The organism is Hymenobacter terrestris, assembly GCF_013377905.1.
Lineage (GTDB): Bacteria > Bacteroidota > Bacteroidia > Cytophagales > Hymenobacteraceae > Hymenobacter > Hymenobacter terrestris.
In genome coordinates, this window is the sequence record NZ_JABKAV010000001.1 from 115,344 (window position 1) to 173,014 (window position 57,671).

Here is a 57,671-nt window from a genome sequence, read left to right on the forward strand (position 1 = left end):
TGTGGCACGCGAGATTCTTCGCTTCGCTCTGAATGACGTACTTTGATTTAACCAGCCCCTACTACTGATTTAACCGGCGCCTACTACAAATCTCTGGCCATCAGAATATACGGTTCGGTGCCGCGGTAGATGCGGTTGCCTTCGGGCTCCAGCTTGAAGGCGCGGTAGAACGCCTCGTTACGGGCGCGGGCGTCGCACCAGAGGCGGCGGGCACCACGGCGGCGGGCTTCGTTGATGACGTGGCGCAGCAGTTGCGAGCCGATGCCCTGGCCCTGACAGTCGGGGCGGGTGGCGAACTTGCGGAACCGGGCCACGCTGCCATCAATAAACAGCGAGATAACCGAAACCAGCTTACCATTGCGGAAAGCGCCAAAGTGCAGGCCTACCGCGTCGTTGCCCAGCTTGATGTAGGAAACCGGCTCGCCGGGCCAGAGTACCTGGTGGCGCAACTCATACGTTTCGTCTGCCGAAATGGCCCGGATGGTGATGTCGGAAGTAGTGGTATCAGGCAATGGTGAGACTATAAGAAGTGATAAACTGCTGGCCGGTATTCAGGCTCATTATGCCCTGCTTATCGGCCAGCTCGACGGGTGCACCCACGCTGCCCGCCAGCCCGTGCCAGGGCTCGATGCAAACGAATTCAGCACCCGGGCCCGCCGTCCAGAGGCCCAGGTAGGGAAAACCCTCGAAGCGGGCCCGCACGCTGTGGCCCGAGCGCCGGCTGCGCATCGTGAGGCTGGTGAAATCGAAGTGCTGAAAGACCAGCGCATCCTGGGCAAATAGCTCGTAGCTAAGCGGAAGAACGGTTTCCTGGTGCAGCAGCGGCGCCGTTTTGCCACTAAACAGGCCGTTTTCCAGCAGGTGCCGGTCGAGACTGACGGAGTGGTCGAAAACGAATTCGTAGTCATCGAAGGTTTCGCCGGGCAGCAACGGGCAGCGAAATGCCGGATGCGCCCCGATGCTGAACAGCAGCTCCGCCGAATCCGGGTTTTCGACCTCCCAGCCCACCGTGAGCGTGGAGCCAGCCAGCCGGTAGCTGATGCGCAGCGCAAACCCAAACGGATACAGGGCCCGGCTGGCAGCATCGTCGCGCAACTCAAACGTCAACTCGAACTCGCTGCGGTGCAACAGCGCAAACTCCCGGTCGCGGGCGAAACCGTGCTGGCCCATCTCGTAGGTCTGGCCCTGGTAGCGGTACTGGTTGTCGGGCAGGCGGCCCACCACCGGAAACAACACCGGCGCGTGGCGGCCCCAGTAGGCGGGGTCGGCCTGCCAGATATACTCCAATTCTCCATCCTCACCAAGGTGCACAAAGCTGGTCAGCTCGGCCCCACGGGTGTTTACCTGAACGCGGCAGTGCTCGTTTTCGAGGGTATGAATCATTGCAACACCTGTTTTATTCTCTGATAATCATAGCGCTGATTTCATCATCCCAGCATCCCAACCCATTTGCTACCGGGCAAACAACGGCAGCCGCCCCGTAAAGTTACTCCGGCGCTTCCTCGGACCGGGGCTGGCGGCTAAGCAGCTCATCAATATGAAAGCAGGACTGCTCGAAACGATGGGCGGGCGGGCCGCTTATTTCGGCAAAGTTCGACAGTTGGCCGCGGAGTTCGCGCTGGTAAAGCGTATAAAAATGATTGCGGTGCTGCGGATGCTCGCGCAACGGGTCGGCCTCCCAGGGCAGATCCACGTTCAGCAGCAGTACCAGCGCATACTCCTGCTGCTCCATCCGGCGCAGAATCCAGTCGGGGCAGTAGCCGAAGGAGTGCTCGGCCCATATTTTTATCACCAGCAAATCGGTGTCGCAGAACACCAGCGGCTGGCCCAGGCGTTGGGCTTCGGCTACCGCCTGCTCCTCGGCCTGCAGCTGGCCGCGGGCAATGTCCTCCAGGTCGGCCAAGGTGTAGCCGGGGGGGCGGCCGGTGAGGTAGGCGCGGGCATACTCGGGGGCCCAGGCCGTGTGGTAATGCACGGCCAGCAGGCGGCTCAAGGTGGTTTTGCCCGTCGATTCGGGGCCGGTGAGGGCAACGCGCAGCATCAGCGGGCTGCTCCGGGAAACGGAAAATCGGCTGGCAGAAAGTGTACTGGTTTTTTCATAGCAGGTCAGGCAGAAAGCGGAACGGAGCAAGTGGCGTGTTGGCGCAGCGCCCGCCGCCACTCCAGGTAGCCATACACAGCCAAGCCGAGGTAGAGCACGTACAGGGCGCTGGTGGGGAAGAGTTGCTTGTGCCAGAGAATGGGCACGTAGATAATATCAACCACAATCCAGATAAGCCAGTTTTCGAGGCGTTTGCGGATGAGCAGAAACTGCCCGGCCAGGCTGCCGGCCGTCGTGAAAGCGTCCCAATGGGGCAGCGCGGCGTCGGTGTGGTGCTGCAGGTAGTAGCCCACGCCCAGCGTGTAGGCGGCCACAAAAGCCGCACAGCCCACCCACTCGCGCATAGGCGTGCGCGTTACGGGCAGCTCCGAGCGGTTGCGCCCGCCGTACAGCCACTGGTACCAGCCCAGCGCCGCCAGCCCGATAAACAGCACCTGCAGAAAGGCATCGGAGTAGAGCGTGGCCCCCGAGTACACCACCACATACAGCGCGCAGCTGACGATGGCGACCGGAAAATTCCAGAGCGACTCGCGGGCCGCCAGCCACACGCAGGCAAATCCCGTCACGACGGCCACCCATTCGAGCGGGCCGTTGCCGGCCGCCGCGGTCCAGAGTCTGTACAGTTCTTCCAATTCGGTTTCAGCAGATGAATTGCACCGGCTCCGTACGGGCCGGTTGGTCAAAGCTAACCAGCGGCGGGGTAATTTTACGGTTGCTACCGCTTTTTAGCCCTTACCCAATGCTGCCCGAACTCACGCCCGAAGCCCTGCATGCCCGCCTGCAAAGCGGCGAAAACCTCCAGCTCATCGACGTGCGCCAGCCCGATGAGTACGCCTTCTGCCGCATCGAAGGCAGCCTGCTGATTCCGCTGGGCGAGTTAGCGTCCCGCGCCGACGAGGTGCCCGACGACCGGCCCGTGGTCCTCATTTGCCACCACGGCGTGCGCTCGATGCAGGCGCTGGCCTACCTGCAGCACCGCCACGAGCACACCAACCTGCTGAACCTGCGCGGCGGCATCGACGCCTGGAGCCGGCGGGTAGATGCTTCGGTGGCGCTATATTAGGGACTGTGGCCAAGGTGTTATAAGACGGTCATGCTGAGCTTGCCGAAGCATCTCTACCGCTTCGTTGTACTGATTGGATTAGTGTTGCGGTAGAGATGCTTCGGCAAGCTCAGCATGACCTTTTTTTTGAATACCTCAGCCTATGCGCTTCCCCGACCTGCCCATCACCGCCGCCCTGCCCGAACTGCTGGCCACGCTCGAAACCCACCATGTGGCCGTGCTGCAGGCCCCGCCCGGCGCAGGTAAAACCACGCTGGTGCCGCTGGCGCTGTTGGAAGCCGCTTGGCGGGAAGGTGGGAAGATTATCGTGCTGGAGCCCCGACGGCTGGCGGCGCGGGCGGCGGCCACCCGTATGGCCCAGCTGCTGGGCGAGCCCGTGGGCCAGACCGTGGGCTACCGCATGCGGCTGGAAAGCAAGATTTCGGCGAAAACCCGCATCGAAGTCGTCACCGAAATCATACTCACCCGCCAGCTCCAAGACGACCCCGCGCTGGAAGGCGTGGCCGCTGTGCTGTTCGACGAATTCCACGAGCGCAGCCTGCAGGCTGACCTCGGCCTGGCCCTGGCCCTCGATGCCCAGCAGGTTTTGCGGCCCGATTTACGGCTGCTGGTCATGTCGGCTACCCTGGATGCCGAGCGACTGGGCCACTGGCTTGGCGCGCCAGTCGTGAGCAGCCTAGGCCGCATGTTTCCGGTCGAAACCCACTACCTAAGCCCCCAACGCGCCACCAGCGCCTCTAAGCGCCCCCACGAAAAACTGCAGGACCTCGTGCCGGTGCTCGTGCGCGAGGCCCTGCAAGCCCACCCCACCGGCGACGTGCTGGTGTTTCTGCCCGGTCTGGCCGACCAGCGCCGGGTGGCCGCCAAGCTAGCCTCACTGCCCGACCATATTATCATCCACACCCTCCACGGCGAGTTGCCCGCCGAACAGCAGGACGCTGCCCTACGCCCCGCCCCAGCTGGCCGCCGCAAGGTAGTGCTGGCTACCAGCATTGCCGAAACCAGCCTCACCATCGAGGGTGTGAGCATCGTAGTGGATGGCGGATTTGCCCGTATCCCGCGCTTCGAGCCGCGCACTGGCCTCACCACGCTGGGCACCGAGCCAGCCAGCCAGGCCGCCGCCGACCAGCGCCGGGGCCGCGCCGGCCGCCTCGGCCCCGGCACCTGCTACCGCCTCTGGACCGACGCCGAATTCCGGGAGCTACCGCAACATTTGCCGCCCGAAATCCTGACCGCCGACTTGAGTCCGCTGGCGCTGGAGCTGGCATTGTGGGGCGCATACGCGGCCGATAGTCTGCGCTGGCTGGATGTGCCGCCGGCCCCGGCGCTGGCCCAGGCGCGTGAGCTGCTGGTGCGGCTGGATGCCCTTACGCCAGCCGGTCCGCCTACCGCCCACGGTCGCGCCCTGGCCCGGCTGGGGCTGGCCCCGCGCCTAGCCCACCTGGTGGCGCGCGGCCAGCAAATCGGCCACGGCGCTACGGCCTGCGCGCTGGCCGCATTGCTCACCGAGCGCGACATTCTACGCCCCGCCGATGGCTCGTTTGGCCCGCCCGATTTGCGTTTGCGCCTCGAAGCCCTGCATACCGGACGCGCCCCGCTGCCCGGCCTGCTGCCCGATGCGGCCGGCCTGCGCCGGGTGCGCGAGGCGGCCGCCGTGCTCCGCCAACGGGCCGGCGCGAAAGGCGAAATCGAGCCCGATGCGGCCGGGTTGCTGGCCGCTCTGGCCTACCCCGACCGCCTGGCCCAGCGCGAAACGCCCGAGCGAGTGCGCCTGCGTAGCGGCCAGCGCGCCACGCTGCCGGCGGAGCATTTTGGGCAGCAGGACCATTTTTTCGCTGTGGCCAGCCTCGATGGCTACACCGCCCAGCCCCGCGCCAGCTTGGCCGCACCCCTGAGCCGGGCTGAGCTGGAAGAGCATTTTGCGCAGCAGATTGAAACCCGCGACGAGGTGCGCTGGGACGAAGCTACCGGCCGCGTAACGGCCCGCCGCCTGCGCCGCCTCGGGGCCCTGCTGCTGTCCGATATCAACCTACCTAACCCCGACCCGGCTTTGGTGGCCGCTGCTTTGCTGGAGGCCGTGCAGGCTGGTGGCATTGCCGGGCTTCCCTGGAGCGAGGCCGCCACGCAGTTGCGCGAGCGGCTGGCCTTCATGCACCATCGCTTCCCCTCAAACTGGCCCGAGGTATCGGACGAAGTGCTGCTGGCGGAGTTGGACGACTGGCTGGGGCCTTATTTGACGGGCGTGAAGTCGATGGCCGAGCTCGGCCGGATTGACTTCCACGAGGCGCTGTTGGGCCGGCTGCCGGACGGCTGGAGCCAGCGCCAGGAGCTGGACCGCCTCGCCCCTACCCACCTCGAAGTGCCCACCGGCTCGCGCATCCGCCTCGATTACGCCGTGCCCGAAACCCCAGTGCTGGCCGTACGTCTGCAGGAGGTATTCGGCCTGCTCGATACGCCCACGGTAGGCGGCGGCGTGCCGCTCACGCTGCACCTCCTCTCGCCCGGCTACCGCCCTGCCCAGGTTACGCGCGACCTTCGCAGCTTCTGGACCAGCTCTTACTTCGAGGTGCGCAAGGAACTGCGCGGCCGCTACCCCAAGCACTACTGGCCCGAAAACCCGCTCGAAGCCCAAGCCGTGCGCGGCACCAAAAAGCAGAACGGGCTTCGTTGAACTGTTAGCAGAAAACGTCATTCAGAGCGAAGCGAAGAATCTCGCGCGAGTCGTTTAACAACAATCGTTGCAACGACTCACGCGAGATTCTTCGCTTCGCTCTGAATGACGTTTTATTAGATCCTGTAATCTAGCTTGGAAAATCGGCCGAGTCGCCGGTTTCTTCTACTTCGGCCAGTTCTTTCACCAGGGCAGTGAATTTCTCGCGAGCACCTTTAACGGCGGCTTTACCCAGGGGCAGATGAAGAGGTGCGTCACCTTCTGCGTGCACGAGGTCATACATGATTTGGGCGGCGCGGTCGGGGTCGCCGGCTTGGTTGCCGCTGGCGCTCTGGATGCCCTTCAGGTTCTCGCCCACGGTGCTGCGGTATTCCTCAATGTTGGTATCGACATAGGTGGCCGAGGCGCCGGCCCACTCGGTGCGGAAGCCGCTGGGCTCGATGTTGGTAACCTTGATGCCGAGCGGTTTTACTTGCTGGGCCAGGCTTTCACCAATGGCTTCGAGGGCAAACTTGCTGGCGTTGTAAATACCCACGCCGGGAAAGGTCTTCAGGCCGCCAATGCTGGTGATGTTGAGCACGTGGCCACTTTTTCGCTCGCGCAAATGGGGCAGCACGGCCCGCAACACGTGCAACGGCCCGAACACATTCACATCGAACTGGTGATGCACTTCTTCGGCATCAATTTCCTCGATGCTGCCCAGCGAGCCGTAACCGGCATTATTCACGATAACGTCGAGGTGGCCGAGTTTGGCAATAGCGTCGGTAATGGCCTTTTTAACCTGGGCTTCGTCGGTTACTTCCATCACGAAACCGTGGCCTTTGCCGTCGGCTTTTTTGGTGAACTCGTCGGCCTGTTCCTGCTTGCGGAAGGTGGCGGCCACTTGGTCGCCTTTTTCGAGCAGCAAATCAGCCAGGGAAGCGCCGAATCCGGAGCTGACGCCGGTAATAAACCAGTTTTTGGTAGTTGCCATAGGGTTGGAGTAGCTAAGTAAGGCCGCGCCACTCCGGCGCGGTTGGGGCTTATAACTGCAAGAGCGGGCCGGGGGTTTTAGAATATGCGACCCAGGCCCGACTGCTGCTTATTTGAGGGCATTCCGCGAAAAGGAAGCTGGCATATAACCTGAAAGCCAACTTTGCGCCCTAACTTTGTCCTGCAACAAGCCACCTTCTAACTCTCTTGTTGCCATGGCCGACCACGCCGCCAAAATTGCCTTCGAGGCCCTGACCTACGACGATGTGCTGCTGTTGCCCGGCTACTCCGAGGTGCTACCCCGCGACGTTGACACCGGCACCCCCCTCACCCGCCGCATCCGCCTGCAGCTACCCTTCGTTTCGGCAGCCATGGATACCGTAACCGAGGCCGAAATGGCCATTGCGCTGGCCCAGGAAGGCGGCATCGGTATCATTCATAAGAACATGAGCATCAAGGCACAGGCCGAGCTGGTGCGCCGCGTGAAGCGTTCGGAGAGTGGTATGATTCTCGACCCGTTTACGCTTACCGAAACCGCCACCCTGGCCGAGGCCAAGCAGCTGATGCGCGAGCATAACATCGGTGGTATTCCCATTATCGACGAGCAGCGCCACCTCAAAGGCATTCTTACCAACCGCGACCTGCGCTTTGAGAAAGATATGACCCGGTCGGTGAGCGAGGTGATGACGGCCACGCCGCTCGTAACGGCCAAAGCCGGCACGGAGCTGGCCGCCGCCGAAGAAATTCTGCAGGATTCCAAAGTCGAGAAGCTGCCCGTTATTGATACGGAAGGCCGGTTGGTAGGCCTCATCACCTATAAAGACATTCGCAAGCGCCGCCGCACGCCCAACGCCTGTAAAGACGAGCTGGGCCGCCTGATGGTAGGTGCCGCCTTGGGCGTTACGGCCGACCTGATGGAGCGCGTAGCCGCCCTGTTGGAAGCCGGCGTAGATGTCGTGAGTCTGGATACGGCCCATGGCCACAGCAAAGGCGTGCTCGACGCCGTGCGCAACCTCCGGCAGCAGTTCCCCGACCTGCAGATTATTGCCGGCAACGTGGCCACCGCCGAAGGGGCCCGCGCCTTGGCCGACGCCGGTGCCGACGCCGTGAAGGTGGGCGTAGGGCCCGGCAGCATCTGCACTACCCGCATTGTGGCCGGCATTGGCGTACCCCAGCTTTCGGCAGTGCTCGAAGCCGCCCGTGGCCTCAAGGGCACCGGCGTGCCGGTTATTGCCGACGGCGGTATTAAATATTCGGGCGACGTGGTGAAGGCCCTGGCGGCCGGTGCCAGCACCGTGATGATTGGCTCGCTGCTGGCCGGCACCGACGAAGCCCCCGGCGAGATGACCCTATTCGAGGGCCGCAAATACAAAGGCTACCGCGGCATGGGCTCGGTGGAGGCCATGGAGGAAGGCAGCAAAGACCGCTACTTTCAGGATGCCGAGGACGACGTGAAAAAGCTCGTGCCCGAGGGCATTGTGGGCCGCGTACCTTACAAAGGGCTGGCGGCCGAAGTGCTTTACCAACTCACGGGCGGCTTGCGCGCCGGCATGGGCTACTGCGGCGCCGCTACCATTGAGGAGTTACAAACGGCCCGCTTCGTACGCATAACCGGGGCTGGTCTGCGCGAGTCGCACCCCCACGACGTGCAGATTACCCGCGAGTCGCCGAACTACAGCAGCCGATAGAAAGGCCCGTCCGCGGCTTAAACGAGTACCCTGGGGCGCTGTTTCCGGGGCACTTGCTTTATTAACCGCTTGGCATATAGGGCGTAACGCCACTGAGTACACCTAGGAGTAGCCTATTATTACTGGGGCGCGTATCTTGGCCTCCTGTTTACTGCCGTCGCGCTGTTTGCCTGGGCTGGCTTTTCCTTACTTTGTCTGCATGGCTGTTCTTCGGAAGCCTTTTTCCTTGCTGGGTGTTGTCGCGCTGTTAAGCTGGCTGGCGCTGTTGGCTGCCGCACTGCTCTACGCTCATCCGGGCCTGGGCGGGGTGTCCCTTTCTCCGCCGGCCGGATTGATTCTGGTTCTGCAGGCACTGTTTACGGGCATCGTTTTTCTGTACGAGCGGAAATCACCCGAGCGCCTGCGCGGAGTTGATTTTATCGGGCTGCTGCAGCGGTTGCTGCTGGGCCCGGCATTGCTGGCAGTAGGCAGCGTAGGGCTGCATCAGTTGCTGCAGATGCTGCTACCCGGCTCTATTAACGGCTCGGTACTTCACACGGTGTTGTACACGCTCAATGTAGGGCTGTTCGTGCTGCTGCTGGCCCGTACCAACTATGCTTGGCGGGCGCTGATGATGTTTCGGGGCTCCGAGCGCCTGCAACGGCAATGGGTGGCTTTCGAACTGCTGCTGGGCGCTACCTTGTTGTTGCGCCTACTGCCCTACGCTCCCCCGGCGGCTATATCGGCGGCGGTGCTGGGCGTGCTGGCTGCCTTTGGTGCCTACCTGAGCGGCCGCCAGAAGTGGGTGGCCTACCTCAGCCGCCGCCAGAAGCTGGAGGCCGTGCTGCTGCAGTTGGCTATTATTGGGGTGATGGGCATATTCGTAGTCTACTTTCTGGACACCCGGCTTGGTTTCCGTTTGGTAGGGCCCGCCCCTCAGAACGCCTTTCTGCTGCTCAACGCCTTCTTCGCCAGTTTCTATGCGCTCATGGGCCTGCTGGTAACCCTATTCAACCTGCCCACGGCTGGTGTATTCGAGCAGAAGCGCGAGGAGATTCTGACTATGCAGCGCCTCACCCAGCTCATTCAGCGGGGCCAGACAACGGACGAGGTGTACCAGATGTTCTTCGACTCGGCCATTCAGACAACTGGTGCCAATGCGGCCTGGCTGCATGTTGAAGCCACCGACGAAGCGGACAACCACGACCTGTACTACCAGCTGACTGCCGATCAGGGTAGCGCCATTAGCCGTACGCTGGCCGAGTTCAACCTTGGCAACCTCGAGTACTTCAACAACGACCTGTCTAGCGGTAGCTTCAGCCGGTTAAAGCTGCCCTTCGGCTCGCTGATGGTGATGCCGCTAAGCTCCAGCAAGCGGCAGTACGGCAACATTTACCTGCTCCAGGAGCCGGTGCAGGCCTTCGACCGCGAAAGCCTGAGCATCTTGCAAACCTTTGCCAGCCAGACGGTGCTCAGCATCGAAAACCTGCAGCTTATCCAAGCTTCCATGCGCACCCAGCGCGTGCAGGACGAGCTCAAGATTGCCTCGGCCGTGCAGGACAGCCTCATTCCGAAGAACCTGCCGATTGATAACTGGTTCGAAATCAGTTCCTATGCCGTGGCCGCTACCGAAGTGGGCGGCGACTTCTACGACTTTCTGCACCTGCCGGGCCGGCGGCTGGCCGTGCTCATCGGCGACGTGAGCGGCAAGGGCGTAACGGCCGCCTTCCATGTGGCCCAGATGAAAGGTATTTTCCATGCGCTGATGCAGGAAAACCCCCTGGCCCGCAACGACCGGGAGAAATACCCGGTTCCCAGCCAGTTCATGACCCAGGCCAACGATGCGCTGGGCCGCTGCCTCGAAAAGTCGGCCTTCATTACGGCTTCGCTCTATATTATCGACTATGAGCATGGTGGCTTCGTATTTGCCCGCGCCGGCCACTGCCACACGCTGTACTACCACTCCATCAAGGAAGAAGTGTCGTACTTCCAGACGCCCGGTTTGGGGCTGGGTATTATCCGGCACGATGGGTACGAGAAGCACATCAAGAACCAGTTTTACGACTACAACCCCGGCGACGTGATGGTGATTTACACCGACGGCATCGTAGAAGCCCGCGACGCGGCCCAGGAGGAATACACTGAGGAGCGCCTGCAGCGGATGCTGGAAGAGTCATATTACCTCGATGCCGAACAGATCAAAGCCCACATTTTGGCCGACTTACACGAGTTCACCAGGGGCCAGCCAATGCACGACGACCAGACCCTACTAGTGATTAAATTCCGGTCGACCCAACCCGGTGCCGGGCTTTAACGTAGCTTCAAGCCATGAAAATAACGCAACACGCCACCGAAACCACCCTCACGCTGGCCCTCAATGGAGAGCTGGACGCCAGCTCCTCTGTTCTGCTCGATAACGAGCTCAGCAAGCCCGAGATTCTTCGCACCCAAAAAGTGCTCATCGACTGCCAGCAACTCAACTACATTTCGTCGGCCGGCTTGGGCGTGTTCATTTCGCACCTGCAAACCTTTCAGGATGCCAATGTGAAGCTGGTGTTCTTTAATATGCAGGAGAAAGTGCGCAACGTATTCGAGATTCTGGGCCTTGATTCGCTGATGACCATTGTGCCTTCGGAAGCCGACGCGGCTGCCGTATAACTTCCCGAAACTGCTTCGCCCCCATTCCTAAGGCATGGAACACGCCATTCGTATTAGCTGCACTCGTCGCAACCTGAAGGTGGTGCGCGACTTTGTAGGCGAGTATTTGGCCGGGCAGCAGCTTTCCGAAGTACTCGTTAACCAGTTAATACTGGCTGTGGATGAGGTAGTGGCAAACTTTATTATCCATGCCAACGCCGAAAACGAAAAGCAGTTTTTGGATGTGCGGGTAAAGGTGCTTAACCGCGAGTTTGGCTTCGAGATTGAGGATGGCACTCCCTCAACCTATTCACCCGGCTCGTATCAGGAGCCCGATTTGCGTGAGTTTGTGCGCGTGGGCAAGAAAGGTGGCGTGGGCATGATGCTGGTAAACCGCATCATGGACCGGGTGGAATACAGTACCGTCGGCGAGCATACCATCTGCCGCCTCTACAAAACCCTGACCTGAGCCGGCGGCACAGCGCGGGCAGCAGACTGCGGCCGCCGGGAAAAAATCCGTAAAATTGTAATCACCCCCATCCGGCCCGTTGGCCCGGTATGGAACTATGCCCGCTGATTCCCTTCTTTCGCAAGTATGCACAACCGTTTTTTGTTTGCCGGCACTGCTGCGGCGGCCCTGCTCGCCGGGTGCCAGACCACCAAACCTGCCACAACTACCTCGGCTGCCGCCGTCGAAACTCTGGGTACTACCGCCGTTCCGGCTTCGGAATTTGCCTACGTATACCGGAAAAACAACAGTTCCGACCCTGCTTTCGGCACCAAAGCCAGCGTGCAGGAGTACCTCGACCTCTACACCAACTTCAAGCTGAAGGTGCTGGCCGCCGAGCAGCGGGGCCTCGATACGACCCAGGCGTTCCGGCAGGAGCTGGAGGGCTACAAGCAGCAGCTGGCCCAGCCCTACCTCACCGAGAAAAGTGTAACCGACCAGCTAGTGCGCGAGGCGTATGACCGGCTGAGCAAGGAAATAAGCGCCTCGCACCTGCTGATAAACGTAGGCCCCGATGCTACGCCCAAAGACACGCTGGCCGCCTACGAGAAGACCATGAGTCTGCGCCGCCGCGTAACCGAGGGCGGTGAAGACTTCAATATGGTAGCCCGCGAAAACTCCGATGACCCCTCGGCCCGTGGGGCGAATGGCAACGGTGGCAAGCTGGGCTACTTCACGGCCATGCAGATGGTCTACCCCTTCGAGTCGGCAGCCTATTCGACTACGGCCGGGCAGGTGTCAGCCCCAGTTCGTACGCGCTTTGGCTACCACCTCATCAAGGTGGACAATGTGCGTTCCGCACAGGGCGAAATAAAGGTGGCCCACCTCATGGTGCGGGCCACGCCCGGCATGCCCGCCGCCGACTCGGCTACGGCCAAGAAAAAGGTGGACGAGTTGTACACCCGCCTGACGGGCCGCAACGAGAACTGGGACAAGCTGGTAAGCCAGTTTTCGGAGGATGCCGGCTCGGCGCCCAACGGCGGCGAGCTACCCGCTTTCGGCACCGGCCGCATGATTCCCTCGTTCGAGGAAGCTGCCTTTAAGCTCCAGAAGCCCGGTGACCTTGCCCCACCCGTGCAGACGCCTTACGGCTGGCACATCATCAAGCTGATTGAAAAGCAGCCCGTGCCGTCGTTTGAGGCCATGGAGCCCACGCTCAAAAGCAAGGTTTCCAAGGATTCGCGCTCCGAGCTTAATCGTGCTGCCTTCCTTAAGCGGGTGCGCCGCGAAAACAACTTCGTGGAAATTCCGGCTGTGAAGGAGTATGTGCTGGCCAAGGCCGACACCTCGCTGGTGCAGGGCCGATTTGCCTACTCGGCTCCGATTGCCGCCACGGGCAAGGCCAGTAAGAATATCACCGATAACTCGGCACTGTTTACCATTCAGGGGCAGCCTTACCTGGTGAAGGATTTCTTGGCCTATGCCCAGCAAAGCCAGCGCCCCCGCGCTGGTGCCGAGCCGCGCTTCGCCATGCAGCAACTCTACGACCAGTACGTGGACCAGCGCCTGACGGAGTATGAGAAGGCCAACCTCGAAAACAAGTACGAGGACTACCGCATGCTGGTAAAAGAGTACCGCGACGGTATTCTGCTGTTCCAGCTGATGGACGAAAAGGTGTGGAGCAAGGCCATTGAAGATACGGTAGGCCTGCAGCAGTTCTTCGCCGCTAACCAGGCCAACTACCAGTGGGGCCCACGGGTGCAGGCCACGGTTATCAGCGCGGCCACGCCTCAGCTGCGGAGCCAGGCGCAGTCGTTCTTCTCCAATCCTACCGCGTCGAAAGCGCCGGCTGCAGCCAGCACCTATCTGCCCGTTACGGAGGGCATTCCGGCCGTGCTGAAGTTTCAGCCCCGCACTGCCACACTGCTGCCAGCCAGCAAAGCCGCTCTCGAAGAGCTGGCCGGCCGTATGCTGGAAGCCGACACTACGATGCTGGTACAGGCAATTGCTTCCAGCCGCGCCAAGGTGCCCACCAAGCTAGCAGCCCAGCGCCAGGCTGCCGTGGAACAGTATCTTGTTGGCCAAGGCGTGCGCGCCGACCGGATAAAGCGGATGAGCAGCAGCAGCCAGCCCAAGCAGTATGCCACAGTTACCGATGTACTGCTGCTGACCGCAACGAGCCGCAACCCGAGCCTGATTGAGCAAAGCCTGAACGAGAAAAACCCGCTGGCCGTGCAGATTCAACAGCGCAGCTTTGCCAAGGGCGAGAACAAAGCCGCCGACCAGTTCATGGACAAAGCCCCCGGCTTGTACCAGACCGAAATGGAAGGCCGTTACTACACCGTAATTGTGGATAAGCAGCTGCCAGCCGGCCCCAAAGCCCTGAACGAAGCCCGTGGCCAGGCTACGTCCGATTACCAGAACTACCTGGAAAAAGAGTGGCTGGAGCAGCTTAAGGCGCAAAACCCGGTGAAAATCAACCAGCCCGAGGTAGACAAGCTGATAACCAAGTAAGCCGCTGCCATTCTAAGAGAAGCGAGAAATCCGGCTCAAACCGCTGAACGACTTTGTTCATTGAGTTGAGCCGGATTTCTCGCTTCCCCTGTACCAGCAGTTGTACTCCCTGATGCAACGCCTGGCCCCAAAACAGGCTCCTATAACCGGAAGCATGCCCGGTTTTTGCCGGTGCAAGGATTTATAACGAAATTTACGGGCGGCTTTGGGCGTTGAGCCTTTTGCCAACCCTTTCCAGGCATATTGCCGGGACGGGCTTTAGAACCAGATTCATGCATATTTTTTTGCGAGTACCAGCCTTTAAGGCCCTGCTAAGCCTGACGTTGCTGGTTGTTACAGCTACTGCCGGCCACGCGCAGCTAGGTGTCGGGCGCCCAATGAGTAGTGCCATGGTTGATGGCATCATTGCCAAGGTCGACAACCAGATTGTGCTGAAATCGGACTTGGAAGGCATTTATGGGCAGGAAGTGGCCCGCGCTGAAGGCAAGCCGCTGCCGCCCGATACCAAGTGCAAGATTCTGCAGAGCTTGGCCCTCAACAAGCTACTCCTGGCCAAGGCCGAAACCGATTCGGTGGTAGTAGAGGAAGGCCAGGTAAAAAGCGAACTGGACCGTCGGATGGGCTACTTCGTGCAGCAGATTGGCTCGGAGCAGAAGCTGGAGGAATACTACGGTAAACCGCTCAAGCAAATCAAGGACGATCTGCAAACGCAGGTAAAGGAGCAGCTGATCCAGCAGAAAATGCAGGACCAGATTGCCGGCAAGGTGTCGGTGACGCCGCGCGAGGTACGCCAGTATTTCAACCGCATGCCCAAAGACAGCCTGCCTTACTACTCCTCGGAAGTGGAAGTGGGCCAGATTGTGAAAGTGGCACAGGTGAACAACAAGGTGAAGCAGGCTACCCAGGCCAAGCTCAACGAGCTGCGCGCCCGTATTGTGGGCGGCGAGGATTTCGCTACCCTGGCCAAGGAGTATTCGCAGGACCCCGGCTCGGCCGTAGAAGGCGGCTACCTGGGCTTTTTTAAGCGTCGCGAGCTGGTACCCGAGTACGAGGCCGCCGCGTTGCGCCTCGAACCGGGCGGTATTTCGCCGGTAGTTGAGTCGCAGTTCGGCTTTCACGTCATCCAGCTCATCGAGCGCAAAGGCGATTCGTACAGCACCCGCCACATCCTGCTCAAGCCCGAAACCGGCACCACCGACACCAACGAGGCTTCGTTGCAGCTGGCTAAGCTCCGCCGGCAGATTATGGCTGACACGCTCACTTTCGCTAAGGCTGCCAAGGACAACTCCGACGACAAGCTGACCAGCGGCAACGGTGGCCTGCTCCAGAACCGCCGCGACGCCAGCACCTACCTGCCCCTCGACCAGCTCGACCCGGCCATTTTCTTCACCATCGACACCATGAAAGTGGGCAGCATCAGCCCGCCCCTGCCCTACCGCACGGAGGATGGCAAGGACGCCGTGCGTATTCTGTACCTGAAATCGAACAGCCCGCCCCACCAGGCCAACCTCGACGACGACTACCAGAAAATTGCCGCCGCTGCCCTTAATCAGAAGAAAAACAAAGCCCTCGACGCTTGGTTTGCCCTCAACCGTGGCACCGTATTCCTCGAAGTGGACCCCGAGTACGCCGGCTGTCAGCTGCTGAACTCGATCAACTAAAGAAGCCAGGAGTTAGAAGTCAGGAGGTAGAATGCCGTTTTTACGTTGACGGCCTGCTTCCCTTAACTCGTTCTAACTCCTCGCTACTAACTACTAGCTCCTCCCAGAATGACCTTCGCCTCCGATAAAGAAGCCGCCGACGCGCTGGCTGCCGCTTACCAGAAGCTGCGCCGCGAAATTGGTAAAGTCATTATTGGGCAGGAAGACGTGGTGGAGCTGGTGCTGACCGCCGTTTTTTCGCAGGGCCACTGCTTGCTGGTAGGCGTGCCCGGGCTGGCCAAGACGCTGCTCATCCAGACCGTGGCCGACGCGCTGGACCTGTCGTTCAACCGCGTGCAGTTTACGCCTGACCTGATGCCCTCCGACATTGTGGGCTCGGAAACGCTCAATAAAGAGCGCGACTTTCACTTCGTGCCGGGCCCGATTTTCGCCAACATTGTGCTGGCCGACGAAATCAACCGGACACCGCCCAAAACCCAGGCCGCGCTGCTCGAAAGCATGCAGGAGTACGCCGTAACGGTGGCTGGGAAGCGCTACAACCTGCCCCGCCCTTTCTTCGTGCTGGCTACCCAGAACCCCATCGAGCAGGAGGGCACCTACCCACTGCCCGAGGCCCAGCTCGACCGGTTCATGTTCAATATTGAGTTGGGCTACCCGAGCTACGAGGCGGAGTTGCAAATCGTGAAGAACACCACCTCCAACCACCGGGTACAGGTGGAGAAGGTGCTGCACGCCGACGAAATCCAGGCTTTCCAGCAGCTCGTGCGCCGGGTGCCGGTGGCCGACAACGTGGTAGAATACGCCGTGGGGCTGGTGCATAAAACCCGCCCTAACACCGGCCGCGCCGCTGCCCGCGCCAGCCAGCTGCTGGAGTGGGGCGCCGGCCCGCGGGCTTCGCAGCACCTCATTGTAGGGGCCAAATGCCACGCCCTCATCCACGGCAAGTATTCGCCCGATATTGAGGACGTGCAGGCCGTAGCCTTGCCCATCCTGCGCCACCGCCTCGTGCGCAACTTCAAGGCCGAAGCCGAGGGCATTACAGTGGACCAGTTGGTGAAAGAACTACTTTAGGTTAATTGATAATTAAGAATTACTCGGGGAATAATGACCCGATTTTTCAGAATTATTGATTCATAATTACTGATTGTTAAATAAAATAAAATGGAAGTAGCCGGTTACTACGAGCAGTTCGAGCGCAACCTCGTCATCATCCTTAGCGGCCTCGATGCGGGCCTCAACATCAGCCCGACGGCTCTTAACGTGTCGTTACCGCTGGAGGTGTATGTGCTGAGCGAGGTGCTCAACCAGGGCGGCGGCCAGTTTCGCCTTTCCTCCGACCTCGCGCCCCGCGAGCAGGTACGCGAGTTTCTGGCTCAGTTCCAAAGCAACGAAGCGCACAATGAGGCATTGATGCAGCGGATTCTGGCCGACAAAAAGAGCCTGATGCGCACGCCCGAGGGCCGCGTGCTGACCAAGGAAATGCTCATCCGCCGGCTCGAATACTTCAACGAGGCTGCTCGCCAGGTAAACGTGATGCGCAATCAGCACTCCCTGGGCAGTCCACCTCAGTCGCGCTCCGGCGTCGGCCTGCAGCTCGCGAAATAGCCGCTTTCAGCCGGCCGGACAATACATTGGAAAAGCCACCTCCCATGAGGTGGCTTTTCCGGTTATAACCGTTTCGCAAACGGCGTGTTCGTATGCTAGAAGCGCAGCAGTTCACATCTCGTTGTTGCTGATATGGACTGTAGCGAATTGCCATCCAACCACGAAAAGCAACTAGGCGTCTCTACATCGGATGGGCGTTAGCCCCGGCAACCCAAATATGCGTTCTGGCATCGTGGGCGGACTACAGCGTCGCGTTCTGCGTTATAAAGCGTCCGCAGCCTTTCTGTACCTATTTCCAACGCATATACGCCGCTTTGCCTGCTCCTGCCGCTGCCCCCCACTCTGCTCCGCACCTGACCGACCGCCTGCTGTTGCGGCCCTACGCGCCTGAAGATGCGGCAGCGTTTTTTGCCCTGATTGATGCCAACCGGCTGCGGCTGCGGCCGTCTTTCCCGGCCCGCGAAACGGCAGCCAGCTCGGCTAATGCCTGCATCCGGCTGCTGAAGCAGTTCGGGCACGACTGGCGCACCGGCCGGCTCTACGTACTCGGCATCTGGCACCGCACGGGCGGCCACTACCTCGGTGATATCAGCCTTAAGCCTAACTGGACCGCCCCCGTCACGCTCGAAATCGGGTATTACCTGGCCGCTGAGGCAGAAGGACAAGGGTATGCTCGCGAGGCATTGGCGGCAGCCGTGGCCTTCGCCTTCGGGCCGCTCGGGGCGGCCCGCCTGCTCATCCGCTGCCTGCCCAACAACCCACGCAGCGTGGCTGTAGCCGAGGCTTTGGGCTTCCAGCCGCTGCCGGTGCGCGCCCGCCCCGCTTGGCTGCGCCGGGTTTTGGGCAGTACGCCGGTCCTGTACTACATTTTACGGCGCGAAGAGCAGGCGCAAACGTAAGCTGTTCTATTCTTCGGCCCCTACGTGGACGCCTTCTCCAGGTAGGCTCAGCCTCCACCAGTTAGCGGTTAGGGCGCAGCGTGGTTAGCAGAAAGCTCTGGTTGAAATTCAGGTAGAGCGCAAACGAGAAGTCGAACAGTCCGTTGTTGAGGTCATAGAGGGGCTCGAAACGGGTGGTCAGAATGACCTGGCCCGGTAGCTGGTAGTCGCGTAGCACCCGCAGAATCAGCAGTTGGCGATGTCGCTCTGTGTAGTCCACATCTACAGCCGAAGACGATACCGACTGGTAGAGCCGGCCGCCGAGGGGTGAAATGTAGCCTTTTCCGCTCCAGTAGGCCACTTGCAGATTGGAAAGCCGCGTATCAGCCCCCAGGTTCAAGTAGATGCCCGTTCCGCTCTTGAAGGGCAATTCCTCGGTGAAAGAATAATCGTTGAAGTACGTCAGATAGCCATCAAAATGCACTGCCCGCACCAAATTGGAGGACAGCCCGCGCCGCACCCGCAGCCCCGTAGCGACGTTAAACAATGTCTGCAACGGCTTATCGATGGTATCAATCTGGCCGCCGCGGTGAGTAGCCGTGAACTGAAACGGCAACGCCACCAACCACCGGGCCGAATCGGTCAGCAGGCGATGTTCCAGCGTGAGGCCCCCGGCCACTTCTTCCTGGAAATTACTGAACCGGTACTGTTGCCGCACCCAGTTTACCCACGCATCCAAGCTGGTGCGCGGGGTTTGCAACTGGTACTGCATGCCTTCTTCCAGCCGATTGATCATCACCCGCTCAAAATCAAATAGCGGCTCGATGTAGCCGTGGTGCAGGTTGCCTTCCAGGTTACCAAACAATAGCGTGTGAGGCCCCTGGCGGTATTTGAGCGTGAACAGCGGCCGCACCTGCCGCAGTTGGGTCGTCCCGTAATTTTTCCACAGAAACACACCTGCCTCCAAGCGCAGGTTGCCGGCCGGATAGTACACCAGCCGCGGGGCCAGTTGCGCCCCGAAGTAGGTTAGCCCAGGATCAATCTTGTTGAAATACTCGTTGTCTTTATTGAACAGAAACCCCTGCACCTCCAGCCGCAATTGGTCTTCGTAGCTCGGGCCGAGCGGAGCCCGATACAGAAAAGCCCGATTATCGAGCTGGGCGTGCGCAGTCGGGCTGATTGCCATCCCGGCTAGCAGCGTCAGTATCAGGGGCCTGCAGGCAGGGCGGAATTCTAAAAATTTTAGCACAGAAAAAAGATGCTGAATCGGACGAATTTCTTTAGCATTGCGGGCACAAAATATAGTCGGCCGGCGTTACCAGATGCCAGCCCCTCCGGCAGCCCCCAAAGGCTTGCAGAGGCTGGCAAAAAGACTTACATTCACCAAACCTAAGCAAATCTATTTACCCCCTTTTCTGATGGCCTTAAACTCCAACAAAGCCGATAAGGCTGAGAAAGTTGACAAAGCTGACAAAGCCGATAGCAAAGACCTGACCCCGCAGCAGCAGAAGCTGAAGGCGCTGGCTCTGACCCTTGAAAAGCTTGACAAGAACTACGGCAAGGGCACCGTCATGAAGCTTGACAACAGCCGGATACAGCAGGACATTGAAGTTATCAGCACCGGTTCGCTCGGCCTCGATATTGCCCTCGGCGTAGGCGGTTTGCCCAAAGGTCGCGTGGTCGAAATCTACGGCCCCGAGTCGTCGGGTAAAACCACGCTCACCATGCACTGCATTGCCGAAGCCCAGAAGAAGGGCGGCATTGCGGCCTTCATCGACGCGGAGCACGCCTTCGATCCGGTATACGCCCGTAAGCTCGGCATCGACACGGCCAACCTACTGATTGCTCAGCCCGACAACGGCGAGCAGGCCCTCGAAATTGCTGATCAGCTGATTTCCAGCGGTGCCATCGACATTATTGTAATTGACTCGGTAGCGGCCCTGGTGCCTAAAGGCGAGTTGGAAGGCGATATGGGCGACTCGAAAGTGGGTCTGCACGCCCGTCTGATGAGCCAGGCTTTGCGCAAGCTTACTGGCACCATCAACAAAACCGGCTGCTGCTGCATTTTCATCAACCAGCTACGCGAGAAAATCGGCGTGATGTTCGGCTCGCCCGAAACCACCACCGGCGGTAACGCGCTCAAGTTCTACGCCTCGGTACGCCTCGATATCCGTCGGATTGGCCAGATCAAGGAGGACAAGGACAACATCACCGGCAACCGCACCAAGGTGAAGGTGGCCAAGAACAAGGTGGCCCCACCGTTCAAAGTCATTGAGTTCGACATCATCTATGGCGAAGGCATCTCCAAAGTGGGTGAAATCCTCGATCTGGGCGTCGACATGGGCATTATTGCCAAGTCGGGCTCGTGGTTCAGCTACGACGGCAACCGCCTCGGCCAGGGCCGCGAGGGTGTAAAAACCATTCTGCAGGACAACCCCGAGCTGGCCGACAAAATCGAAGCCCAGATTCGGGCCAAGGTGAAAGGCAGCCCCGAGGAGGCGCTGGCCGCCCTCGACGAGGACCGCACCGTGGATGCCGAAGAGGCGATGGAGCCTGTGGAAGACGAAGCGTAAGCGCGTGTCTGTAGTTTATAAGAAAGCTCCCCCGGTAACCGGGGGAGCTTTCTTTTTGCTGGCTAGTGACCAAAAAGCACATGACTACAGCCTGTACCCCGGTATGCTGCCTGCCAAACAGGCCACCTGTATGCGGTACGGTTGCAGGCCGATGGCTGGGCCACAATCGAGGGGCTGTTTAATTGCCTGGGTTCATAGTGGCAGATTTTCTGCTGCCTAAAACCCAGTATCTTTACTGGCACCGCTTTTGAAATGAATCAGCCGATTCATTGTTCTGGACCTGCTCATGCTTATTCGCCGTCGGCTTCTGCTGTCATTTGTATTCTGTTTGCTAATTACCGGTCTGGCGGCTTTCGGACCAACCAGACAACCGGCCCGCTCGGCTGACAATACCAGTTTCCAGACGGGCGAAACCTTGCAGTATAAAGTGCATTACGGCCTTATCAACGCGGCCGACGCCACCATTGAGCTCGACAACAGCCTGCACCGCATCAACGACAGGCCTTGCTACCGGGCCACCGTTACGGGCCGTACTATTGGCTCGTTCGACTACTTTCTGCGCATCCGCGACACTTGGCGCTCCTACATCGACACGAGCAGCATTCAGCCGCGGCGCTTCTTCCGCAATATTGAGGAGAACAACTACCGCAAGCGCGAAACCGTCGACTTCGACCGTCTGCGCGACGTTGCAAATGTCGAGAGCTACAAGAAAGACAAGAACGACGTCAAGCGTAGCACCTTCAAAGTACCCGACAATGTGCAGGACATCGTCAGCGGATTCTACTATCTGCGCACGCTCAACTACGACCTGCGCCGGCCTGGCGAGGTCATCCGGGTGCAGGGTTTCTTCGATGAGGAAATGATGCCCATGGACGTGATTTACAAGGGCCGCGAAACGGTGAGTACCAAGGCCGGCACTATTCGCGCCATCCGGCTGGTGCCCAAAATGCCTACCAACAAACTGTTCAAGGGCGAAAACGCCGTCTCCGTGTATCTCTCCGACGACCAGAACAAGATACCGGTACTCATTCAGGCCGATATGCTGGTCGGGGCCGTGAAGGTAGACCTCTACAAGTACAAGGGCCTGCGCAACCGGCTCAATATGGTGGCTCAGAAATAGCACATATAATTAAGCGGCTCCCAATAGGGGCCGCCTTTTTTTTGCCCTTCCAAGTTCATCAGGCTGCTCCTTTCACGTCATTTTCCACTCTGCTTCCGATGCTGCTATCTGCTCCTGCTCGCTTCCGACCGGTACTGGCAAGCAACGCCGCCCCTGCCCCAACCCGGCCGGGCGGGCTGGCCGATTTCGTGTGGCCCATTCCGAACCCGGTGCCGGCCAAGCTGCCCCGGCCGGCGCTGGTGGGCTGGCGCCGTAACCCGGGTAACGAAACGATAACACGCCGGTCACGCCGGCCAGCCGTACTTTTATCTGCCCGCCTGCTGTTCTACCCTAAACCGCCCCTGCCCGTGCAACCAGCCGCCAACCCCAACGCCTACAAGATTCTGGTAGTCGATGACGACCCCGACATTGTGGAGCTGCTTGAATACAACCTACGCAAAGAAGGCTACACCGTGGCCAGCGCCGCCGACGGCCACCAAGCCCTCGAAATGGCCCTCGAATTCAGCCCCGACGTTGTGCTGCTCGATGTAATGATGCCCCGCCTCGACGGTATTGCCGCCTGCCGCCAGCTGCGTGAGCAGCCCCGCTTCAAGGACACCTACATCATTTTCCTGACGGCCCGGGCCGAGGAGTTTTCGGAAGTAGCCGCTTTCGACGCCGGGGCCGACGACTTCATTGCCAAACCCATCAAGCCCCGCGCCCTGCTCAGCCGCCTTGCCGCCTACGTGCGCCGCGACAAAGAGCCCCAGCACGTGTCCGACACGATTGAAATAAATGGCCTTACCATCGACCGCACGGGCTTTGCCGTGTACCAGGACGGCCGCAAAATCACGCTACCCAAAAAGGAGTTCGAGCTGCTGGCCTTCCTGGCGGCCTCGCCCCACAAGGTGTTCGGCCGCGAGGAACTGCTGCAGAACATCTGGGGCAGCGACGTATTCGTGCTGGCCCGCACCGTAGACGTGCACGTGCGCAAAGTGCGCGAAAAGGTAGGCGACCACCATATTCAGACCATCAAGGGCGTAGGCTACAAGTTCAATAGTGATTGAGTCGGGAATCTGGAATCTGGAATATCATAACTGACTGCCACAACAACTGGTCTGGAACACCGCTTGGTATTAATTCGCGTTTTTTCAGCCACTACTCGCAGGCTCTGACACCTGAAATCTAATTCCTGAAAGCATGCGCCTGGTTTTATCTTCCCGCAGCATTGCGCTGCTACTATCGGGATTGGTAGCGGTAGTGCTGACGGCGTTGGTGCTGGTGGTGCCCTCGATGCCACGCGAGCAGGCAGTGCTGGCGGCCGCCATTACCGTGGCGGCGTGCTTTCTGCTACTGTACCTGCTGTTTGAAGCGCTGATTTTTCGCGAGGTCAACAACATCTACCAGGAGTTGGACTACATCAAGCGCAAGGACTTCCGGCGCCTGTCGAGCAAGCTGCTGTTCCGGCCCGAGCCGCTTAAGCGCATGCGCGAAGAAATCCTGGACATGGCCCAGCGCAAGCAGCAGGAAATCGACGAACTGAAGCGCCTGCAGGAGCTACGGCGCGAATTTCTGGCCGACGTATCGCATGAGCTGAAGACGCCCATTTTCGCCGCGCAGGGCTTCGTGCATACTGTGCTCGACGAGGAGGAGGAGAGTCCGAATGGCAGCATGGATGCAGCCACGCGCCGCAAGTTTCTGCGCAAAGCCGCTACTAGCCTCGACGCCCTCGACCAGCTCGTGCAGGACTTGGTGACTATCTCCCAGCTCGAAAAAGGCGTATTACGGATGCGCAGCCAGTCCTTCGACTTAACCCAACTGGTACGCGACATTTTCGAGCAGCTGGAGTTGCAGGCCGCTCGCCGCCAGGTGCGCCTGGAGTTGCAGTTAGCGCCCGCCGAGGGAACCGAACCGCAGACGCCCGAAGCAACGCGCTCCGTACTTGTGCTGGCCGACCGCGGCCGCATCCGGCAGGTGCTCACTAACCTGATCGACAATGCCATTAAATATGGCCGTGAGCAGGGGCAAGTAATTGTAAGCCTGGAAACCGGGCCCAGAAAAGTACTGATTCAGGTGCATGACGACGGCGAAGGCATTGCCAAGCAGCACCAGCAGCGCATTTTCGAGCGGTTCTACCGCATCGATAAAAGCCGCACCCGCGAGTCGAGGGCGGCGGGCGGCACGGGGCTGGGGCTGGCTATCAGCAAGCACCTAGTGGAGGCTCACAAATCCATCATCCGGGTACGAAGCGAGCCAGGGCAGGGTACCACACTCGAATTCAAGCTGTCCCGTCCGCGGCAGAAGTGAGAGACGTCATTCTGAGCGCAGCGCAGCGGAGTCGAAGAATCTCTACCGCAATAGTATTCTCGTTGGCTGCAACAAAGCAGTAGAGATTCTTCGACTCCGCTGCGCTACGCTCAGAATGACGTTCTTCGCTTCTCACTTCTCTACCCCTTACCTTTGCAGCTCTATATGAAGCTGCCCAATTTCGAAGACCTGATTCTGTTTGAAGACGAGGATTTCATCGTCATCAACAAGCCTCCATTCCTAGCCACGCTCGACGAGCGGTTCGGCGGGGCTCCCAACATCCTGCGCCTTGCCCGCGAACACCACGACGACGTGCAGGCCTGCCACCGCCTCGACAAGGAAACCAGCGGGGCGCTGGCGCTGGCCAAAAACCCGGCCGCCTACCGCCACCTGGCCATGCAGTTCGAAGACCGGCAGGTGCGCAAGGTGTACCACGCCGTGGCCTGGGGCGTGCACCACTACGAGGGCATACGCGTCGACCGCAGCATCGAAACCACCACCAAGGGCAAGGCCCGGCTGGCCTACAAGGGCAAACCGGCCGTTACGGTGGTGCGCACCATGGAGGCATTTGCCCGCCACACGCTGCTCGAATGCCAGCCCATCACCGGCCGCATGCACCAGATTCGGCTGCACCTGGCCTACCTGCAGGCCCCCATCGTAGGCGACACAGTGTACGGCGGCGAAGACTTTTACCTGTCAACGCTCAAGAAGAAATTCAACGTGAAGCAGGGCGAAGAGGAACAGCCCTTCATCAAGCGCTTTGCCCTGCACGCCGCACAACTCACATTTGCCAAGCTCGACGGCGAGCCGGTGACCATTGAGGCCCCCTACCCCAAGGATTTCCGGGTGCTGGTGGAAAACATGCGGCAGTACGCGTAAGTAGGAATAAGGCCTAATAGCGCGTCATGCTGAGCGAAGGCGGAGCCGTAGTCGAAGCATCTCTACCGAGAAAGCAACCCTTGTCGTTGGAGTTTACTATTACGGTAGAGATGCTTCGACTACGGCTCCGCCTTCACTCAGCATGACGCCCTTTTTGCCCTTATTTACCAGCTAATCAGCTCACCTTTCCGTCTGCTTTCCAGACAATTATTAAGCTACTGGCTTGAATATTTGCCGAAAGGCGGTAACTTTGTGTCCGTTTTGCCCCCAGGGCCTGCGGCTTCTTCTTCATTTTCAAACGTTTATCTCCTCCCCAATGGACCATCTGAGCTTCAAGACGGTTGCCGTCAACAAAGCCAACGCCAACAAGGGCTGGGTTGTGGTTGATGCCGCCGACGCCACTCTGGGCCGGTTGTGCAGCCAAGTTGCCAACATGCTGCGTGGCAAGCACAAGCCCTCCTTCACGCCCAACTCGGATTGTGGCGACAACGTCATCGTCATCAATGCCGACAACCTGCGGGTGACCGGCAAGAAGTTGACCGACAAAATCTACATCACCCACTCGGGCTACCCCGGCGGACAGAAGCGCATCAACCTGCGCGACAAGAAGGCCAAGGACTCGACCCGGGTGATTGAGCACGCTGTACGCGGCATGTTGCAGGGCAACAAGCTGGGTGCCGAGCAGTTCCGTAACCTGTTCGTGTACGCTGGCACCGAGCATCCGCACGAGGCGCAGCAGCCCAAGGCGCTTTCTTTCTCGCATCTGTAAGCCGCAACCCGGCTCCTTTTTTCTCTAATTCTCCACTTAATGGAAATCCTCAATACCTCTGGTAGAAGAAAAACCTCGGTGGCTCGCATTTACATGCAGGCCGGGCAAGGGAATATCACTATCAACGGCCGGGAAATGAAAGCCTATTTTGGCAATGAACTCCTGGAAAACATCGTGAACCAGCCTTTGGCTACTGTCGAGCAAGTCGGTCAGTACGACATCAAGGTGAATGTTCGTGGTGGTGGCATTTCGGCCCAGGCCGAAGCCATCCGTCTGGCCATCTCGAAAGCCCTCGTGGGCGACAACGCGGAGGTTCGCCCTGCCCTGAAGAAGGAAGGCTTCCTGACCCGCGACCCGCGCATGGTGGAACGCAAGAAATTCGGCAAGCGTAAGGCTCGTCGTTCGTTCCAGTTCTCGAAACGCTAATATTCCAGAGGAACCCTATCATGGCCCAGACTACCACCTATAAAGAATTGCTGGACGCCGGTTCGCATTTTGGTCACCTCACCCGCAAGTGGGACCCTAAAATGGCTCCGTACATCTTCATGGAGAAGAACGGCATCCACATCATCGACCTCAACAAGACGCTTGCTTCGCTTGAGCACGCGACCAGCGCAATTCGCAACATTGCGAAGAGCGGCCGCAAGATCATGTTCGTAGCGACCAAGAAGCAGGCGCAGGAAATTGTGACTGAGGAGGCCAAGCGCCTGCACATGCCCTACGTTACCGACCGTTGGTTGGGCGGCCTGCTCACCAACTTCGCCACCGTACGCAAGTCGCTGAAGAAGATGAGCACCATCGACAAGATGGTAAAGGAAAACACGGCTTACGCGGCCCTCGCTAAGCGCGAGCGGCTGATGCTGTCGCGCGAGCGGGAAAAGCTGGACCGGGTACTCGGTGGCATTGCCGACCTGAGCCGCCTGCCCTCGGCCCTGTTCGTAATCGACGTGAAGCGCGAGCACATTGCCGTGAAAGAAGCCCAGAAGTTGGGTATCCCGGTATTCGCTATCTGCGATACGAACTCGAACCCCGAGTCGGTGCAGTTCCCGATTCCAGCTAACGACGACGCCTCGAAGTCTATCCAGCTCATCGTGGGCATCATGGGTAAGGCTATCGAAGATGGTCTGTCGGAGCGCAAAGTCGACAAAGAGGACGCCGACAAGAAGCAAGCCGAAGAAGAAGGCATCAAGGAAAAGCAGGACGCCGACGAATAGTCGTTTTTGCAGAAGCTAGAAGTTAGGAGCTAGGAGATAGAATCAGAGGGAAACCGACTGGCCAATTCTAGCTCCTAGCTCCTGACTTTTTTTTGCTTTTGCTCGCATCTGCGCTTCCCTTTTAATTCAATTCCAACATTCAGCTTTTAGCTACCCGCTTTATCCTTCGGGATTCTGACGTCCAGCTACTGGCTCCTAACTCCTACCAAATGGCCGCTATTACCGCCGCTGACGTAAATAAGCTCCGCACCATGACCGGTGCCGGCATGATGGATTGCAAGAAAGCCCTTGTAGAGGCTGAAGGCGACTTCGAAGCCGCCCGTGACCTGCTCCGTAAGCAGGGCCAGAAAATTGCCGACAAGCGCGCCGAGAACGAGACGTCGGAAGGCGTAGTATTGGCCGCTGTAAGCGAGGATGGTACCAACGGCAAGTTGGTATCACTGGCTTGTGAAACCGAGCCGGTTTCGAAGGTTCCCGATTTCAAAGACCTAGCCCAGCGCATTCTGGCTACGGCTGTGGAGAGCAATGCTGCCTCGAAAGAGGAATTGTTGGCTACCAAGCAGGACGACGGCCGCTCGCTGCAGGAGCACATCACTGACCTGATGGGCAAAATCGGCGAGAAGCTCGACGTAACGGCTTACGAGAACATCACGGCCGAGAAAGTTGCTTCCTACATCCACTCCGACAACAAGAAGGGTGTGCTTGTAGCCATGAAGAACGTAGGCGGTGCCGACGTTGCCACCGTGGGCCGCGACGTAGCCATGCAGATTGTAGCCATGAAGCCCGTTGCCCTTGATAAGGATGGTGTGGATGCTGCTACCATCGAGCGTGAAATTGAGATTGGCAAAGAGCAGGCGCGTGCCGACGGCAAGCCCGAGGCTATGCTGGAGAAGATTGCCCAGGGCAAGCTCAACAAGTTCTACAAGGAGAACACCCTGCTCAACCAGGAGTTCGTGAAGGACAACTCGATGACCATCGCTCAGCTGCTCGACAAGACCAGCAAAGGCCTGACGGTTTCCGACTTCAAGCGCGTAGCCATTGTTGGATAATTTTTGAGCTGCAAGCTATCAGCCTCAAGCTGCAAGCTTTCCGTTCGGAATTTAAAGAGCCCCGCTGGCAATCTGCCGGCGGGGCTCTTTTTATGGTTCTTTGTATATGGATGAGAATAGAAAGAATGCTTATCGGTACTTACTGTATCAGTTTCTGATTGACATCAGAACTGTTCCGACTCCATCTCAACCCGAGCGTAGCATCGAGCAACTCATGCAACACAGCTATTATGCTGGAGCCGTAGCTTATCAACTCCACAACTTTGCATTAGCTGCCGCCACAGACTTTATCGGTTTTAATGAAGAAGCATTTTGGGAAGGTCTGGATTATTTTAGGGCTTCGAACCCGATGTTAGATATCGGTCATTATCGAAAGATTTTTGACCACCATCTATCGGAAAGTACAAACTGATTATTGCCCACCAGTCCGCTCTTGCCAAGCCCGCAGCCGCGCTACGGCGTTCTGACGGATGTTGGCGTAGAACAGGCCATAATCGGCGATGTGGAAGGAGTGCCAGAGCTGGGGTTGGCCGGGTATTAGGAAGCGCGGGTAGCCCGAGGGTTTGGGCGGATGCACCCACAGCAGGCCTTGGTGTACCTTGGCATCGACTACGCCCACATCAAGGCGGTTAAAATCCTGCCCTACCCCACCGAGGTTGAGGCGGGCGGGCGCGGCCAGCGTGTCGAGCGTCCAGGTGAGGGGATTAACGGCCACACCGTTTTGAAAGGGCGGGTAGGCGTTGCCCCAGGCTACGGTGTTCCAGGCCACGTAGCAGCCGGTTTGGGTCGAGTCGGCGCAGGGGCGCAGGGCCTGAAACTCGTCGGGTTTCACTTTAAAGCCGATAAGGTAGGCCGCTACCAGCCGCTGGCGCAACTTGGGGTCATTGTCGAAGAACTCGCGCAGCAGCCGGGTGGCGTGCACGGTGCCTTGGCTGTGGCCGGCAATGATGACGGGGCGGCCCTGATTGTAGTTGGTGAGGTAGTACTGGAAAGACGCTTTCACGTCGGAATACGCTAGCTCCAGCGCTTTCTGGCCATTGGTGCTCTGGTCATCGACGAAGAAGCTATACAGCGTGGCCTGGCGGTAGCGGGGCGCATACACCCGGGCCGCCGCATTGAACGCCGAGGCCTGATTCCGAATCACGTCGTCATCGGTGAACTGGTTGACCCGGTCGTTGCTGAGGCTGGCGTTCCACTGCTTGCGCCAGTAGTAGGTGGTGGGGTGCACGTAAAACACATCGGCCGCGGCAGTGGCCTGCTGGTCTTTGAACGGCGTGTTGCGCGGCACCGCGTCGGCCGAGTCGCGGCGGGTGGGCAGGGCGGCCCAACTGGACTGTTGGGCGTAATCGGGCGCGATGGGGTTGTCGTACTGGCCGAAATCTTTGCTCGGCTTGATGACTTTCAGGCAGGAGCCGAGGCTGAGCAGCGCAACGGAGGATAACAGAACGGGGAGGATACGCATAGCGGGATTGGGAGGGGTCAACCGGCGTAATAAGACGGTATCATGCTTCCTCAAGCGAGTTGAAATTTTACTCCTCAAAGTTGTTTTCCAGCAGCTTTTCCTGGCGCAGGTACACAATTTTAAAGTCCTTATCGAAGCGCACCCGCAGCTGGGCCGCGGTTTGCTGGCGCTTCTGCAACGACTGGCGGAAGGCGGTACCATTTTCTACGTAGGTCACCACCCGCGAGCCGTCGGCCACCGGGGGGCTCACCTGCAGCGTACCCGGCCGGATGTTGCTCTTCCCCTCCAAGAACTCGGGAAAGTGAGTGCGGGCCAGCTCGGCGTTGATAGCGGCCGGAGTCGTGTTCTGCATCAGGTAAAACCGCTCGATCTGGGGCGCAAAGTAAGCTGAGGCCGTGAAGGGGGCAGCCTGCAAATCGGTGTAGTAGCGTTGCAAAATCGTTTCTACGCGGGCCTTGGCAGCACTGGCCGACAGCCCAGCCGAGGCATCGGCGGCGGCGGGCGTAGCCGGAGCTGGGCTGGCAGCGGGCGAAGCGGGCGCTTCATCAGCAGCCGTATCGGCGGGTACGGGGGCTACAACAGGCGCAACCACAGGGGCCACCCGAATGGTTTCGGGGGCGGCAATGGGCGGCAGTTCAATCTGCTCGGTTTGGGGCCCAACTTCCGGGGCCACCGCCACCGAGTCGGCAGTGGTGCGGGAGGTGCTGGTGAGGCGCTCCGAGTCGCGGCCGTCCGTGAGCAGATACGCCACAAGGGCCAGCAGGGCCAGAATGGCGGCTACCACCACAATCGTCATCAGGGGGCTTTTACGCGGGGCGGTGTAGGCGTCCTCCTCCACATACTCCTGCTCGGCGCCGCCGATGGGCCCAGTTGCCGGGGAGTGGGTTACCGGCGGCAGCATGGGCATCATTTCTACCGGAGCCACGGTGGTCGGCTCGGGCCGGAACGGCGGGGCAGGCGGTGGCGGCTTCAGCTCGGGTACCACGCCGGGCACCGTGGCAACAGTAGGTTCCGGCTCGATGGGCCTGGGTTGCGGCAATTCGGGAATATGAAACTCCGGCGTGGCGGCTTCGGGCGTTACGTTCGGATTAGCCGGCGCAAATACCAGTTTCTGCTTCAGCGTCTGAAACTCGGCAGGCGTGATGGTGCCGGCGTCGAGCCATTCCTTGAGCTGACGAAGCGTGTCGAGGGGCGAGGGGTCTTTCTCCATAGGGAAGCGCGGCGAAAACGGCGTTACGGACGGTCGAGGTTGAGCAATCGGGTCCGATTGCGTTCCAGTTGGGACTGGCGTAGCTCCAGCAGCCGGGCATTATCGAGCAGCTTCACCGAATCTTCGGCCGATTTGACCTTGTTTTCGGCGTTCTGCTGGTGCAGCTGCTCAATGCGGGCGAGGTTGGATTTTGTGTTGCCGGCCAGATTTGCCCGGCTGCGCTCCAGCTTTTCCTTGTCTTTGGTGGCAGCGGCCAGGGCCTTTTCGGCTTCATTCACGCCGTCGCGGATGGCCTGTAGGCGGGCAGCCGTAGCAAAGCGTTGCACAATATCCCGCATAGGCCCGAACTCGCGGCCCGACGCAGCCAGAAATGTGTCGGGACCAGTAGCCGCCCACACCGACAGTTCGGCTACCGTATCGGATGGAGCCGTTATCGTCGAATACAGGTCGACGAATTGGTTGGTAGTGCTGGAAATCAGCACCTGGCTGGCCGTGAGGTAGTCACTTTTGCCCACCTTCAAAACGCCGTTGCCTTTCAGCTTGATTTTATAGTTGTCTTTGAGCCAGCGCTGCCAATAGTCACGGGTCCAGTCGGCGGTAGCTTCCACCTGCACCTGCACCGCATCACGCGACCTTTTTTCGAAGCTGACGCTACCCGCACGGGCCTCGTACAGCTGGCCCTGGGCCGTGGCAGCAGCCAACAGCAGCACCAGAAATGGCAATAGCGCTTTCATCGGAAGGGAAGTTAGGACAGAAATGAGGCCAGCGTGTGCGGAGTATGGGCCGAGCTATATGAGCTATTGGGTGAACGGGGACTCCGATAGATTCCGCACGTTATCCATTTTACGCTCACATGGCCCCCATCAGTTGCCTCTGGGTTAGATATCGTGGCGGTCGAAGGCGGCCTGCAAATCGGTTTGCATGGCGGCGAAGCGGGCCACGGCGGCCTGGACAAACTCGTTGTCGAGCAGCCGATGGATGTCCTCCTCACCGGTCAGGTCCAGCTCGCTCACCTTGTAGGTCTGCTCAAACGAGCCCTTTTCGAGCTTGATGAGGTACTTGCCATTCCAGCTGAAGAGCGTGATTTTGGCGTGCGGATTGGGGATGATGGCGAGCTGGCGCATAAGTAACGGGCAACGAAGCAGAACTGGGCAAAGATACGCAGTGCTAGCCGCCCCCTGCCGTAAACGCCGAAAGCCGTTGCTGCCAGCATAGGCAGCAACGGCTTTCAGTTCGACAATTAACTCCATTTGCGAAATGGTTTGCAGGAACGAGGTAGGGGCGGGGCTTGCCCCCGCCCCTACCTCGTTCTTCGCAACGACAAAGCTTCTGCCTACAGTTTCACAATAACATATAACGATGCTGCCGAAATGACTATCCACAACAGCACCCCGAGCCCGAACGGCCGCGGCCCCACGGACTTGATAGTTTTAAACGATAGGCCCGCACCGATAAAAAACAGCGTTACCACCAAGCCTAGGCGGGCCAACTGCACCAGCCAAGGGCCCACGACGTGCGTGGCGGGCACGTAGGTATTCAGCAGCATCGCCCCAATGAAGCCCAGAATAAACCAGGGCAGCTTCACCTTCACATCTTTCTGCTTGAAAAAATACGCCGTGCCCAGCGCTACCGGGATAATCCAGAGGGCCCGCGCCAGCTTCACGGTAGTGGCCACGCCCAATGCCTCGGAGCCGTAAGCCGACGCCGCGCCCACTACCGACGAGGTATCGTGGATGGCAATGGCGCACCACAGGCCGAATTGCTGCTGCGACATGGCCAGCGCGTGACCGATGGGCGGGAAGGCAAACAGCGCCACCGCGTTGAGCACGAACACCGTGCCCAGTGCCACCGACATTTCTTCATCCTTGGCCCCCACTACCGGCCCTACCGCGGCAATGGCCGAGCCCCCACAAATGGCCGTGCCGCATGAAATCAGGTGGGTGACTACCCGGCCCAGCTTCAGCCACCGGCCCGCAAAGTAGCCCAGCACCAACGTTCCGGAAATGGAGGCTATGGTAAACAAGAGGCCTTCACGGCCAGCCTGCACTGCGGCGTGGGCGTTCAGCCCAAAGCCCAGCCCGATAACCGAGAACTGCAGCAGCTTGGCGGTGTACCTTTTGGTGAAAGCCGGAAAGGGGTTGCCCACCGTTTGGGCCAGCACCAACCCCAGTGCCAGCGCCAGCGGCGGCGAGGCCCAGGGCGTGAGGCAGAACACTAACAGCAGCCCGAACACCGCTTTGGGCAGTAAACTGGTATGGGTTCCGGGGCCACCCGAGCCTGATACAGGAACTGCCGTTTCAGGCTTGGTAAGCAGGGCTTGGGGCATTTTTGGAGTAGGGTGATGACCTATGCAAAGGTACGTTTGCCCCTCTCCGTTCGATAATTTAATATAGTTATGAAGTATTACCTCAGGTTATAATACAGGCGAGTCAGCCCTATCCGTACTGCTGCCGGGCGTAGCGCCAGAACAACTCGGCGGGGCGGCTGAGGGGCTGGCCCTGCAACCATAGCGCCTCGAACTGCCGGGGCAGGTGCAGGCCGGCTATGGGCACCAACTCCAGCCGGCCCGCAGCCAGCTCCCGGGTCAGGGCCCGGCGCGACACGAAGCCCAGGGCTTCGGGGGCGGCTTCGAGGTAGGTTTTAATGGCCTCGGTATTATCGAAATAGAAAGCCACGCGCAGGTCGGCGAGCCGGATTTTCTGCTCGCGCAGAGCGAATTCGAGCACTTCGAGGGTGCCCGAACCCCGCTCGCGCAACACCAGCGGGTGAGCCAGGGCCTCGGCCAGTGGCAACGGCGCGGGCGGCGGCCCGGCAGTTGTGGCTCGGCGTACGGCTACAAGTTCGTCGGCCAGCAGCGGCTCGTAGTGCAGGTCGCGGCTTTTGGCGCGGCCTTCCACAAAGCCCAGGTCGAGTTGGCCGGCCAGCAGGGCACCGGCAATCTGCTCGGAGTTGGCATTAAGCAGCGTCAGCTCGATTTGTGGGTAGCGGGCCTGAAAACCGGGCAGCAGGGCCGGCAGCTCATACTGGGCCAGCGTAGTGCTGGCCCCCAGGCGCAGGCGGCCGGCGGCCTCACCGCGCAGGCCGCGCAGCTGCTCGGCTAATTGCTCGTGGCGGGCGGCTATGTCGTCGGCGTGGGCCAGCAGCAGCGCCCCGGCCGCCGTGAGGCTGATGCGGTTGCCGCGCCGCTCGAACAGCCGCTGCTGGTACGCAGACTCCAGCTCGCGCACGTGCTTGGTAACGGCCGGCTGGCTGATGTACAGGTCGCGCGCGGCCTTGGTAAAGCTCAAATGCCGGGCTACGGCCTGGAAAACCTGGAGGCGGAAATCGGGCATGGCTGCAAGGTAGAATGATTGCCGAGACGTTACGCCGGGAGTCTTGGTGCTGAATCCAGAACGGTGTAGGGCCGGGGCTTGTCCCCTACGCCGTTGAACGAAACCGTTTTGGTGGCCCGAATGGCGGACGGGGACAAGCCCCACCCCTACACGTACCCGAGTCTTGATTATCTTGCCTGAAGTTCCACCCTCCAGCCTGATGATGCACAAACCGATTATAACTGCCCTGCTCCTGCTGCCCTTGGCGGCCGCAGCCCAGAATACCTATACGCCCGAATTGCTGCTGAAACTCGGCCGCCTGGGCGAAATGCAGGTGTCGCCGGACCAGAAAACGGTGGCCTACACTGTCACGCGCTACTCGCTGACCGATAATAAGGGTCAGTCGGATATCTGGACGGTGGCGGCCGGCGGCGGCACTGCGCGGCAGCTCACCAACACGCCTACGAATTCCGAAAATACGCTCAATTGGCGGCCCGACGGCAAACTGACGTTTATGAGCGCCGAAGGTGGTTCTGACCAGCTGTACGTGATGAATGCCGACGGCTCGGGCAAGCAGCTGCTGAGTAGCTTCGGAGCCGATGAAGGGGTAGCCAACCTCAAGTACGCGCCTAAGGGCAACTTCATCCTCTATACTCAGGATGTAAAAACTGGTAAATCGGTGCAGGACTGGTACCCGGATTTGCCCAAGGCCGACGCCAAAATCATCGACGACCTGAACTACCGCCATTGGAGCAGCTGGGACGACTACAAAGTGTCGCACGTCTACTTCCAGCCCGTGGGCCCCGACGGCAAACCCGTAGGCAACAGCGGCAAGGACATCTTGGCCGGCGAGAAGTTCGACGCGCCGTTGCAGCCCTTCGGCGGCTCCGAGCAGCTGGCATTCTCGCCCGACGGCTACAGCCTGGCCTACACCTCGCGCAAGCTCACGGGCAAGGCCGAGGCCGAAAGCACCAACTCCGACATCTACCTCTACGACATCCGCACCGGCCAGACTTTGAACCTGAGCGAGGGCCTGGGCGGTTACGACACCGAGCCAGTCTTTTCGCCCGACGGCTCGCAGGTGGCCTGGCTGAGCATGGCCACGCCTGGTTTTGAGGCCGACCGCAACGGTATTGTGGTGTATGATTTCAAGACCAAGAAGCGCCAGGATGTAACGACCGGTTCGGAGCAGACGGCCGGCAACGTGCGCTGGAGCCCCGACGGCAAAAGCATCTACTTCGCCAGCGCGCTAGCCGGTACCCAGCAGATTTTCATGGTGCCCGCGAAAGGCGGCAAGGTGAAACAACTCACGAAGGGCGCGTTCAACTACAACGGCTTCGAGCTGGCGGGCAAGGACGCGGTTATCGTGAACAAAACCACCCAGGCCAGCCCCGCCGACTTGGTGCGCGTGGACCTGAAATCGGGCCGCGAAACGGTGCTCACCAACATCAATCAAACCGAGCTGGCGGGCGTGAAAACCGGCAAGCTGGAGTCGCGGATGGTGACGACCACCGACGGCAAGCAGATGCAGGTGTACGTGACCTTCCCGCCCGATTTCGACCCAGCTAAGAAGTACCCGACGCTGCTCTACTGCCAGGGCGGCCCCCAGAGCCCGATTTCGCAGAGCTTCTCGTACCGCTGGAATTTTCAGCTGATGGCGGCCCAGGGCTACATTGTGGTGGCGCCCAACCGCCGCGGCCTGCCCGGCTTCGGCACCGAGTGGAACAACAGCATCTCGGGCGACTGGGGCGGCCAGCCCATCCGCGACTACCTCTCGGCCATTGACGCGGTAAGTCAGGAATCGTATGTGGATAAGGACCGGCGCGGCTGCGTAGGCGCCAGCTACGGCGGCTACTCGGTGTACCAGCTGGCCGGCAAGCATGAGGGTCGCTTCAAAACGTTTATTGCCCACGCCGGCCTCTACAACCTCACCAGCTGGTACCCGAGCACCGAGGAAATGTTCTTCGCCAAGCACGACATTGGCGGTGCGCCCTGGGAAACGCCGCTCAACAAGAGCTACACCGAGTTCAACCCCCAGCAGTTCGCCCAAAACTGGGATACGCCCATCCTGGTCATCCACGGCGCCAAGGACTTCCGGGTGCCCGAGGGCCAGGGTATGGAAGCTTTCGGCACGGCCCAGCTGCGGGGTATTCCGAGCCGTTTCCTGTACTTCCCCAACGAAGGCCACTGGATTCAGAAGCCCCAGAACGCGGTGCTCTGGAATCGGGTATTTTTTGAGTGGCTGGGCCGCACGCTGAAGCCCGAGGGCCAGGCGCAACGGTAGGTTACCAGTTGCCGATTAACAGGAAGCCCGCCGACGCTGATGTGTCGGCGGGCTTTTTTTCGGCTTATTCGGAAGTACCGGCACTATTAGCGGTTGACAGCGTTGGGCAAGGCAACCCGGGGGCTGTATCTTGGTCCCTGGTTTCCGAATCATTTTTACCGCATGAAACAACTCGTACTTCTTCTGACCCTGCTGACCGGGGCCCTCAGCCTCCGCGCCACCCCGCTCACGTTTCGGGTCGATATGCGCCAGCAGACCGTTCCGGCCACCGGGGTGCACGTGGCGGGCACCTTCCAAAGAGCCGCCGGGTACGCCGCCGACTGGGACCCGGCCACCACGGCCCTCACCGACCCCGACGGGGATAAAGTGTACGAGTTGACGGTGAACGTACCGGCCGGCACCTACCGCTACAAATTCATTAATGGCAACGGCTGGGATGGGGCCGAGCCCGTGCCGGCCACCTGCGGCCAGGACGACGGCGGCGGCAACTACAACCGCATGGTGACGGTGGGCTCCTCGGCCCTGCGCCTGCCGGCTATTGCCTTCAACGGCTGCGCCACCCGGCTGCGCTTCGTGGTGAACATGCAGGGCCAGACGGTTTCGGCCGCCGGAATCCACGTGGCCGGCAACTTCCAGGCCCTGGCCGGCTATGCCACCGACTGGGACCCGGCCGCCACCAAGCTCACCGACGACAACGCCGATGGCGTGTACGAGGCCGAAGTACAGCTGCCCGCCCCGGGCCGCTTCCAGTACAAGTTCATTAATGGCGACACCTGGGCCGGGGCCGAAATCGTGCCGGCTGACTGCGGCCAGGATGACGGCAGCGGCAACCGCAACCGCACCGCCGAGGCCCTCCAGGATGCCAACTTGGTCGGGCCAGTGTGCTTCAGCAGCTGCGCCAGCTGCGGGGCTTCGCCCACCAACTATACCACCCACTGGTGGAACGACGCGGTGTTTTACGAGGTGTTCGTGCGCAGCTTCTACGACAGCAACGGCGACGGCAAGGGCGACTTCAAGGGCCTGATGCAAAAGCTCGACTACCTCAACGACGGCGACCCGGCCACCACCACCGACCTGGGCGTAACGGCCCTGTGGCTGATGCCCATGATGGAGTCCCCGAGCTACCATGGCTACGACGTGACCAACTACCAGGCCACCGAGCCCGACTACGGCACCATGGCCGAGTTCGAGGCGTTCATGGCCGCCGCCCACGCCCGGGGCATCAAGGTAATTATTGACCTGGTGCTGAATCATTCTTCCGAGCAGCACCCCTGGTTTACGCAATCGGCCAGCAGCGCCACCAGCCCCTACCGCGACTGGTACCGGTGGTCGGCTACCAACCCGGGCTACTCGGGGCCCTGGGGCCAGCCAACGGTGTGGCACCCGCGCAACGGCAGCTACTACTACGGCATTTTCTGGAGCGGCATGCCCGACCTGAACTGGAACAACCCCGATCTGAAAAAGACCATGTGGGATGCCACCCGCTTCTGGCTGAACAAGGGCGTGGACGGCTACCGCCTCGACGCCGTAAAATACCTTGATGAGAACGGCCTGACGCTGGAAGACACCCCCGCCACCCTCGACCTGCTTCACGAGTTCAACGGCGTGGTGAAGCAGGCCAACGCCAACGCCTTTACCGTGGGCGAGGCCTGGTCGAAAACCCCGGCCGTGCTGCCCTACGTGACCAACAACCGGCTGGACGTCTGCTTTGAATTTGATCTGGCTGAAGCCATTGTGAATGGGGTAAGCTCGGGCAGTGCGGCCGGGCTGCGCAGTCAGCTGCAATTGGTTGATGCCACCTACCCCAAGCTCCAGTACGCCACCTTCCTCACCAACCACGACCAGAACCGGGTGCTGGGCCAGCTCGGCGGCAACTTGGCCCGCATGAAGCAGGCGGCGGCCCTCTACCTCTCCATGCCCTGCGTGCCTTTTCTGTACTACGGCGAGGAAGTGGGCCTGCTCGGCAGCGGGGCCGATGAGGAAAAACGCAAACCCATGCAGTGGACGGCCGGGACCAACGCCGGTTTCAGCACCGGCACGCCCTGGCGCAGCCTCAACAGCAACTACGCCCAGTTCAACGTGGCTACCCAGGCCGCCGACCCGGCTTCGCTGCTCAACCATTATAAGAAGCTGATTGCCCTGCGTACCACCCACGAAACCCTGCGCAAGGGCTACCTGCTGCCCGTAACTACCACCGGCACCAGCCTGCTGAGCTACGCCCGCGTGTACGGCACGGAGGCCGTTGTAGTAGCCGCCAACCTGGGTAGCAGTACCATCAGTCAGCCGAAGTTCATGCTCCCGCTCTCGTCGTTATCGGCGGGCAGCTACCGGGTTACGGAGCTTTACTCGGGCCAGACTGTTGGCACGCTCACCCTTGATGCCCAAGGCGGTTTCAGCAACTGGCAACCTAGCACCACGCTGGGCGCCAACGAAACCTGGCTGCTGCGCCTCACGCCCCAGACCGTTACCAGCACCCAGACGGCCCGGCAGCTTTCGGCCCAGCTCTACCCCAACCCTGCCCGCCAGCAGGCCCAGGTGGTGGTAGCCGATCCGGCCGGCCGCAGCACCGTTACCGTGTTCGACCTGCGCGGCCAGCTCCGCCAGCAGGCCACCTTCAGCGGCCCCCGCTACCAGCTTGACACCAGCCTATGGCCCGCCGGCACCTACCTGGTACGGGTGCAGTCCGGCAAACGCACCACGGTGCAGCGGCTGGTAGTGGTGCAGTAGGCTGCTCGCCCGCCGCTTTGGTTGCAGAATAGTAAGCGTGGTCATCTGACCGTAGCTAGCTGAACTGCCGTCCACTAAAGCCCGGGGGAGCAAACGCAACGGGAGGCTTCTCGTGCTAAAACCACGATAGGTGCTATTGAATAAACCAAAAGCGCCACCCCATGAATTATCATGGGGTGGCGCTTTTATGTTGCTGTTTGATTAAGGAAACGATTGTAACCGTTCTCGGGCCGAACGCTACGCTACTCAATAAAGCAGGCAGTTAAAGCCCTCTGTTCAGCAACTGGGAAATCTACTGGGGCATCAACACCTGATTGATTACGTGGGTTACGCCGTTGCTCGACTTTACGTCGGCTTTCACGACAGTAGCGCCGTTAATCATCACGGTACCACCGCTGATGGTCACTTTCAGCTTCTTGCCATCAACCGTAGTAACTTCCTGGCCATCGGTGAGGTCGGCGGCCATTACGCTGCCGGGCACTACGTGGTAGGTCAGGATGCCAGCCAACTTCTCTTTGTTTTCTGGCTTCAGCAGGTCGTCGAGCGCGCCGGCGGGCAGGGCGTCAAACGCTTCGTTGGTGGGGGCAAATACCGTGAACGGACCACCGCTGGTAGCCTTGTCGGCGAGGCCGGAGGCTTTGAGGGCAGCGGTAAGGGTGCTCATTTGCGGTACACCCATGGCATTTTCAGCCAGGTTTTTTCCGCTCGTGTCATCCATGCCCATATCTGCGCCATCCGTCGCAACTGGAGCAGTAGCCATATCCGTAGTTGCCATGTCCGTGCTGTCGGTAGCGGCAGTGTCCGTAGTATTGGAACAGCTTACGCTGCCAAATGCCAGGGATGAGGCAATGAATACAGTGGCCAGGGTGCGGAACGGGAGGTTTGTGGTTGTCATCTTCATGAAGAAAGGGGCTAAGGTTTTGGTTTATAAGGTTTACAAACTTGACACTGAACATATTGTTCAAAAGTTTAGCTATTCCGTAGTTTGCTGACATAAACACTCCTTAAAAAAGTGCAACAACCCAAGGCGAGCCGGCACCGAAAGAGTTTATTTCAGCTAGCCGGCTGTTGCAACACCTGATAACAGACGTCCTTTTTCAATTCAATACATCTCGCATCTATGACCCTCCGCTTACCTACCCTACTACTTGCCGGCCTGCTACTGACGGCCACCGCTACGTCGGCTCAGAAGTCCCGGCCGGCCCCGGCCACCTCGGCCAGGAACGCCGAGTCGGCCATTAAAGAAGCCGACCTGAAGCGTGACCTGTTCGCGCTGGCCGGCGACAAGTACCGGGGCCGCGAGGGGGGCACGCTCGACGAGCTACGAGCCTCGAGCTGGCTGGCCGAGCAGATGCGGGCCATTGGCATGCAGCCAGCCGGCGACGATGGCACGTATTTTCAGTGGTTCAACCTGCGGCGCACCCGCCTCACGCCGGCCAGCACCTTGCGCATTGGAGGCCGCACGCTGCGGCCGGGCCACGAAGCCGTGGTGGTAGCCCCCGTGAATGCCCAACTGAAGGCTAAGCTGGTTTTTGTGGGCACGGGCACGCCGGCGGAAGTGGCCAAGGCCAAAATAAAAGGCAAGGCGGTAGCCGTACAGCTTTCGGGCGAGCCCACCGATGGCATCAGCTACCGTCGCTACCTGTTTGGCAAGCTGCGCGAGCAGGCCGCCGAGCTGGCTAAGGCCGGGGCCGTGGCCGTGGTGTTCGTATCAGACGATAAGGCGCAGGCGGTTTACGAGCATTGGAGCCATATTTTTGAGCGCGGCCGCTATGGTCTGCCTGCCGACGAGTCGTTGAAAATTGTGGGCGACCAGCTGCCGGTAGTGTGGCTGCCGATGTCGGAGGCCGAGGCCCTCAGCAAGTCGGGCCAGGAGCTGGTGGCCGATTTGCGGGCCGAAACCTTCCTGTACCCATCGGTGAACATCGTAGCCAAGCAGCTTGGCACCGATGCCCAATTAAAAAGCCAGCACGTCCTGTTCAGCACCCACCAAGACCACGACGGCGTGCGCGCCCCGGTTGCCGGCGACTCGATTTACAACGGTGCCGATGACAACGCCACCGGCTGCGCGGCGCTGCTGGCTATTATGCGGGCATTTAAGCAGCAGCCGGCCAAGCGTTCGGCGCTGTTTGTGTACCACGGAGCCGAGGAGCGCGGCTTGCTGGGCTCGCGCTATTTCTCCAATAAGCCCACCGTGCCCCGCGAATCCATTGTGGCCGTACTCAATGCCGAAATGATGGGCCGCAACGCCCCCGACTCGGCCGCGCTGCTGGGCTCCACCCCGCCCCACCTGAACTCCTCGGACCTTGTAAAAACCGCCCTCATGGCCAATCAGACCGGCCCCAAGTTCAAGCTGGATACCGAGTGGGATAAGGCCACGCACCCCGAGGGCTGGTATTTCCGCTCCGACCACCTACCCTACGCCCGCCTGGGCATTCCGGCCGTCATGTTCACCTCGCTGCTGCACGCCGACTACCACACGCCCAACGACGAGCCGGCCACCATCGACTACGGCAAGCTGCGGCGCATGACGCAGTGGCTGTACCTGACTGGCTGGGCCGTGGCCAACCGTCCGGCTGCACCCGCCCGCGAGCCGGGTTTCAGGCTGGAGCGGTAGTAGTTGGTTTTACCCGGCCCATCACCCAGCCTGCTCTTCCTGCCCCGCCACTGTTTCCGTTACCCGGTTGATGTCGCCGCTGAGCTTCTGGATAAACTCTAGTTGCTCGCCGAGCTGAACGTCGTCGGTTTCGGGCGTGGTGGCGGGCGGCAGCGGGGCGGGCTGGGGCTCTTCGGGCAGGTTGGGCTCACCGAGACGCAGCAGGCCGCGCCGCAGTTGCTGCTGCGCCTGACGTAGCGCTTTGAGGTTGGCGGCCGATAGCGTGGGGCGGATTTCGCCGGCCAGCAGCGCCGAGGTAATGGCCGCCACGTTAGCCGCCAGAATGTGGTTGAGCACCACGAACTCGTGCACTTCGGCCGGGTGGCGCTGCTTGGTGCGGGGCTCAGAAAGCATGCGCTGGAAGGCCGCGCCGAGGTTGGCCGATGTCACGTACACCTCCTTACGGGCCAGCTTGTAGTCGAGCAAGGCTACGGGCGAACCCAACAGGGCCTGTTGCAGCGTGCGCAGGTACTCCAGGTTGGCCCGCAGTACCGGCCGCAAAAAGCCCTGCAGCTGCTCCGACTCCCAGCGCGGAAACAGCAGGTAACCAACGGCAAAGGCAATGCCGCAACCCAGCACCGTATCGAAAATGCGCTCCTGCACCACCCGCACGTACCCTTCGCCCATAAAGCTGAACAGAATGAGCACAAAGGGGGTCATGAAAACAACCGTAATCAGGTAGTTGAGCCGGGCAAAACTGAACGACACAATCATAAAGCCCACCATCAGCGCCAGCAATACCAGCCGGTCCGAAATCAGCCAGAGCATTACGGCGCCCAGAATTCCGCCGAGCAGCGTGCCCATTATGCGCTGGGCATTACGCTGCTTGGTGAGGCTGAAGGCCGGCTTGAGCATGTAGGTTATCGTCATCAGCACCCAGTAGCCGTGGTAGCCGGCCAGCATTTCGGTGATAATGAAGCCGATGAGGGAGGCCACCAGCATCCGGAGCGCATGCCGGAAAATGCCCGAGCGTAGCGTGAGCTGGCCCGTGAGCTGGCGGAGCGTAAACTGCTGGTGGGCCACAAACCGGTCGAGCTCCAGGCCGGTTGTGCCGTTGGCCTGCAGGGTGAGCAGGGGCGCGGCGGCCTCAGCAAAGTACCGCTGCATGCTCTGCAGGCGGGTTGTGAGGTTGCGCAGGTTTACCAGAATTTTGCGCAGGGGCAGCACCGAGTCGGTCTGGGCGGGGGCGGCTTCAAAAGCATCGAGGCGGGTTTTGAGCTGGTTGAGGCCGGCCAGCAGATCGGGGCGGGCGGGGCGGTAGGTGTAGTTGCCCTGGATAGCAAAACCCACCTGCTCCAGCTCGGCAGCAAGCGCGTCAATTTCGCTGGCAAATGCATCGAGCAGGCCATCGGCCTCGAAGCGGCGGTGCAGCTCGCCGTAGTCGTAGCTCGTGATGGTGATCTGTTCATAGAGATCCACCAGATCCACGAAGGTGAGCACCAGCCGGCGGCCCGTGTCGGATGACTCGCTGACCAGCTGGCGGGTTTTGAACAGCAGCTCGCGCACCACATCCTGCTTTTCGCTCACGCGCACCTGCTGGGCCACCAGGCGGCGGTAGTCGGCCTCCAGGTTGGTGCCGGTGCGGTAGAACTCGGCCTTGAGGCGCAGAAAGCCCGCCACCGCCAGCACGGCCTCGCCCAGGGCCTGCTGGGCTTCGCGGTAGGGCCGCAGCCGGCTGAGGGCCAGCGCCAGCGCTAAGTACCACACCCCGCCCGCCATCACCAGGCCGGCATTGCTGAGCACCTGGCTGGGCGGCAGCGGCTTATCGAGCATCAGAATCATGACCAGCAAGCCGGCCGTACCTACGGCCCCGGCCCGGTTTCCGTACACGAGCAACATAGTCAGCCAGAAGCTGACGGACACTACCAGCGCCCCCAGCAGCCACGGATACGGCTGCACCAAACCCGTCAGCAGCGCCATCAGGCCGGTGAGGGCTACGGCGGCCAACCCACCGTTGCGCTTGTGGAGCGGCGGGCCGGGCGTGTCGGTCAGGCTCACGCACAGGGCCCCCACCGACATGGCCACGCCGGTTTCCAGCTGCCCGAGCAGCCCCAGCACCAGGCCGGGCACCAGAATGGCCAGCGTGGTGCGCAGGCCGTCGGAAAACTCCTGGCTCGAAAAAAAGTAGCGCAGCTGGCGAACGGAGGTGGCGGACATGCGCGGCGGCAAACGAGGTTTAGGGAGCAGGCTGCAGGCTACAGCATGGCGGCTTGGGCGCAATTTGCAACGCCCCGCCCATATTCTGCCCCGTAGGCGGTTGTAATCTGGTGGCGGGCCGGTATCTTCGTTCCCCTACTTTTGTTTGGTTCGATCTTCAGCCCAACTTATGCCAGATGAGATGCGGCCGACCCTACCGGCTGATGCTCCGGCTCCCGATGAGCTATTAAATACCCTGCTGGAAGTATCGCAGACGGGCGTGATGCTGATGCGCCCCATTTCCGAAGCGGAAGGCAGCATCGTCGATTTTGACCTGGAATACCTTAACCCGGCTGCTCAGCGCCTGCTCGGGCAGCCGGAGCGCCCGCCCCAGACCCTCCTCGAAATTTTTCCGCACGCGGGCTTTGCTACGGGAATATTTGCTTTCTACCGCGACACGTTCGAGTCGGGTATCAGCCGGCAGGAGCACTTCAACTACCAGTACGACGGCATCGACGGCTACTTTCGGGTAGTGGCCCGGGCCCAGGGCCCGCTGCTGGTCGTGAGCATCGCCGACGACAACGACACCCCGCGTACGGCCATGCAGGAAGCGCTGCGCCAGAGCCAGCAGGCCGAGCAGCAGGCCCGGGCCGCCGCCGAAACCGAGCGCAACCTGCTGCAGGCCATTATCACGCAGGCTACTGTAGCTATTGGCCTGTTTCAGGGTGATGATTGTACGGTAACTGCTGCCAACGACCTGATCTGCGCTATCTGGAGCTACTCCAAGGAGCAGGTGCTGGGGCGGCCCCTTTTAGAGGCCGTGCCCGAGCTGGTGGGCCAGGGCTTCGATGACCTGGTGCGGGAAGTAGCCCGCACCCGCCAGCCATACATAGGGCAGGAAGTACCGGCCCAACTACGCCAGCCCAGTGGGCAAATAGAAACGCGCTACTTCAACTTCGTCTTCCAGCCGCTCTACGGCCCGGCGCAAGAAGTGCTGGGCGTGGTAGATATTGCCGTGGAAGTAACCGAGCAGGTGCTAGCCCGCCGGCAGGTACAGGACCTCAACCAGGAGCTGGCCGCCATCAACGAGGAGCTGCACGCCGCCAACGAGGAGTATCAGTCTGCCAACCTGTGCCTGCTCGATGCCCAGCAGCAGTTGCAACAGCTCAATACCGAGCTGGAGGAACGGGTGCAGCGACGCACCGCCCAGGTGCAGCAGGCGCTGGAGGAGGCCGAGCACCAACGTGGGCAGGCCCGGCTACGGCAGGAATTGCTGGGCCAGATTCTGGGCCAGGTACCGGCCATCATCGTCACGTTCAGCGGCCCCGACCACCGCTTCACCTTCTTCAACGAGCACTACCAGCTTCTGGCAGGTGGGCGGGCAGTGCTGGACCGCCCCTGGGTCGAATGCATTCCCGAAGCCGTAACGCAGGGACTGGCAGCTATGGCAGACGGAGTGTATAACACCGGCCGGCCGCTTGTAACCCGCGAAACGCCCGCCGAGCTGGCCCACGAACCCGGCCAGAACCGCTACTTCGACATTACGGCCCAGCCCCTGCTCGATGCGCAGCAGCACGTGCGGGGCGTGCAGGTGTTTGCCATGGATGTAACCGAGCGGGTGCTGGCACGGTCGGAACGCGAAACCCGCCAGCGCGAGCTGCAGACCATTTTCGAGCAGGTACCGGTGCCCATTACCATTATGCGGGGCCCCGAGCTGGTAGTAGAGCTGGCCAACCAAGCCATTTGCGAGCTGTGGGGCCGCAGCCCGGAGCAGGTAATGGGCCAGCCTTACTTCGAGGCCGTACCTGCCACTGCCGGCCAGGGGTTCGAAGAGATTCTGGCGGGGGTAATGCAAACCGGCGAAACATTTTTCATCAATGAGCAGCCCGTCCAGCTCGACCGTTCCCACACCGGCCGGCCACCGCTGGGCTACTTCAACTTTGCTTTTCAGGCCCTGCGCGACGAAACCGGTACCATCAGCGGCTTGGTGGCCATCGGTACCGAGGTAACTGAGCAGGTGCTGGCCCGCCAGCAGGTGCAGGAGCTTAATGAGCAACTGGCCGCCATCAACGAGGAAATGCAGGCCACCAACCAGCAGATGGCCGACACCAACCACCGCCTCAGCCGTACCAATGCCGACCTCGATACGTTCGTGTACTCTGCCTCACACGACCTCAAATCGCCTATTACCAACGTAGAGGGGCTGCTGCTGGCCCTGCGCGAGCACCTGCCGACGCAGGCTTACGAGCATGAGCACGTGCCGCAGCTGCTGGCCATGATGGAGGACGCCGTCGCCCGCTTCCAGCAGACGCTGGTCCACCTCACCGACGTGTCGCGGATTCAGCAAAGCGCCAGCGACCAGCTGCCCGAGGCCGTAGACTTACCCTCGCTGGTAGAAGCCGTATGCCTCGATATGGGCCCCGAGCTGGCCGCCGCCGCCGCCACGCTGGAAACCGAGCTCGACGGCTGCCCTACCGTACAGTTCTCGGCCAAAAACCTGCGCTCGGTGGTCTACAACCTGCTCAGCAACGCCATTAAGTACCGCATGCCCCACCGCCCACCGCATGTGCGGCTGCACTGCCGCCATGTGGGCCGACAGGTAGTGCTGGAAGTACACGACAACGGCCTGGGCCTAAGCGAAATGCAGCGCCAGGAGCTGTTTAAGCTGTTCCGGCGGCTGCACAACCACGTGCCGGGTTCGGGCGTAGGCCTGTACATGGTAAAAAAGATAGTGGAGAATGCCGGTGGCAACATTGAGGTGCGCAGCGAGCCAGGCGTGGGCACCACCTTTACCGTATTTTTACCTGCCACCGAGTAGCTTCGTTGCCCGTTGGGCTACGCCGCCCGTTAAGCAACTACCCGCAATAATTCGCCCTTAACCAGCAGCGCGAAACTTACCATACCTGTATGCAAAAACTACCGAGTGTTCTGCTGATTGACGATGACCAGACCAACAATTTCCTCAACGAGCTGCTGATTAAGAAGCTGGACGTAACCGAGCGCGTGCTAGTGGCCGAAAGCGGCACCGACGCGCTGATCCTGCTGGCCCAGAACGCCCCCGATGCGCCCGACCTCATTCTGCTTGATGTGAACATGCCCGGCATGAGCGGCATTCAGTTTCTGGAGGCTTACCAGCAGCTGCCCGCCGAGCAACGGGGCGCCACGGTAATCGTGATGCTCACTACCACCATGGATGCCCGCGACCTGGGCCGCCTCGACGAGCTCTCCATTGCCGGCCTGGTCAGCAAACCCCTCACCAAAGAAAAGATGGACCACTTGCTGCAACTGCATTTCCAGCGCCAGCTGGGCAGTTAGTCAGCGCGTTGCCGTCCTGAAGAGGAAAAGGACCTGGGAAGTAGCTAATCGATGGATATAGCTACTTCCCAGGTCCTTTTCCTCTTCAGGATGCACGCATCATTTCAGCTTCCTATCAATCTTCTCCCACCTCAATGCCCATCAGCCGCATGAGTTGGCTGGCGTTGAAGGAGCAGCACATGCCGGGCGTAAGGTGGTAGTCGAAGCGCAGGGTCCCGTCGGGGTTGAGGTAGGAGTTGAAGCTGACATTGCGCACTTGGGCGGGCAGGTCGGTTTCGAGGGCAGCCAGTTCCAGGTCGTGGGTGCTGATGAGGCCGCTGGCAGCCCGCTCCCGCAGCTGGAACACCAGTGCCCGCGCCCCGCGGTGCCGGTCGGCCGAGTTGGTCCCCTTTAGAATCTCATCGAGCAGGTAGAACACCGGGATAGGACTTAGTGCTTCGTTTTTAGTGCTTAGGCTGTTGCCTGGATTACCTTCAACTTTTACCTGATTATCCGTCATGTCCAGCAGCAGGCGCAGGCGCTTGAGCTCGGCGTAGAACGAGGAGGTGCTTTCGGCCAGGTTGTCGTGGCTGCGCATGGCGGTAAACACCTGCGCGGGGCCGCACCGGAACGAGCCGGCTGCCACCACCGCGCCGGCCTGGGCCAGCACCAGATTCAGGCCCACGGTGCGCAGAAACGTGCTTTTGCCCGCCATATTCGAGCCCGTTACAATCACTGTCTGCCCGGTACCGGTGGTGCTGAAGTCGTTGCGCACGCCTTCGCCGCCGAACAGCAGTGGGTGGCCCAACGCGGTGGCCTCCACCGTCAGGGCCGCCGCCATCAGGTCGGGAGTGGCAAAAGTGGGGTTGGCGGCCCGGAAAGCGGCCAGGCTTACCAGCGCGTCCAGCTCGGCCGCGGCTTCGAGCAGCGGCTCCAGGCCCCCACTAATCCGCCGTTTCCAGCTTTCCAGCTGCCAGATACCCCACAAATCCCAGAGCAGCAGCGTATTCAGCCCGCCCGCCACGGCCGGGTTCTGGCGGGCCGAAAACCAGCCGGCAATGTTGCTCAGACGCTTCAGCAGCCGGGCGGCCGCCGTGTTGCCGGTATCGTGCAGGGTGCGGTGTAGCCGCTGCAGCGCCGGGCTCTGCCAGGTGCCGGCCTCGAAGTGCTCCAGCTGGTCGTGGGCGGCCCGCAACGCGTCGCGCATGGTGGTAGCGTGCTCGTAGTAGCGGGCTCGCACCTGCCCGAAAGCGCCATTGAGCACCACGGCCGGCAACAACAGCAGCAGCCACTGCATGCCGTAGCCGCCGAGCATCAGCCCTACGCCCGCCAGACTAAGCAGCGGCACCAGCCCCAGCAGCGGCAATATCCAGCCACGGCCCACGAAGAAATCAGGCTCGCGCAGCCAGCCGGCAAACTGGCGCGGGTCGGTTTCCTGGCGTGGGTAGTGGCGGGCGCGGGCCTGCCACTCCTGCTGCCAGCCGACTTCGGGGGCCAGCTCGGCGGCGGCCTGTTGGCGCTCCAGCACGGTTTCGGGCGCGGCCGGAGTCAGCAGCCAGCCCGCCAGCCAGTCTTGGCCCAGCCGCGAGGTGCTGCGGTTGAGGAGCTGAAACAGCGAGTGGTCGCCGAACACGTCGAGGTCAGCGGCATAGGGGTGCTGGGCGTCGAGGTAGCGGCGGCCGGGGTCGAAACCGGCCAGCTCGCCGGCCAGCCGGGCCAGCTCGTCGCGGTTGAGCTGGGCCAGCAGCCGATGATGCTCGCGGCGGTAGCCCACGGCATCGTGCCAGCGCACCAGCCCGATAAACACCAGGTAAGCGCCCACGCCCAGACCCAGCGCGGCAGCCGTCTGGCCCGCGCTCAGCAACAGCCAGACGCCCGCGCCGGCAGCCACAAATACGGCCAGTCGCACCAGCGCTACTGCCCGGTGCCGTCCGGCAAAGTGCGCCTCCTGCGCCCTATGCCGGGTTAGATTTTCCTGAAAGAGGTCGGCGGGGTTGACAGTGAGCGGGCGGTAATCGGACACGTTGGCGTGGTGCTTGAAAGGTTGGGGTGCTGGGACAAAGATACTCTCATCCCGAAAGGTGCGAAGGCGGCCATATTTCCCCGCAGTTCATCCCGCTTCACCGGCTCGTCTCTCCGTCCAAAGCTCGTTCTCGTCTAAATTCCGAACTTGAAGGGCCCCGGGTACGGTTGTTGTATCGGGCCGGCCGCATCTCGCCCCACTCTACTTCTATGAAACACGCTTTTCAATACGTTTGCCTGACCGCGCTGCTGAGCGCCGCTGCCCTTGCCCCCGCTTTCGCTCAGCAGAAACTCAAGTACCCCAAAGCGCCGCCCGCCAATGCCGTTTACGAGGCCGTAGAGCAGCCGGCCCTACCCGCCGGCGGCCTGGAAGCCTTCGCTAAATACCTGGCCGACAACCAGCAATACCCTACTGCCGCGCTGCAGGCCGGCGCGCAGGGCACGGTAACGGTGAATTTTGTGGTGGAGAAAACCGGCTCGCTCTCGGGCGTGGCCGTTGCCCAGCCTGGCAACGCCCTGCTCGATGCCGAAGCCGTGCGCCTGATTAAAGCTGCCCCCCGCTGGACACCCGCCCGGCACCGCGGTGGCATCGTGCGCCAAAGCCAGACCGTACCCGTCACGTTCCAGATTCCGGGCGAAGCAGGCGCGGCGGCCACAACCCCGGCTCCGGCCAGTGCAGCCGACGGCGGTACCCAGGTGGTAACGGCCGACCGGCCGGCGCGGCCCGTGGGCGGCACCGAGGCGTTTTTCGAGTGGATTCAAACCAACCAGAAATACCCCGCCCTGGCGCTGCAGCGCAAAATTGATGGCAAGGTGATGATGGAGTTCATCATAGAAAAGGACGGCTCACTCACCGATATCAAGCCGATAAAGCGCTTGGGCTCGGGGCTCGATGAGGAGGCCATCCGGCTACTGAAGGCGGCCCCTAAGTGGGAGCCAGCCCTGTATAAAGGCCAGCCGATAAAGCAAAAGATGGTGCTGCCGGTTGTATTCTCTTTATAAGCCCGACCGTTAGCAGGTAGTTGCCCGCCCTCGACGAGCAACCAACCGTCACTCGCGCACCCAATCCTGCCTCCGTCCTTCCGTTATGCTGTCTCCGCTGCCGCTGCTTTCTGCCCCGCCCGTTGCCTTCGGCACGCCCCTGCCGCTGCCCACCAACCACCCCATCTGGCCCTATCAGGCGCGGTTCCGGCAGGCGGCCCAAACGGTAGCCAACGGCCTGTTCGACGCCCTCGACGAAGACCTCGACCCGTACGTGTACCTGCTGGCACTGCCCCTAACGGCCGCCGGGCGCATCCATAACGACCTGTACGCGGCGGCCGAATTCGAGCCCGCCGACTCGGCCGTGTCCGCTCACCATTTCGCGCGGGTACTCGAGCGGGGCAAGGCCCTGCAGCTGGCGCACAACTGGGAACTCACCACCGACCCCGACGTGGAAAGTGAGGATATGCAGCGCCGCAAGCAGTTTGGCCGGGGTGTGCGCCTGGCCGTGCAGGAAGTGCTCGACGAGCTGGATGCTGCCGACAAGCGGCTGTCGTTTGCCGGCTGGCCGGCCCAGATTGGCCAATTCGCAGTAATGCCCGTGCTCCGGCTCAACCGCAAGGTGTACAACAGCTACCCCTCGCTGCAGCCCAACCGTTTTTATACCGATGGCCGCCAGCTGCCCCATTCGCTTATTCAGGCGGCTATTCTGCGCTTCAACGAAGACTGCATCAAGTCGCTGACCGAGCCGGAGCCGGGGTCAGGCCTGCTCATTCGACCTCGAGACGCCGACGAAATTATCCGCTCGGCGGGTAAGCTGTTTATGGATACGCCGGCCCAGGATATGGGCATGAACCCGGCCGCCACCAAGCTGTTCGCCACCTGCAACACCATTTCGTCGTTGCGCTACGAAGGGGCCGAAGGCGTGGGTAAGCTGCTGCTGGCCCGCCGCGGCCACCCCAACTTAGCAGAGGTATTCGCCCTCACCTGCCCCACCCCGCTCACCGATTACCGAGCCGTGCGCAAGCTGCTCGAAATGACGACCTCCGATGTGAGCCTGCTGGCCGACGGCGAGAACGTGTACGCATTGGGCCGGCAAATCGGCCAGTACGATGCCGCCCGGGAGGATTTGTTCGTCATCAGCTTTATCACCCACTATGCCTGGGAGTTTCAGCACGGCGGGCAGGTACTCATGCGCGCCCACTACGGCCACCCCAGCCTGCCCCGCGCCCGCCTCAACCGCACTAAGTTCCGCCGCGACCTGCGCCGCACGTTTGAGCTCACCGATTCGGCTAAAGTGGAAAAGCTCTGGGACGTGGTACTCGAAGCCAGCCGCCAAAAGCACGGCACGCTGCTCGTTATCACCACCGAGGCGCTGGCTGAAGCTGACCGCCTCAAGCTGCAGTGTACCCTCATCGAGCCCGTGCCGCTCACCCCGCTCATCACCCGCCTTGTCACGGCCATCGACGGGGCTGTGCTCCTCGACCCGGACGCGTTCTGCTACTCCATCGGCGTGATTCTGGACGGCAAGGCTACCGGCCGCGGCACCAGCACCCGCGGGGCCCGTTACAACTCGGCCATCCGCTACGTCGAAAGCAGCCCCTATCCCTGCCTGGCCATTGTAGTAAGCGAAGACGGCCTGATGGACGTGATTACGAAGGACAGTATGCTCGAGGAGTAGGTTTTAGGGGAGAACGTCATTCAGAGCGAAGCGAAGAATCTCGCGTGAATTGTTGAACAACAACTGTTGTAAAGGTTCACGCGAGATTCTTCGCTCCGCTCTGAATGACATTCTTTTTTAAGCCAAAAAAATCACCGCTTGCCCCGGAACGACCACGTAACCCGAAATACGGCCACTGTGTCGCCGGCTTCGTCGGTGCCGGTGCTAGTGGCCAGCACGGTGCGGCCCTCGCCGGTGGCGCGGCTTTCGGCAATGGCTTGGCCGATGGCTGCCCCATCGGGACAGGTAAAGCGGATAAGGCCCACGGCTTTCTTGGTGAAATCGGCTTCCAGGCCTACTACGAGCATGGAAACCGGCCCGCCGCTCTGCACGTGCATCATGGCCAGCAGGCCGCTGGCCATTTCGGCCGCCATGCTCAGGCAGGCGAAATAGATACTCCGAAACGGATTCTGAGTAAGGTACTTATAGGGCACCGTAACGACGCAACGCTCCGGCTGTACCTCGGCCAGGCGCAGGCCGGCCAGGTAGGCCATGGGCAGCTTGCGCAGCATAAATAACTTCAGCTTCAACGGGTTGCTGATGTCGCGGCGAAACTTCTCCAGGCGGGCGGTATCGGGGGCAGCAACGGAAGCGGGTTGGTTGGACATGGCGGGCGGGTTTTCCACAAGAAACGAAAATTGCTCGTCATGCCGAGTAAATCTCCCTTTGGCTCCTGCCTGGGCAGCAGCAGCCCCTCCCCTTTTCGAGTAGCAGCGGCTTTTGGCAGCCGGAAACGCTAATTTCGGTGTTTTTTAGCTGGGGCTGGTTGCTGTCCGGGCGCCTCGGCCGGAGCCGCCGCGGCGGGCCGCACCACCAGTTCCTGATAGCCAAAAGTGGGGTCGGTTTCACGCCGGAAATCCAGGGCCGGCAACTCGCCGATAACCAACTCGGCGGTGGTATAAATGATGTTGCCGTCGAGCAGGTGGCCGCCCAGCGTGCGGCCCGTCGAGTCGGCCACCGAGAGGTGCAGGTGGCTGCCATTGACTGAGAGCGTACCAACCAGCGACACGATTTCGAAATGGCCCTGGTATACCGTGGGCCCCTCCTGGTTGGCCAGCCGAAGCGTGGTCGTCGTCAGGCTACCCACGCCGGTGAGGATGCAGGCCGCCCGCAGGTTATGGGCCTGCGCGAAGGCCAGCAGCTCGCGCCGTAAGTCCTGCCCCGGCTTCAGCCGCAGGGCATACGTGCGCAAAGGCGAGGCAACGGCGGCATCGGTAGCGGGCATAGCAGGAACAGTTTGGGCAGCGGCCGGGGCAGTTATAAGCAGTAGCGCCGCGAGCAACAGACGAGGCATGGGCAGTTGAATAGTCAGAGTTGAAAGGTAGCTACTCAGCTTTGTTTGCTGCGCGCTTCGCGCACATCGTTGACCGATTATAAAAGCCGCCGCAACCTCATAGCGCGAGGTTGGAGCTTCTCGCTACGAGGTTGCGGCGGCTTTTGGCACGAGCCATAAACGCCTATTTCTTCTCCAGCACCAGCACCACTTTATTGAAATTAGCGGCCGCATTTACCACTTCGCGAAAGGCCTGAAAATCAGCTTTGGGCCAGCGGATCTGGCGGTAGTACTCGCGGATGGTGACCGTGACCTGCTGGCCCTGCTGCGCGTAGTCGGACTGGAACAGGAACTCGGGACCGGCGGCGGTGGGGCCAGCCTGCACGTCCATGTTCAGATCATTCAGGTTGCGCACCTGATAGCCGGCCGGCAGCGTGAACGTGATAGTGCGGTTGTAGCGGCGGTTGAATTCGTTTTCCACGTCAAACTGCCGCTCTTCGCTCTGGTACAGCTCCGACTGCGGCCCGAGCAGCGTCCCGACTTTAAACAGGTATTTGGGTCCGGCCCGGTCGAGCAGCGCCACCGACTCCAGCGTCGCATCCACGATAAACGGCTTCTCCAGCGGATTCAGGCCACTTTCCCCGTTCGTTACAGTCACCTTCTGGAAAACGGCATCAGGCACATTGGGTTTAATGATGCTTTCCAGCACTTCCTGGCGCTTATCGTCGGGTACGAAGGCTAAAAATGGCTGGATGGGCTGGGCCGAGTAGCCGCCCAGCGTCTGTTTGATGGTAACCGTGCTTTTGTCGAGGTTGGGGGCAAACTGCACCTGAATGGCGAGGTCGTTCGGGCTCTGGTCGGCGGTAGTAGTAGGGATGTCGCCGAGCGTGCCCACGGCCGTTTCTGTGCTGCCCAGCTGCACACGGCGCACAAACAGGCCCTTGTTGGCCGTCCACTCGGCCGGAATCAGGGGCAGGCGGTAATCGGCGCGGCCAGGGGCCAGCCACTGCTTGGTGGCGGGCAGGTAGAACGCCGGATTATCGAGGTAGTTCCAGGTATCGAAGGCCTCATCGAAGGCCGTTTCGGTACGGTCGGTGGTCATCACCAACTCGTTGGCAATGTTCAGGCGACTGAACAGCGCGGCAAACAGGCGGGCGGCGCCCATATCGGAGGCGGCGCGGGCGGCCAGCACGTCGGTGAGCTTTTCGGGGCCGCCGGCCGTGCCCAGCTGGAAGTTGGTTTTGAGGTAATTCTCCAAAACTGGCAGGGGCTGGTCCGCAGGCAATTTGAGCTGCTTCAGCAGTTTGTCCACAGCCTTCAGCTCGTCCTTGTTCCACTGGTATATCCGCTCGTGGAGGTAGCTGGCAGCATCGGACCAAGTGTAGGCCCGACGACGGCCCTGGTTGGCGTTGTAGGCCAGCTTGTACTCGAGGCGCTGACGCTGGGCAGCGGCGTGAGCAAAGCCCTCCTCGCGCAGGGCCGGCACATCGCGCAGCGAAAGGCCGATGATGCGCTTGCCCTCCCGCACGGAATCGGGCAGCAGGCCGCCGGGGTAGCGGTACATCTCAAACGTCAGGTTTTCGGGCGTGATGAGCTCCACCCGCAGGTCGCGCACGGGTACCTCACTCTGCAGGTATACCCGGCCAAACGACTGCACGGGCCGCTCGCGGGTAAACAGGTACTCGATTTCGCTGCCCTTCTCCACGCCTTCCACGGCAAACACCTTGAAGCCGCGGCCACCATCCTCGTCCTTGAGCTCCTTCATGTTGCTCTCGGCCACATCCACAATCACGCCCCGGGGGCTGATGGTGCGGGCCTTAAGCTGCACGATGCGCCCGCCCTCCTGCACCGGCAGGTAAATTTTATTGAACCGCTCGATGCCGTCGGAAGAATTCACGCGCACAATGCGGTGGTCGACCGAGTACAGGCGCATTTCCTGCCGGGCATTGGGCGCCAGCTCTTCGGTCCGGAAGTCGCGCAGCACCACGGCGGGTTGCTGGGCTTCGGCAGCTGTAAGAGTTGCGGGTTTGCGCTTGGCTTCCCAGTCGTAGCGGGCGTGGGTGAGCGTGGCGGGCAGAGCCTGGGCGTGCAGCAGCGCGGGCAGAAGCAGCAGCGCCAGTGCTAGCAGGCGGCCGGCCGAGAAGGAGGTTAGATAGTTGGTCACGAAGGGAAAATTCGGAGGGAGATAAAGAAGTATACTACCCGCTGTAGGGGCGGGGCTTGTCCCCGTCCGCCGCCAGAACGATTACCGTTGCAGCGACACGAATGGCGGGCGAGGACAAGCCACGCCCCTACGCCACAACTCAACTTCAGGCCTTTTTGCGCTTGAGGATGATGGCGTCGCGGTAGGCGGCGTTGAGCTGGTCGACGACGGTATTCCACTGGGCGAACCGAGCGGGCTCCAGCAGCAGGTAATCCACGTAGATTTCCTTTTGCTGAATGATTTTGTTGCCCTCCCGCGAGTAGCGGATGGAGAAGCCCAGCATGTCGGCGCGGCCCTCGGTGTTGGGCGGCAGGTAGGTTACCTCGTAGCCGGCGGGCACCTCAAACTCGGTGCGAAACAGGTTGGTCTGGTGGTAGTCGTTCACGCGGGCCAGGGTGCGCTTGGCGGGGTCGAGGCGGTCAGCACTGTAGCGCTGGTCGAGGTTGAGGTTGACGTACACTTCATCGTCGAGCCGCTGCACGTAGTCCTGCAGGCGGTAGTCGTAGTCCACCGTCAGGGCCTGGTCGCGGGCATCGAGGTGGTGCACGGCGTACTGATCGACGAAAAACTTGTTGTTGCCACGCTCCAGCAGGCTCTTCACGGCTTTGGCTTCCTCGGTCGGGTTCAGGCCATCAAGCGCATAGCTCTGGTTGACTTTGGCGTAGCCGCTCAGGGCCAAATGGCCCCGGCCGCGCAAGCCGGTTGTACCATCGAGCACCACTACCGAGCTATCGACGGTGCGGCTGCGCTGGCGCGCCATCACGGGCACGGGCACCACCCGGCTGTTCTGCCCATCGAGGGCCAGCAGCGCATCCTTGCCCTGAATCATGGACGAGGGCATGCCGTAGGGCGTGTACTTGCTGGTGGCATCGAGGAACACGTACTGGCCGGGGCGGGGCTCGTAGGTGGTTATCATGTGGTTATCGACGCCGGGCGTGGCCAGCTCGGCATAGCGGTAGGGCAGGTCGCGGGTGCCAATCCAGGTGCGGTACGATTTCACGCCGGCCAGCCGTAGCATCTCGTGCAGCAGGTTGGCCATGTCTTTGCAGTCGCCGTAACGGTTGGCGTACACGCGGCCGGCATCATTCGGCACGAAGCCGCGCAGACCATTTTCGAAGGCAATGTAGCGCACATGGTCCTGCACCCAGTAGTAGATGCGGGCCACCTTTTCGGGCTCGGTGCGCACGCCGGCCGTCAACGAATCCACAACCTGGCGTAGGGCGGAGCTTTCCTGCTTATCAAGGTTTTTCACGAAGCCCGCGTACAGGTTGTACAGCTCGGGCACGCCACCCAGCAACCGGCGCGGCTGCCCGTTCACCTGCGCTTCCTCCACGAAATACACCAGGTGGGGCAGGTAGTAAAGTAGCTCCGGCCCATCGGTTTCGTTGGGCATGGCCGGCAGGTTGTCGGCTGCCCAGCGGTGAATTACGTTGGCCCCCTTCTCCTGGCGGGTATAGGTGACTTTACCGGCCGGGATGTTGAACTGCTTGGTGTTGAGGCGCACCGTGCGCGGAGCCGTTATTACCAGCTCGGCGTGCAGCATGGGCACGTGGCTGGCAAACTGGAAGGGCAGCAGAAACCGGGCGTCGGAGTGGCGCACGGCGTAGTCGGACACGGTGCGCACGCCGGGCACCACCGCCGGGTAGCCGAACTTCACCACCCGTACATCGTCGAAGAAAATGCCCGGTCGGATATCGAACTTGTCCTTGAACTCGGTGACCTTGATGGCTTTGTAGCCGTTGCCGGCGGGCACAAGCGTGCGGGCCTCGATGCTTTGGAGGCGGTTGAAGTGGGAGCTGTACACCTGGTCGGGCGCGTACATGGCCGACTGTGGCCCCAAGTGCAGCATGTCGTAGTGGTGGCGGGTCAGCACCTGCACCGAGTCGCCCTTCACCTCCACCGTCAGCTCCTGGCGGTAGTCGAGGAATACGGCTTTTTCGGCGGGGTACTGCTGCCGGAGCTGGGCCAGCTGCGCCCCCGGGTTCTGGGCCCGCGCCGGCCGGCTCATTACCAGCGCCAGCAGCAGCAGCACCCAGAAGGCCGGGGCGCGGCGGCTCGTTTTAGCGGCTTCCATAGAGGTAGGTGTTCCAGTAATGGTCAGTGCGCAGGGGCTTTTTGCCCTGGGCATCGTAGTACACGGTGGGGCCGGCCTTCTCGCCGCAGCGGTAGGTTTCTTCGCGCTCCAGGGTACCATCGGGCCGGAAGTAGCGGGCGCGGCCGTGCAATTCATCGAAGCGGTAGGGCTCTTCTTCCTGCAATTTGCCGTTGGGATAGTAGGTAACTAC

The 57,671-nt window shown here is 61.0% G+C and carries 48 protein-coding genes (1 of these 48 only partly in view); 28 read left to right on the forward strand and 20 right to left on the reverse strand.

Annotated elements, in window-relative coordinates; all coding sequences use genetic code 11:
• Positions 1-83: 83 nt before the first annotated feature.
• The 4 genes from HW556_RS00495 to pnuC form a co-directional block, all read right to left on the reverse strand.
• The gene (locus HW556_RS00495) at positions 84-512 is read right to left on the reverse strand and encodes a GNAT family N-acetyltransferase (RefSeq protein WP_176896978.1); all 429 of its coding nucleotides are present in this window, start codon (positions 510-512) and stop codon (positions 84-86) included.
• Entirely contained in the window at positions 505-1,383 is an 879-nt protein-coding gene (locus HW556_RS00500) for an aldose 1-epimerase family protein (RefSeq protein WP_176896980.1), read from the reverse strand. The genes HW556_RS00495 and HW556_RS00500 overlap by 8 nt, the downstream gene beginning before the upstream one ends.
• 103 nt (positions 1,384-1,486) lie before the next feature.
• Positions 1,487-2,041, reverse strand: coding sequence for an AAA family ATPase (locus tag HW556_RS00505; RefSeq protein ID WP_176896982.1), 555 nt, complete (start codon positions 2,039-2,041; stop codon positions 1,487-1,489).
• A gap of 65 nt (positions 2,042-2,106) precedes the next feature.
• Positions 2,107-2,733, reverse strand: coding sequence for a nicotinamide riboside transporter PnuC (pnuC, locus tag HW556_RS00510; protein WP_176896984.1), 627 nt, complete (start codon positions 2,731-2,733; stop codon positions 2,107-2,109).
• 107 nt (positions 2,734-2,840) lie between these two features.
• Here pnuC and HW556_RS00515 point away from each other — a divergent pair, with 107 nt between their 5' ends.
• Positions 2,841-3,164 carry a rhodanese-like domain-containing protein gene (locus HW556_RS00515; protein WP_176896986.1) on the forward strand — a complete coding sequence of 108 codons (324 nt, stop codon included), beginning with the start codon at positions 2,841-2,843 and terminating at the stop codon, positions 3,162-3,164.
• Between the two features lie 142 nt (positions 3,165-3,306).
• Positions 3,307-5,835 carry an ATP-dependent helicase HrpB gene (hrpB, locus tag HW556_RS00520; protein WP_176896988.1) on the forward strand — a complete coding sequence of 843 codons (2,529 nt, stop codon included), beginning with the start codon at positions 3,307-3,309 and terminating at the stop codon, positions 5,833-5,835.
• A gap of 130 nt (positions 5,836-5,965) precedes the next feature.
• On the opposite strand, the gene HW556_RS00525 is transcribed toward hrpB, so the two are convergent.
• A complete protein-coding gene (locus HW556_RS00525; protein WP_176896990.1) occupies positions 5,966-6,808 on the reverse strand; it encodes an oxidoreductase in 843 nt (280 codons plus the stop codon).
• 214 nt (positions 6,809-7,022) lie between these two features.
• Here HW556_RS00525 and guaB point away from each other — a divergent pair, with 214 nt between their 5' ends.
• The 9 genes from guaB to HW556_RS00570 all read left to right on the forward strand — a co-directional run bounded on the left by guaB (position 7,023) and on the right by HW556_RS00570 (position 18,238).
• Positions 7,023-8,495, forward strand: coding sequence for an IMP dehydrogenase (gene guaB, locus HW556_RS00530; protein ID WP_176896992.1), 1,473 nt, complete (start codon positions 7,023-7,025; stop codon positions 8,493-8,495).
• Between the two features lie 199 nt (positions 8,496-8,694).
• Positions 8,695-10,788 (forward strand): PP2C family protein-serine/threonine phosphatase, encoded by a 2,094-nt coding sequence (locus HW556_RS00535; protein WP_176896993.1) that lies wholly within the window; start codon positions 8,695-8,697, stop codon positions 10,786-10,788.
• Positions 10,789-10,802: 14 nt separating this feature from the next.
• A complete protein-coding gene (locus HW556_RS00540; protein WP_176896994.1) occupies positions 10,803-11,132 on the forward strand; it encodes an STAS domain-containing protein in 330 nt (109 codons plus the stop codon).
• A 34-nt stretch (positions 11,133-11,166) separates the two neighbouring features.
• Positions 11,167-11,580 carry an ATP-binding protein gene (locus tag HW556_RS00545; RefSeq protein ID WP_176896995.1) on the forward strand — a complete coding sequence of 138 codons (414 nt, stop codon included), beginning with the start codon at positions 11,167-11,169 and terminating at the stop codon, positions 11,578-11,580.
• A 126-nt stretch (positions 11,581-11,706) separates the two neighbouring features.
• The gene (locus HW556_RS00550; protein ID WP_176896996.1) at positions 11,707-14,073 is read left to right on the forward strand and encodes a peptidylprolyl isomerase; all 2,367 of its coding nucleotides are present in this window, start codon (positions 11,707-11,709) and stop codon (positions 14,071-14,073) included.
• A gap of 272 nt (positions 14,074-14,345) precedes the next feature.
• Positions 14,346-15,734, forward strand: a complete 1,389-nt coding sequence (locus HW556_RS00555) for a peptidylprolyl isomerase (protein ID WP_246289465.1) — start codon at positions 14,346-14,348, stop codon at positions 15,732-15,734.
• A gap of 108 nt (positions 15,735-15,842) precedes the next feature.
• Entirely contained in the window at positions 15,843-16,805 is a 963-nt protein-coding gene (locus HW556_RS00560; protein WP_176896997.1) for an AAA family ATPase, read from the forward strand.
• A 90-nt stretch (positions 16,806-16,895) separates the two neighbouring features.
• Entirely contained in the window at positions 16,896-17,339 is a 444-nt protein-coding gene (locus HW556_RS00565; protein WP_176896998.1) for a hypothetical protein, read from the forward strand.
• Between the two features lie 314 nt (positions 17,340-17,653).
• Positions 17,654-18,238, forward strand: coding sequence for a GNAT family N-acetyltransferase (locus HW556_RS00570; protein WP_176897000.1), 585 nt, complete (start codon positions 17,654-17,656; stop codon positions 18,236-18,238).
• A 61-nt stretch (positions 18,239-18,299) separates the two neighbouring features.
• Here HW556_RS00570 and HW556_RS00575 read toward each other — a convergent pair whose 3' ends face one another.
• Positions 18,300-19,403, reverse strand: coding sequence for a hypothetical protein (locus HW556_RS00575; RefSeq protein ID WP_176897001.1), 1,104 nt, complete (start codon positions 19,401-19,403; stop codon positions 18,300-18,302).
• A gap of 232 nt (positions 19,404-19,635) precedes the next feature.
• On the opposite strand from HW556_RS00575, the gene recA reads away from it, so the two are divergent.
• The 10 genes from recA (at position 19,636) to HW556_RS00625 (ending at position 28,519) form a co-directional block, all read left to right on the forward strand.
• A complete protein-coding gene (gene recA / locus HW556_RS00580) occupies positions 19,636-20,790 on the forward strand; it encodes a recombinase RecA (RefSeq protein ID WP_394354127.1) in 1,155 nt (384 codons plus the stop codon).
• A gap of 328 nt (positions 20,791-21,118) precedes the next feature.
• Complete coding sequence (locus HW556_RS00585) at positions 21,119-21,910, forward strand: DUF3108 domain-containing protein (protein WP_246289466.1); 792 nt, start codon at positions 21,119-21,121, stop codon at positions 21,908-21,910.
• Between the two features lie 347 nt (positions 21,911-22,257).
• The gene (locus tag HW556_RS00590; RefSeq protein WP_317170457.1) at positions 22,258-22,956 is read left to right on the forward strand and encodes a response regulator transcription factor; all 699 of its coding nucleotides are present in this window, start codon (positions 22,258-22,260) and stop codon (positions 22,954-22,956) included.
• Between the two features lie 133 nt (positions 22,957-23,089).
• The gene (locus tag HW556_RS00595) at positions 23,090-24,196 is read left to right on the forward strand and encodes a sensor histidine kinase (protein WP_176897006.1); all 1,107 of its coding nucleotides are present in this window, start codon (positions 23,090-23,092) and stop codon (positions 24,194-24,196) included.
• Between the two features lie 165 nt (positions 24,197-24,361).
• Positions 24,362-25,075 carry an RluA family pseudouridine synthase gene (locus HW556_RS00600; RefSeq protein WP_176897007.1) on the forward strand — a complete coding sequence of 238 codons (714 nt, stop codon included), beginning with the start codon at positions 24,362-24,364 and terminating at the stop codon, positions 25,073-25,075.
• A 316-nt stretch (positions 25,076-25,391) separates the two neighbouring features.
• A complete protein-coding gene (gene rplM, locus HW556_RS00605) occupies positions 25,392-25,844 on the forward strand; it encodes a 50S ribosomal protein L13 (protein WP_092772531.1) in 453 nt (150 codons plus the stop codon).
• 39 nt (positions 25,845-25,883) lie between these two features.
• Positions 25,884-26,270, forward strand: coding sequence for a 30S ribosomal protein S9 (gene rpsI / locus HW556_RS00610; RefSeq protein ID WP_092741435.1), 387 nt, complete (start codon positions 25,884-25,886; stop codon positions 26,268-26,270).
• Positions 26,271-26,290: 20 nt separating this feature from the next.
• Positions 26,291-27,058 (forward strand): 30S ribosomal protein S2, encoded by a 768-nt coding sequence (rpsB, locus tag HW556_RS00615; protein ID WP_176897009.1) that lies wholly within the window; start codon positions 26,291-26,293, stop codon positions 27,056-27,058.
• A gap of 209 nt (positions 27,059-27,267) precedes the next feature.
• Positions 27,268-28,107: a translation elongation factor Ts gene (tsf, locus tag HW556_RS00620; protein WP_176897010.1), complete on the forward strand. Its 840-nt coding sequence runs from the start codon at positions 27,268-27,270 to the stop codon at positions 28,105-28,107.
• 214 nt (positions 28,108-28,321) lie between these two features.
• A complete protein-coding gene (locus tag HW556_RS00625) occupies positions 28,322-28,519 on the forward strand; it encodes a hypothetical protein (protein ID WP_176897011.1) in 198 nt (65 codons plus the stop codon).
• Here the strand turns inward: HW556_RS00625 and HW556_RS00630 are convergent, their stop codons facing one another.
• The 6 genes from HW556_RS00630 to HW556_RS00655 all read right to left on the reverse strand — a co-directional run bounded on the left by HW556_RS00630 (position 28,520) and on the right by HW556_RS00655 (position 34,111).
• Positions 28,520-29,569, reverse strand: coding sequence for a DUF3089 domain-containing protein (locus HW556_RS00630; RefSeq protein ID WP_176897012.1), 1,050 nt, complete (start codon positions 29,567-29,569; stop codon positions 28,520-28,522).
• A 67-nt stretch (positions 29,570-29,636) separates the two neighbouring features.
• Positions 29,637-30,779 (reverse strand): SHOCT domain-containing protein, encoded by a 1,143-nt coding sequence (locus HW556_RS00635; RefSeq protein WP_176897014.1) that lies wholly within the window; start codon positions 30,777-30,779, stop codon positions 29,637-29,639.
• 23 nt (positions 30,780-30,802) lie between these two features.
• Positions 30,803-31,513, reverse strand: coding sequence for a hypothetical protein (locus tag HW556_RS00640; RefSeq protein ID WP_176897016.1), 711 nt, complete (start codon positions 31,511-31,513; stop codon positions 30,803-30,805).
• 144 nt (positions 31,514-31,657) lie between these two features.
• Positions 31,658-31,903: a hypothetical protein gene (locus tag HW556_RS00645; RefSeq protein WP_116942903.1), complete on the reverse strand. Its 246-nt coding sequence runs from the start codon at positions 31,901-31,903 to the stop codon at positions 31,658-31,660.
• Between the two features lie 209 nt (positions 31,904-32,112).
• Complete coding sequence (locus tag HW556_RS00650; protein ID WP_246289467.1) at positions 32,113-33,105, reverse strand: YeiH family protein; 993 nt, start codon at positions 33,103-33,105, stop codon at positions 32,113-32,115.
• Between the two features lie 109 nt (positions 33,106-33,214).
• Entirely contained in the window at positions 33,215-34,111 is an 897-nt protein-coding gene (locus tag HW556_RS00655) for a LysR substrate-binding domain-containing protein (RefSeq protein ID WP_176897017.1), read from the reverse strand.
• A gap of 199 nt (positions 34,112-34,310) precedes the next feature.
• On the opposite strand from HW556_RS00655, the gene HW556_RS00660 reads away from it, so the two are divergent.
• Together HW556_RS00660 and HW556_RS00665 are read left to right on the forward strand one after the other, a co-directional pair.
• On the forward strand, positions 34,311-36,374 hold the full coding sequence (locus HW556_RS00660; protein ID WP_176897018.1) for a S9 family peptidase: 2,064 nt from the start codon (positions 34,311-34,313) through the stop codon (positions 36,372-36,374).
• 162 nt (positions 36,375-36,536) lie between these two features.
• Complete coding sequence (locus HW556_RS00665) at positions 36,537-39,101, forward strand: alpha-amylase family glycosyl hydrolase (RefSeq protein WP_176897024.1); 2,565 nt, start codon at positions 36,537-36,539, stop codon at positions 39,099-39,101.
• 292 nt (positions 39,102-39,393) lie between these two features.
• Here HW556_RS00665 and HW556_RS00670 read toward each other — a convergent pair whose 3' ends face one another.
• The gene (locus HW556_RS00670) at positions 39,394-39,996 is read right to left on the reverse strand and encodes a fasciclin domain-containing protein (RefSeq protein ID WP_176897026.1); all 603 of its coding nucleotides are present in this window, start codon (positions 39,994-39,996) and stop codon (positions 39,394-39,396) included.
• A gap of 225 nt (positions 39,997-40,221) precedes the next feature.
• On the opposite strand from HW556_RS00670, the gene HW556_RS00675 reads away from it, so the two are divergent.
• Complete coding sequence (locus HW556_RS00675) at positions 40,222-41,718, forward strand: M28 family peptidase (RefSeq protein WP_176897028.1); 1,497 nt, start codon at positions 40,222-40,224, stop codon at positions 41,716-41,718.
• A 21-nt stretch (positions 41,719-41,739) separates the two neighbouring features.
• Here the strand turns inward: HW556_RS00675 and HW556_RS00680 are convergent, their stop codons facing one another.
• On the reverse strand, positions 41,740-43,914 hold the full coding sequence (locus tag HW556_RS00680) for an FUSC family protein (protein ID WP_176897030.1): 2,175 nt from the start codon (positions 43,912-43,914) through the stop codon (positions 41,740-41,742).
• A gap of 181 nt (positions 43,915-44,095) precedes the next feature.
• On the opposite strand from HW556_RS00680, the gene HW556_RS00685 reads away from it, so the two are divergent.
• Entirely contained in the window at positions 44,096-46,711 is a 2,616-nt protein-coding gene (locus tag HW556_RS00685) for a PAS domain-containing sensor histidine kinase (protein WP_176897032.1), read from the forward strand.
• An 89-nt stretch (positions 46,712-46,800) separates the two neighbouring features.
• On the forward strand, positions 46,801-47,208 hold the full coding sequence (locus tag HW556_RS00690) for a response regulator (protein ID WP_176897033.1): 408 nt from the start codon (positions 46,801-46,803) through the stop codon (positions 47,206-47,208).
• Positions 47,209-47,323: 115 nt separating this feature from the next.
• On the opposite strand, the gene HW556_RS18865 is transcribed toward HW556_RS00690, so the two are convergent.
• Positions 47,324-49,210: a MutS-related protein gene (locus HW556_RS18865; RefSeq protein ID WP_176897035.1), complete on the reverse strand. Its 1,887-nt coding sequence runs from the start codon at positions 49,208-49,210 to the stop codon at positions 47,324-47,326.
• A gap of 209 nt (positions 49,211-49,419) precedes the next feature.
• On the opposite strand from HW556_RS18865, the gene HW556_RS00700 reads away from it, so the two are divergent.
• Both HW556_RS00700 and HW556_RS00705 read left to right on the forward strand, forming a co-directional pair.
• On the forward strand, positions 49,420-50,211 hold the full coding sequence (locus HW556_RS00700) for an energy transducer TonB (RefSeq protein ID WP_176897036.1): 792 nt from the start codon (positions 49,420-49,422) through the stop codon (positions 50,209-50,211).
• 85 nt (positions 50,212-50,296) lie between these two features.
• Positions 50,297-51,871, forward strand: a complete 1,575-nt coding sequence (locus HW556_RS00705) for a DNA integrity scanning protein DisA nucleotide-binding domain protein (RefSeq protein ID WP_176897037.1) — start codon at positions 50,297-50,299, stop codon at positions 51,869-51,871.
• Between the two features lie 131 nt (positions 51,872-52,002).
• Here the strand turns inward: HW556_RS00705 and HW556_RS00710 are convergent, their stop codons facing one another.
• The 5 genes from HW556_RS00710 to HW556_RS00730 form a co-directional block, all read right to left on the reverse strand.
• A complete protein-coding gene (locus tag HW556_RS00710; protein WP_176897038.1) occupies positions 52,003-52,518 on the reverse strand; it encodes a PaaI family thioesterase in 516 nt (171 codons plus the stop codon).
• Positions 52,519-52,646: 128 nt separating this feature from the next.
• The gene (locus HW556_RS00715; protein ID WP_176897039.1) at positions 52,647-53,204 is read right to left on the reverse strand and encodes a PPC domain-containing DNA-binding protein; all 558 of its coding nucleotides are present in this window, start codon (positions 53,202-53,204) and stop codon (positions 52,647-52,649) included.
• A gap of 163 nt (positions 53,205-53,367) precedes the next feature.
• Positions 53,368-55,347 (reverse strand): DUF3857 domain-containing protein, encoded by a 1,980-nt coding sequence (locus HW556_RS00720; RefSeq protein ID WP_176897040.1) that lies wholly within the window; start codon positions 55,345-55,347, stop codon positions 53,368-53,370.
• A gap of 145 nt (positions 55,348-55,492) precedes the next feature.
• Entirely contained in the window at positions 55,493-57,460 is a 1,968-nt protein-coding gene (locus HW556_RS00725; RefSeq protein ID WP_176897042.1) for a transglutaminase-like domain-containing protein, read from the reverse strand.
• On the reverse strand, positions 57,447-57,671 hold the final stretch of the coding sequence (locus HW556_RS00730; RefSeq protein ID WP_176897044.1) for a hypothetical protein. It continues 3,105 nt past the right edge of the window; only the last 225 of its 3,330 coding nucleotides appear in the window; its start codon lies off the right edge, out of view — the gene reads right to left on this strand; its stop codon occupies positions 57,447-57,449. The genes HW556_RS00725 and HW556_RS00730 overlap by 14 nt, the downstream gene beginning before the upstream one ends.

Excerpts from the sequence above, each read along its gene's own strand:
- HW556_RS00700 (WP_176897036.1), top strand. The coding sequence starts at position 49,420 with ATGAAACACGCTTTTCAATACGTTTGCCTGACCGCGCTGCTGAGCGCC.
- HW556_RS00500 (WP_176896980.1), bottom strand. The coding sequence starts at position 1,383 with ATGATTCATACCCTCGAAAACGAGCACTGCCGCGTTCAGGTAAACACC.
- HW556_RS00650 (WP_246289467.1), bottom strand. The coding sequence starts at position 33,105 with ATGCCCCAAGCCCTGCTTACCAAGCCTGAAACGGCAGTTCCTGTATCA.
- HW556_RS00630 (WP_176897012.1), bottom strand. The coding sequence starts at position 29,569 with ATGCGTATCCTCCCCGTTCTGTTATCCTCCGTTGCGCTGCTCAGCCTC.
- HW556_RS00565 (WP_176896998.1), top strand. The coding sequence starts at position 16,896 with ATGGAAGTAGCCGGTTACTACGAGCAGTTCGAGCGCAACCTCGTCATC.
- rpsI (WP_092741435.1), top strand. The coding sequence starts at position 25,884 with ATGGAAATCCTCAATACCTCTGGTAGAAGAAAAACCTCGGTGGCTCGC.
- HW556_RS00555 (WP_246289465.1), top strand. The coding sequence starts at position 14,346 with ATGCATATTTTTTTGCGAGTACCAGCCTTTAAGGCCCTGCTAAGCCTG.
- HW556_RS00655 (WP_176897017.1), bottom strand. The coding sequence starts at position 34,111 with ATGCCCGATTTCCGCCTCCAGGTTTTCCAGGCCGTAGCCCGGCATTTG.
- HW556_RS00545 (WP_176896995.1), top strand. The coding sequence starts at position 11,167 with ATGGAACACGCCATTCGTATTAGCTGCACTCGTCGCAACCTGAAGGTG.
- HW556_RS00660 (WP_176897018.1), top strand. The coding sequence starts at position 34,311 with ATGATGCACAAACCGATTATAACTGCCCTGCTCCTGCTGCCCTTGGCG.
- HW556_RS00665 (WP_176897024.1), top strand. The coding sequence starts at position 36,537 with ATGAAACAACTCGTACTTCTTCTGACCCTGCTGACCGGGGCCCTCAGC.
- recA (WP_394354127.1), top strand. The coding sequence starts at position 19,636 with ATGGCCTTAAACTCCAACAAAGCCGATAAGGCTGAGAAAGTTGACAAA.
- hrpB (WP_176896988.1), top strand. The coding sequence starts at position 3,307 with ATGCGCTTCCCCGACCTGCCCATCACCGCCGCCCTGCCCGAACTGCTG.
- HW556_RS00725 (WP_176897042.1), bottom strand. The coding sequence starts at position 57,460 with ATGGAAGCCGCTAAAACGAGCCGCCGCGCCCCGGCCTTCTGGGTGCTG.
- HW556_RS00645 (WP_116942903.1), bottom strand. The coding sequence starts at position 31,903 with ATGCGCCAGCTCGCCATCATCCCCAATCCGCACGCCAAAATCACGCTC.
- HW556_RS00505 (WP_176896982.1), bottom strand. The coding sequence starts at position 2,041 with ATGCTGCGCGTTGCCCTCACCGGCCCCGAATCGACGGGCAAAACCACC.
- HW556_RS00600 (WP_176897007.1), top strand. The coding sequence starts at position 24,362 with ATGAAGCTGCCCAATTTCGAAGACCTGATTCTGTTTGAAGACGAGGAT.
- HW556_RS00540 (WP_176896994.1), top strand. The coding sequence starts at position 10,803 with ATGAAAATAACGCAACACGCCACCGAAACCACCCTCACGCTGGCCCTC.
- tsf (WP_176897010.1), top strand. The coding sequence starts at position 27,268 with ATGGCCGCTATTACCGCCGCTGACGTAAATAAGCTCCGCACCATGACC.
- HW556_RS00685 (WP_176897032.1), top strand. The coding sequence starts at position 44,096 with ATGCGGCCGACCCTACCGGCTGATGCTCCGGCTCCCGATGAGCTATTA.
- HW556_RS00635 (WP_176897014.1), bottom strand. The coding sequence starts at position 30,779 with ATGGAGAAAGACCCCTCGCCCCTCGACACGCTTCGTCAGCTCAAGGAA.
- HW556_RS00670 (WP_176897026.1), bottom strand. The coding sequence starts at position 39,996 with ATGACAACCACAAACCTCCCGTTCCGCACCCTGGCCACTGTATTCATT.
- HW556_RS00575 (WP_176897001.1), bottom strand. The coding sequence starts at position 19,403 with ATGGCAATCAGCCCGACTGCGCACGCCCAGCTCGATAATCGGGCTTTT.
- HW556_RS00515 (WP_176896986.1), top strand. The coding sequence starts at position 2,841 with ATGCTGCCCGAACTCACGCCCGAAGCCCTGCATGCCCGCCTGCAAAGC.
- HW556_RS00705 (WP_176897037.1), top strand. The coding sequence starts at position 50,297 with ATGCTGTCTCCGCTGCCGCTGCTTTCTGCCCCGCCCGTTGCCTTCGGC.
- HW556_RS00690 (WP_176897033.1), top strand. The coding sequence starts at position 46,801 with ATGCAAAAACTACCGAGTGTTCTGCTGATTGACGATGACCAGACCAAC.
- HW556_RS00640 (WP_176897016.1), bottom strand. The coding sequence starts at position 31,513 with ATGAAAGCGCTATTGCCATTTCTGGTGCTGCTGTTGGCTGCTGCCACG.
- HW556_RS00710 (WP_176897038.1), bottom strand. The coding sequence starts at position 52,518 with ATGTCCAACCAACCCGCTTCCGTTGCTGCCCCCGATACCGCCCGCCTG.
- HW556_RS00550 (WP_176896996.1), top strand. The coding sequence starts at position 11,707 with ATGCACAACCGTTTTTTGTTTGCCGGCACTGCTGCGGCGGCCCTGCTC.
- HW556_RS00560 (WP_176896997.1), top strand. The coding sequence starts at position 15,843 with ATGACCTTCGCCTCCGATAAAGAAGCCGCCGACGCGCTGGCTGCCGCT.
- HW556_RS00680 (WP_176897030.1), bottom strand. The coding sequence starts at position 43,914 with ATGTCCGCCACCTCCGTTCGCCAGCTGCGCTACTTTTTTTCGAGCCAG.
- HW556_RS00525 (WP_176896990.1), bottom strand. The coding sequence starts at position 6,808 with ATGGCAACTACCAAAAACTGGTTTATTACCGGCGTCAGCTCCGGATTC.
- HW556_RS00625 (WP_176897011.1), top strand. The coding sequence starts at position 28,322 with ATGCAACACAGCTATTATGCTGGAGCCGTAGCTTATCAACTCCACAAC.
- HW556_RS00675 (WP_176897028.1), top strand. The coding sequence starts at position 40,222 with ATGACCCTCCGCTTACCTACCCTACTACTTGCCGGCCTGCTACTGACG.
- HW556_RS00535 (WP_176896993.1), top strand. The coding sequence starts at position 8,695 with ATGGCTGTTCTTCGGAAGCCTTTTTCCTTGCTGGGTGTTGTCGCGCTG.
- HW556_RS00715 (WP_176897039.1), bottom strand. The coding sequence starts at position 53,204 with ATGCCTCGTCTGTTGCTCGCGGCGCTACTGCTTATAACTGCCCCGGCC.
- rpsB (WP_176897009.1), top strand. The coding sequence starts at position 26,291 with ATGGCCCAGACTACCACCTATAAAGAATTGCTGGACGCCGGTTCGCAT.
- guaB (WP_176896992.1), top strand. The coding sequence starts at position 7,023 with ATGGCCGACCACGCCGCCAAAATTGCCTTCGAGGCCCTGACCTACGAC.
- HW556_RS00595 (WP_176897006.1), top strand. The coding sequence starts at position 23,090 with ATGCGCCTGGTTTTATCTTCCCGCAGCATTGCGCTGCTACTATCGGGA.
- rplM (WP_092772531.1), top strand. The coding sequence starts at position 25,392 with ATGGACCATCTGAGCTTCAAGACGGTTGCCGTCAACAAAGCCAACGCC.